Origin of the sequence: Bacillus sp. BK450 (assembly GCF_004364885.1) — a bacterium.
Classification (GTDB): domain Bacteria; phylum Bacillota; class Bacilli; order Bacillales; family Bacillaceae; genus Bacillus; species Bacillus safensis.
In genome coordinates, this window is sequence record NZ_SOBQ01000006.1 from 57,672 (window position 1) to 107,361 (window position 49,690).

Sequence of the window (49,690 nt, forward strand, 5' to 3'; positions counted from 1 at the left end):
CTGCTTAGACGTATACGCGATACACTTGGCGCAGACCTAAGCATGAGTACCATTTTTGAATCGCCTCGGGTTGCTGAGCTTGCGCAGCACATTGACAAAGCGAAGGACATTCGGCCGCCGCTTCAGGTAGAAGACAAGCCAGATGAGATTCCGTTATCCTTTGCCCAAAAACGGCTCTGGTTCCTTCATTGCCTTGAAGGGCCAAGTCCAACTTACAATATTCCACTTGTCATTCAGCTGACAGGTACACTAGATCAAACAGCTCTCATTGGTGCTTTGGCAGATATCACTGAAAAACACGAAACCCTTAGAACCATTTTTCCAAATAAGAATGGCATGCCAAGACAGGTCATTTTACACCCGAAAAGTGTTCAGCCTGAACTCCATGTCACAGCTTCAAGCGATCAACAAATTGAGAATCAGTTAAACGAAGCCATTCGCTATAGCTTTCAGATTGAAGAAGAACCTGCACTTCGAGCTGAATTATTCACGCTTGATGCAAACCGATCCGTACTGCTTCTATTGCTGCATCACATCGCTGGTGACGGCTGGTCACTTGCACCATTGACACGAGACTTAGCTGCTGCTTACGAAGCCCGTATACAAGGAAAATCCATCTCCTTGCCAGCAGAACCTGTTCAATATGCTGACTATGCTATTTGGCAGCAGAAGCTGTTGGGCAGTGAAGAAGAGACGGATAGTCTATTTGCCAAGCAGCTCAGCTATTGGAAAGGTGCCTTACATGACCTGCCCGAAGAACTTGAGCTTCCCTATGACTTCCCGCGTCCACAGGAAGGAAGCTTCAACGGTGCGACGATAGACTTTACGATTGAACCCGCTTTACATCAGAACCTTCTTGAGCTTGCAAAGCAGCATCAGGTGAGTTTGTTCATGGTGCTTCAAGCATCACTTGCAGCATTACTGACACGCCTTGGAGCGGGGACAGATATCCCAATCGGCAGTCCGATTGCTGGACGGAATGACGATGCACTTGACGACATTGTAGGCTTGTTTGTGAACACACTAGTATTACGTACAAATACAGCTGGTAATCCAACCTTTAGTGAGCTATTGAAGCGAGTGCGAGACGTTGACCTAGCAGCCTATGAGCATCAGGATCTGCCATTTGAACGGCTAGTCGAAATCCTAAACCCAACCCGGTCCAGATCAAGAAATCCATTGTTCCAGGTCATGCTAGCCTTCCAAAATACACCGAAGGCAGAAATGAAGCTGACACAACTTGACTCAGATCTTTACGTGAAACCAGTAGGGTCAGCTAAATTTGATCTGACCATCGAATTAACAGAACAAAGAACGGAAACTGGGTCAGCAGCAGGTTTAACAGGATTGTTTGAATTCAGTACAGATGTATTTAAACAAAGCACCATTCGAGCAATTGCTGACAGAATGAAGCGATTTTTAACTGAAGTGACTGAGCGCCCACACGTGCCGATTGGTCAAGTGAACATTTTATCAGATAAAGAGCGGCAAACATTTCTCCCTGACAAAAAGACAATTGCTCAGTTAGACCAAGCACATAGTCTCCCGGCCTTATTTGAAAAAACGGCGCAGCAATACCCTGATCGAGTGGCTGTAACGTATGGCAATAGGCAGCTGACCTATGGTGAGTTAAACAACAAAGCCAATCGTCTTGCTCATTTATTAATAGAAAGAGGCGTTGGACCAGAACAGTTCGTTGCACTTGCCCTGCCTAGATCAATCGATATGCTCGTAAGCTTATTAGCCGTTCATAAAGCAGGCGCAGCCTATGTTCCGCTTGATCCAGATTACCCAGCAGACAGACTGGCATACATGATACAAGATGCCAAACCCGTTTGCAGCATCACAACAAAAGCAGATGCAGTGCATCTTCCAGCTGATTGCGATTTGATTTTGTTAGACGAAAAAGAAACGAGCGATCAATTGCTGACAATGCCAAATCACAATCCGGCTGATATAGACAGAATTGAACCGCTATCTTCTCTGCATCCGGCCTATATTATTTATACATCCGGTTCTACAGGGAAACCAAAAGGAGTGGTCATCCCACACCAAAATGTCATCCGTCTTCTGACATCTACTGAACATTGGTTCCAATTTGATGAAGAAGATGTTTGGACAATGTTCCATTCATATGCCTTTGACTTTTCAGTATGGGAAATTTGGGGACCACTTTTATATGGCGGCCGGCTTGTCATTGTACCTCATACCATCTCTCGCTCTCCAGAAGAGATGCTGCAGCTTCTAGTCGAGGAGGGTGTAACTGTACTTAATCAAACACCTTCTGCCTTCTATCAGCTCATGCAGATAGACAAGGAACAACAAACACTAGGCCAAGCATTATCACTCCGCTATGTCATCTTTGGCGGTGAAGCATTAGAGCTTAGCAGATTAGAAGATTGGTACAGCCGTCACTCAGACAGTAAACCAAAGCTCATTAACATGTACGGCATTACAGAAACCACCGTACACGTTACTTACAATGAACTCAATCGAGATATGATCACAAAGAACTCCAGCAGTTTAATAGGCGAATCGATTCCTGATTTACATGTGTACGTACTAGATGAATACCTGCAGCCTGTTCCCCCTGGGACGACAGGTGAAATGTATGTAGCTGGTGCTGGCCTTGCAAGAGGTTATCTAGGCAGACCTGACCTGACATCAGATCGATTCCCTGCCGATCCTTATGGCGCACCTGGCACAAGGATGTATCGCACAGGCGACCTTGCGCGCTGGACAGAAGAAGGGGCTCTTGATTACATTGGCAGAGCTGATCATCAAATTAAAATACGCGGCTTCCGCATTGAACTTGGAGAAATCGAAGCCGTTCTGGCACGCCACGATGCAGTTGCTCAAGTGGCCGTCATGATGCGAGAGGATCAGCCTGGCGACAAACGCCTAGTCGCCTATATCGTCCCAACTGAAGAAAACCGTTTCGATACAGAGACCTTTCGTCATTTTGCAGCAGTCAGTCTTCCTGATTACATGGTGCCCGCGGCATATGTACAGATTGACGCCATGCCGCTTACAGCAAACGGGAAGCTTGATCAAAAATCACTGCCAGCCCCTCAATTGCATTTACAGCAAACGGATGGCCGCGGCCCAAGAAACCCGAAAGAGGAAATCCTATGTCATCTCTTTGAAGAGGTACTTGATTTGCCTAAAATCAGCATAGACGATCCCTTTTTTGACATTGGCGGGCATTCCTTACTTGCGGTTCGTTTAATCAGCCGCATTCGTGATGCACTTGGTGTCAAACTAAGCATTGGAACATTGTTTGAAGCACCAAATGTGGCAAGTTTGGCAGAGAAACTAGAAACAGGAAGCGATGAAAACGCACTAGACATCTTGCTCCCGCTGCGAACAAATGGAGAAAGATATCCTCTTTTCTGTGTTCACCCAGCAGGTGGTCTGAGCTGGTGCTATGCAGGTCTCTTGAATACATTAGAGAAAGACATCCCTATTTATGGATTACAGGCACGAGGAATCGCAAGAAAAGATGACTACCCTCACACACTAGATGATATGGCTGCGGATTACATCAAGCACATCCAAACGATTCAGCCAAAAGGCCCTTATCATCTTCTTGGCTGGTCATTAGGTGGAAACGTTGTACAGGCAATGGCTACACAGCTCCAGCAGCAAGGTGAAGAAATCGCACTCGTTGCGATGCTGGATGCCTATCCAAACCATTTCTTACCGATTAAAGCAGCACCTGATGAAGAAGAAGCACTAATTGCTCTTCTTGCGCTCGGCGGTTATGATCCAGATACCTTAACAGGTGAACCGCTCACGATGAAAAGTGCCGTCGACATTTTGAAAAAAGATGGCAGTGCACTAGCAAGCTTAAGTGAAGATGCCATTAGAAATCTAAAAGAAACCTATGTGAATTCAGTTCGATTGCTCGGAGAATATCAGCCAAAAACTTATCAGGGGGACATATTATTCTTTAGATCTACCATTATCCCAGATTGGTTTACACCAATTGATCCCGAAGCATGGGCACCTTATATCAACGGAACAATTGAACAGCACGACATTCATTGCCGGCACAAAGACATGTGCCAGCCTAAACCCCTAGCAGAAATTGGTGTCATCTTAGACAACGCACTGCATCGGGTCAAACAAAAGCACTAAGAATAAAGGAGAGATGACAAATGACAAATCCCTTTGATCGTGAAGACGGTGTATTTCTTGTGCTGGTCAATGAACAAGGACAGCATTCACTTTGGCCATCATTTGCACCAGTGCCAGATGGATGGGAAAAGGTCTTTGGTGAAGACACTAGAAATGCCTGCATCGATTATATCCAGACACACTGGCAGGACTTGCAGCCATTAAGTTTAACAAAAGAACCAGCGCTAGCGCATGGAAAAACGGAATAAATCATCGCACCCTGATCTCCATCAGGGTGCTTTTTTGACAGAATAAACATCACCATCTTTCTGCTCTTTCTGCTACAATTTAATTGAGAATACTTATCAATCAATAAGAGATCAGGTGGTTTTATGGGAAACAACAATCAATTACGTACATTGGCAAATGCCGAACAATTCATCTATCGATTAACATATACTGAAAAAATAAATAATGCAGAGCTTCCACATACGGAGCAGCAGCTATCAGATACATTCTGCCTCCTCTTCAGCATAAGCGGCAGCGGTTTACTCACATTGAACGATCAAAAATGGCGATTGAAACATCTGACACTCTATACGATCATGCCTGGGGAAACATTTATGTTGAAAACAGAGACTTATCAAAAACACGAGCTCTATCTGTTTCGCTTTCAGCTCTACACGCTGCAAGATCAAAACATAGGAGAAGTATCAACGGAACATGCCCGTTCTTTACTGAATAAATGGCAATTTATCGATATTAGTTCGATTGAACAAATTCATTCTTTACTGTCCGATATGACAGAGGAATGGCAAAGACCTGAACCCATTAGCTTTTTTAGAAGCCAAACTCTTTTTCAGCAGCTCATTATGCAGCTTTTCACACTGCATAAAGAAGATATTTGTGACACGGCACATGCCCTTTTCAAAACAAAACAATATATCGATCAACATTCCGAAGAACCTCTCAGCCTGACAAGTCTATCTCATATGGCTGGCATCAGCTCTAATCATTACAGTGAGCTATTTAAAAAGCATTTTGATGTGAGTGTGACTGATTATATCACCAAGAAAAGGATGGCTAGAGCGAAACAATTAATGGCAAAAGGCAGCGCAAAGCTCAAAGACATTGCACTTGAAATCGGCTATCAAGATCCGTATTACTTCAGCCGCATCTTTAAGAAAAAAACGGGCATGACCCCTTCTACTTATATGAAAAGCCGGCAGCGGAAAATTGCAGCCTATGGCCATTCCATACTCGGCCAGCTCACACCCATTCATATCATCCCATATGCTGCCCCTCTTCACCCTAAATGGACAGCACATGATTTTGAGCATTATGCAGAAGAAATTCCGATTCACCTGAGTGCACATCGGATCAACGAGCACGCTGAAGCCAATTTACAGCTATTAAAGGAAACAAAACCTGAGCTGATCATTGTCAATGATCATGTGACAGAGGAAGAAAAACAAGTGTTAAAAACCATCTGTCCTGTTCACTTTGTTCCATTCACACAATTGGATTGGCGCACTCAATTCAGACAAACAGCTATGTTCCTAAACGAAGCGAAGGAAGCAGAAGAATGGCTGATTCATTACGAGGAACTCGTCATTCAAGCGAAAAAGGCATGCCTTTTTGATCATCCACCAAAAACCGTCCTGCCTCTTCGTATCTTTCAAGATCAGCTCTATTTGTCTGTGAATCGCACCATGTCAGAAGTGATTTTTCAAGACATTGGTCTTCAGCCAGCTTTTCAGAATGACGGCCAGCTAATAGAAAAAGAAATCAGCATTCGCTCTATACAACAGCTAGATCCAGATACCATCTTCCTTTTCCTGCATAAGGAGCCAAAAACCATTGCTTTTTATCAAAAATTAAAGCAGCAGGAGGCTTGGCAAAATCTCAAAGCTGTTACGCAGCAAGCAGTCTATCCACTTACGTCTGACCCTTGGCGTGAATACACAGCAGCCAGTCATCAACGAGTCATTCAGGACCTTTTATCTTTTTTTCCGTAAAAAGTCCATCATTTGACAGATCATTGTCTATGGATAAAAGGACGAAAGACTACTACAATCTTTAATTGAGAACAATTATCAGTTAAAGGAGAAAACAAATGAAAAAATGGTTCGCATTGCTTATCCTTTGTATCATGACGATCATCGCAGCAGCCTGTGGTGCTGCAGAAAATAAACCTGCTTCAAACACAACCAAAGGCAAGTCAGCTGAAGCAGCTGAAACAAACATCAAATACTTAGAACAAACGTACAAACTCAAAACACCAGTGAAACGAATTGTCATTGCTGGAAGCCTAGAATCAATGGAAGATGCAAAATTACTTGGTATCGAGCCTATTGGTGCTTCTACTGTAGGCGGCACTTTCCCTGAATTATTTAAAGACATCACAGCAAAAACAGAAGGCATCGGGGAAAAAACAGAACCGAACCTAGAAAAAATCTTAAAACTAAAGCCAGATGTGATACTTGGATCAACCAAGTTCCCGCCTGCAACAATTAAAAAACTAGATAAAGTCCAAACGACGATCCCAGTATCACATGTCTCTTCCGACTGGGAAAGCAATCTTTTATTACTCGGTGAACTGACTGGAAAAAGTAAAGAAGCCAAAACCATCATCTCTGATTATCAAAAAGATCTTAAACAAGCGAAAGAAACCCTGAAAGACAAAAGCAGCAACAAAACAGCTGTCATTTTACGCATTAGACAGGGCGACCTGTACGTATACCCGGAAGACGTATACTTCAACTCTACTTTATATGGAGACTTAGGTTTTACAGCACCAAGTGATATCAAAAAAGCCAAAGCACAAGCATTGATTTCATTGGAGCGCCTAGGAGAACTCAATCCTGACTATATTTTTGTTCAGTTCTCTAAAGAGGAAAACTCATCGAATCCGAACGCATTGAAGGACTTAGAGAAAAATAAAATTTGGACAAGCCTAAAAGCTGTGAAAAATGGGCACATCAATGAAAATGCCGTTGACCCTATGCTTCAAGGAGGAACAGCACTAAGCAAGACAACCTTCCTTGATAAGGCCGTGAAATGGTTAGATCAAAACAACTAAAAAGATGCGTGATCAGATGGTTGACAAAGGGCTAAAATGTTTAGCCCTTTGTCTTCTTTTCAACGTAGTTGAAAACCTTTAGGAGAGGATACACATGAACGGAACGTTTCTATATGACGAGCTTAACGGGCGTCAGCTTGATATTTACCTTCCGCAGGACACCTCTATTGATGTTCCAGCTGTCTTTGTACAAGATGGCTCTTCTTTGTTTAGAACACACCTGCTAGAGATCGAAAAAATGATCGAAGCCAAAACCATCTCGCCAATTATCATCGTCGGCATACACCCCTTCAATCGACTTGACGAATATACACCATGGAAGGCGTCATCACTGCGATCTGGGTTTCCTGACTTTAAAGGCGAGGCACAGACGTATGTGTCATTTTTAGCGAATGACTTGCTCCCATATATCAAAAGAGAATATCCAGTTCAAGAGACCTGTCATGAACATAGCCACGTAGGTGCTTCATTAGGTGGGCTTTTTGCTATTTATACCCTATTCATGCACCCTGATCTTTTTAAAAACATCGCATCGATCTCCGGGTCATTTTGGTATCAAGATTTTCTACCGTTTGCTAAACAACAAAACATTCAGTGTGTGGATCACTTTATTTATTTGTCTGTAGGCAGTGAAGAAGGGAAAGGGAAAACATCTGCTCAACAGCACATGCCTTTATTCAACAAACAACTACATGATCTTTTATTACAAAAAGGGATGCAAGAAAGGCAGCTGCAATATCACATCGAACAAGGGGAGGGCCATCATCTGAAACAATTTCAAAAAAATTTCTTATCGGCCCTAAAGTGGTTTTATCAAAGAGAACGCTAATTTTTTATCAGCATGGCCCAAAGCCGATATGATATATTGGAACGTATAGATTGAAAGAGGAGGGATTTGCGCATGAGACCTTTACAAATCTCAGCCGATACCGCACAAAAGCTTGCTGCATCACTCAATGTACCGTTAGAACAAATTATGCATATGCCGCAGCATATCTTATTAGCTAAATTAGCGGAGCTTGAACAGAAGAAAGATCGTTCTTCTTAAAGAAATAAAGGAGTTTACATTCATGGAACAACAACTAGAAAAATCAACATTACAACCTCGCAGTACAGGACAAACCATCCTGCTGATTGCTGGGATTTTGCTCATTGCATTTAATCTTCGGCCTGCCATTACATCCGTTGGCCCTGTGATCGGCGCGATTCGCTCCGATTTACAGCTTTCAAATGGACTGGCGGGTTTTCTTACGACATTACCACTGCTTTCATTCGCATTACTTTCTCCAATTGCCCCTAAAATCGGAAAACGACTTGGCAATGAACGAACCCTCTGGCTTGGACTTGCTGTCCTTCTCTTTGGGATTGTGATTCGCTCGTTTGGCACCATCACCTTCTTAATGATTGGCACGGCGCTGGTCGGAGTTGGAATTGCGATTTGTAATGTGCTCTTACCGGGGCTTGTGAAGCATAAATTTCCTGCACATGCAGGTTTGATGACAAGTGTATATACGACTTCAATGTCCGTTTTCGCTGCACTTGCATCAGGTGTCAGTGTTCCGCTCAGTCATACAATGCCTGGCGGCTGGAATACATCATTCCTTGTATGGGCTGGACTTGCCCTTCTCGCCATGATGGTTTGGGTGCCGCAGCTTCTTCATCAGAATACAGCGGCCGTCAAAAGCATCTCGCTCACAGAGCAGCCGATATGGCGTTCACGTGTTGCATGGCAGGTGACCTTTTTTATGGGGTTGCAGTCATTCCTTTTCTATAGCAGCATCGCATGGTTTCCTGATATCTTAACATCACATGGAATGAACCTGTCGACAGCTGGCTGGATGCTGTCCATTATGCAGTTTGTTGGGCTGCCATCCACCTTCTTAACGCCCGTTTTTGCAGAAAAATTAAAAACGCAAAGACCGCTTGTCGCCGGCCTTGTCCTTGTGTATTTACTTGGCATGATTGGACTTCTTCTCGGAGGATCAACGCCTATTCTTGTCATCTCTGTTCTATTGATCGGCATTGGACAAGGGGCCAGTATCAGTCTTGCCCTCACATTCATCGGATTACGAACAACCAATATGGAACAAGCAGCTGCCCTCTCTGGAATGGCGCAGTCTCTCGGTTATTTATTAGCTGCTGTTGGGCCGTTCATGATTGGAATCCTTTTTGATTCCACACATACATGGACACCCGCGATTATCATCTTTATTGTCATCCTATTTTTCATGTTTTTATCCGGTATGCGTGCCGGACGCAGCGTCTATATTTCAGATCCTTCATAAAAAAGAACCCGCCTCCTCGTGAGACGGGTTCTTTTCTGCTTATGCCTGCTCTGTCACATGTACCTTTAACGTTGCTTGTACCTCTGGATGAAGCTTTACCGGTACATTTGTATAACCTAACGCACGGATGGCGTCATTCAGCTCGATTTTGCGCTTATCGAGTTTAATTTGATGATCTTTTTGCAATTTATCAGCGATTTGTTTGCTTGTAATTGAGCCAAACAAACGGCCGCCTTCACCTGATTTTGCAGTGAGTTCCACTGTTAACGCCTCAAGTGTTTCTTTTAATTGTTTTGCTTGTTCAAGCTCTTGGATGGCATTCTTTTTCTCTTTGTTTTTCTGCCCTTCCAAAGCGCTTAGGTTCGTTGGAGTTGCTTCAACAGCTAACCCTTGTTTGATGAGAAAGTTGTGAGCGTATCCGTCAGCTACATTCTTGACTTCGCCTTTTTTCCCTTTGCCTTTTACGTCTTTTAGAAAGATGACTTTCATCTTTGAACCCCTCCTTCGAAATATTCGTCTATGGCAGCCTTTAACTTCCCTACCGCTTCTTCAATGGTTATACCATAAATCTGGGTAGCAGCGTTAGTCAAATGGCCGCCGCCGTCTAATGCTTCCATAATAATTTGAACGTTGATATCCCCTAATGATCTAGCACTAATGCATACCGTGTCGTCATCTCGTCTAGCGACAGCAAATGACGCTTCTACCTCACTCATTGACAACAGGGAATCCGCTGTCTGGGCAATCGTAATTTGATCATAATACTCCGACCTGTCAGATGGCAACGAAGCAATGGCCACCTGATTCTGATACAGCTCTGTATGCTGAATGAGTTTTGCTCGTTTGATGTAATGATCGACTGTTTCTTTTAAGAACTTTTGCACAAGGACAGGATCTGCTCCCTTTGCACGAAGATAGGATGCTGCATCGAACGTTCTTGACCCCGTTCTCAGAGAGAAACTCTTCGTATCAACAATGATCCCAGCCAGAAGCGCAGTCGCCTCAATCATGTTAATACGTAATTTCTTCGGCTGATACTCTAAGAGCTCTGTCACAAGCTCTGCTGTAGATGAAGCATACGGCTCCATATAAACAAGTAAAGGATCACGGATAAATTCCTCCCCGCGTCTATGATGGTCAATGACCACGACGTTTTCAATCTTATTCAGCAGTCGTTCCTCCATGACGAGAGACGGTTTATGTGTATCCACGACCACAAGCAATGTGTCATCCTTTGCAAGCTCCATTGCTTCCTCTGGTGTGATAAAACGTGACCAAAGCTCTTCATAATTCTTAATTTCACTAATTAAGCGTTGAACACTGTCGCCAATCTGGTTGGCATCAATGACAATATAACCTTCTTTTCCATTGGCCTGGGCAACCTTTAAAATCCCAATGGATGCACCGATTGAGTCCATGTCTGGGAACTTATGCCCCATGATCATGACATTACCGCTTTCAGATACAATTTCTTTTAAAGCATGAGAAATGACCCGTGCGCGTACGCGTGTCCGTTTCTCCATTGGATTCGTTTTTCCACCGTAGAATTTCACTTTTCCATTCGGCTGTTTAATGGCGACCTGATCCCCGCCTCGTCCGAGGGCAAGGTCAAGACTCGACTGCGCAAGTGCTCCAAGCTCTTTCAAGGAAGGAACGGACGCACCGATCCCGATACTCAGAGTGAGCGTCGCACTATGTGCCCCTGTTTTCTCACGGACCTCGTCTAAAATGGAGAATTTCGACGCTTCAAGCTCAGCTAAAATACTCTCATTTAGAACCGCCATAAATCGTTCAGACGAAATTCTCTTCAGGAAAATACCGTATTCTTGTGCCCAATTGTTGAGCAAAGACGTCACTTCACTATTAATCGCGCTGCGCACTTGATCATCAAGTCCCTGCGTGACATCGTCGTAGTTGTCTAAAAAGATATAAGATAACACCGTTCGTTCATTTTCGTACTGTCGTTCAATCTGTACCTGTTCCGTGACATCAAAGAAATATAAAAGGCGCTCTGACCGTTTAATAATGACTTTGAATTTCCGGTCATTCAGCGTCACATTTTCGGTCTCGACCTCTTGTTTAATAAGAGGCACAATGGACTCGAATGTATCGTACAAGGATCTGCCGACAAGTGTGCTTTCATGAAAGCATGAAGCGAGAAATGGATTGGTCCATTCGATATAATACTGATCATTAAACAGCATAATACCAATTGGCATCTCCATTAATGCTTCTTCTCCAACCTTTTTGACTCGATAGGATAATGTTGAAATATATGAATCAATCTCTTTCTGCACTTGCGTATCTGCCCACTTTAAGAAGTAGAGCACACCTGCAAGGACGAAAAGACCAACCGCTCCTATGATCCAATTGAAATAAAGGTTGAGGAGGACTGTGACCACCGCAAGAACAATTAACGCGAAGATCGGATACTTGATGACAGGTTTTCTATAGAAGCTTGGCACTGATATCAACTCCTCAACATTCAGAGTGAATTATTTGTTTTTTACTTTTTCTCTTAAATCAAAGCCTATGTCAGCAATCCCTATAATTCGCACAATCACACCGATCGGCGGAAAGAAAACCGTTAACACAACAGCGAAAATGGGTACCGCTTTTGAGATGTTTTTTTCGTGGCAATAATAGAAGAGAAAAGAAAATCCCTGAATAAGCACCAGTATAAATAAAATTTGAAACGCACTCGTTTGAACGAGCCATAAAAAGCTGCCTTTTTCCGTCTGAATCAGCATCAAAAGCAATGTGAGTAAATAATACCATACCATGCTTTTTGGCAGCCGCATATCCTTAAATTTCTTCAAGGACGGCATGTCTTTGACAAACCGTTTGATCAGAGGCTGCACGAACCAGTGATTCACGAAAGCCATCAGCGTGACCAAAATCAATAACGCTACAGGTAAAGCACTTAATGCCGTATCCTGCATCTCTTTAAACTGTTTGAGCTGTTTGGCTATGTCCTTTTCAGAAGCCCCGGATTGCTTTAAAACACTCTCTACCATCGGCATCATTTGCTCAATTGACTCTTTCGCGATACTCATGATATCGATCTGAAAAAGCTGAACACTGACAACAAAGGAGATGAGAAAACTGAACAAATAGATCAGCGCACCTGTAATGATGGCATTCCCGGGCTGCCTTCTGCTGTAGAAAACACCCATGCCTAATCCGACAGCAATCAGAATAGGTGCACTCATGAGTCCAGTTATAGACCCAATTAAAAAGCTGATCACTATGCCAATAGCGCCAGCAGCAATTCCTTTTTTCAAGCCGTGTCTGATTGTATAGAGAATGATCGGAATCGGAGCAGCTAGAAAGAAAATAATGGATAATAGCGGCACATACAAATAAAACAGCGTCATGACCGCGAAAATACTGATCATGATTGCGCCCTCTACTAACGCTTTTGTTTGTTTCACACCCTCACCTCTATCCAATCCTTTTGTCTATATCTTGCTCAATGTGTACTTCTATGTATACGTACGATGTAAGCTCCATCATGTCTTGCCCCAACCTTTATTTTACCATAGCGGTAAATCTCAAGTAAAATGCAGGCTGTCCTGAGCGTTTCACGTGGAACACCGATATGGAATGGCATATGCAAGTTTTCGAACAGCATGTTACAATTTTTTAGATTATTCTTAGCTATAAACCCTGAATTCAAGGTCAAAAGCTGTTAGAATAGAAACATCATCAATAAATGTAAGAAGGAGAATTCACATGGGAAAAACACTCGTATTCGGACACAAAAATCCTGACACAGACACGATTTGCTCTGCTATTGCTTACGCTGATCTGAAAAACAAAATCGGCGTTCAGGCAGAAGCCGTCAGACTTGGAGAAATTAATGGAGAAACACAATACGCATTAGATTTCTTTAAACAAGAAGCACCTCGTTTCATTGAAACGGCTGCAAACGAAACAAAGCAAGTCATTCTTGTCGATCATAACGAATTCCAGCAAAGTGTAAGCGATATTGATCAAGTACAAGTAACTGAGGTCATTGACCACCACCGTATTGCCAACTTTGAAACAAGTGAACCTCTTTACTATCGTGCAGAGCCTGTAGGCTGTACAGCAACGATCTTAAACAAAATGTATAAAGAAAACCAAGTGACGATTGAAAAAGAAATCGCTGGTTTGCTTTTATCTGCGATCATTTCTGATTCCTTACTATTCAAATCCCCAACATGCACACAGCAAGATATTGATGCTGCACATGAGCTTGCAAAAATCGCAGGGGTAGATCCAGAAGTTTACGGCCTAGACATGCTGAAAGCAGGCGCTGATCTAAGTCAAAAAACGGTTCAAGAATTAATTACACTTGATGCAAAAGAATTCGCACTAGGCAAAAGCAAAGTAGAAATTGCACAAGTCAATACAGTAGATATCGCTGAAGTGACAGCAAGACAGGCTGACATTGAAGCGAAAATCAATGAAGTCATTGCAGCAAAAGGTCTTGATCTATTTGTTTTAGTCATCACAGACATTTTAGAAAATGACTCCCTTGCTCTTGCACTCGGTGCAGAAGCAGCAAAAGTAGAAAAAGCATTTAACGTCACGCTTGAAAACAACACAGCTTTACTAAAAGGTGTTGTATCAAGAAAGAAACAAGTCGTACCTGCACTGACAGACGCACTTTCTTAATAAAACACGACAAGACTGCTGAATTGTTCAGCAGTCTTTTTTGTCTGTCTTCTTTTTAATGAATGTACGTATCACTAACGAGAATATCCTTTAGCACGCTTGTTGGAATCGTAAATTCAACAACACCCATGTAACCAGGAGCCACATCATATTCATTAAAGGAAATCACAAGCTTTCCTTTTGAATTGATATAGAAGTTTTGATCCGGCTTAATTTTCTTAAATGGATCTGTTTCTTCCTTGCCAATCCAGTATATTTTGTCTGAATCCTCTTTCATCTGTTTCTTCATTTGTTCTTTAATATTTTCACTAATCACATCAATATAACGATTATCTTTAAACAGGCTTGGTAATGTAATGAGGACATGGTTTTTCTTATCAACCGTATCATATGTCATTTCCTCTGCCGCAGAAGCCTGAGTCGTCACCTTGTATCGGCCTAGTGAAAGGATTTGATCATTGTTCGTTCTCACTTCATAACCGCTCTCAACACTTAAATGACCATTTTTATAACCCTTTGTTTCCTTTTCAAAATCTTGATACAGCTTTTTGTTTTCAGCTAAATATTTTTGATTCAGGCTGTCTTGTAATGTTCCGTCCCCAAGTCCTGAAACGTGTGGTGTTTTAAGATCAATATTCGTTCCTTGATCGCTCTTTTTAAATTCTGTAAACGTTACGACTTTCACCAGCTCGCCAATGACAGGCACCTCTGAAATCGCTCTTGCTGCCTGTGGACTGACATTAACCGTTGTAACAAAAAGAGCAGCAGCCGCAACAAGTCCGATGGTCCATTGCTGAAAATGAGGTTTTTTATTTTTTCTTTTTAACGTTCGTTCAACCATCGCATCATATTCCGGTGGAATAGGGATTTCTAAATATTCATCTTTTAAATGTTCCAAATACTTATCCATTTAAATTTCCTCCTGTGATAATTCTACTTTTAAAAGCCGCAGCGCCTTATATAATCTTGTTTTAATGGTGTTTTCATTTTCATCGAGAATCTGGGCGATGTCCTCTAATTTTAAATCTTCAAAGAATCTCAAAATAATGATGACTCGATACATCTCAGGCAAATCCTCTATAGCCCGTTTGACGTCTTGATCCTCGTATACATCTGATTCTCCCTGTGATAAGAATTCAAGCGTATCATCATCTGTCACCTGCACCCGCTTCTTCTTTCGTAAAAAGTCTAGGGCAGTGTTCACCACGATCTTATAAAACCAGCTATGCATCTTGCTCGCATCCTCTAATCGGTGAACAGATTTGAGTGCTTTATGAATGGCCTCCTGAACAACATCCATAGCATCTTCTGGGTTTTTGACATAACTATAGGACAACCGATAAAAACTGTGTTTATGCTCCATGACGTAATCCGCAAATTGATCATCTATTTTTCGTTTCTTCATTTTACAAAGAGCTCCTTTATCTTAAATGCGCATCTGTTATTTCTTACATTGGATAGACGCGCGCCTTTTGAAAATAGTTTGCGCTCGGTTATTTTTTTAACATGTCATCGCATTTACGTTCCTATACAAAAAGAGCGAACCAGATGGGTTCACTCTTTCCAAGCAGATAGTGTTTGATGGACAAACTGTTTTAGTGGAGAAAGCGGATGAATAATAGGAACGCCTGTCTCCCGCTCCACCTGCTTTGCCGCACGAACCATCGAAAGCTGCATCACACAAATGTCTCTCCCTTTTTGCTTCATACATTTTCTCAGCTGCTCCTTGATTTGTTCATCATAGGCTTGCATATCACCGTTTAGGCAGAGATGAAAGACATCCTCCATCACAACCATTTCTACTTCAAGCTGTTTGCCCCGCTCTGTGGCATATGATTCAAGCCGATGCATCGTCCCTTCCACTGTATCTGGGTTGGAAAACACCAGTTGAATAGGCCTTTGTTTCTCACAAATCAGCTCAAATAACGGTTCATCGATCGGAACAATCGGTTGTTTAAAGAGCTGCTGCTGATCACCCAAAGCGGCAATGTATTGTGTACACGTGAGCAGAATGAGATCGGCTTCAATTTCCTGTTTTAATCTGTTGATAGCATACGTTTGCTGCTTGTGTTGATCAAATGCAGGATCTTGTGTCGCGCGTTCTATAAATGATGAATCGACCGTGTGATGCAAATCAACATCTGTATCACCAAACGCATCTTCTATATATGACTGATTGGATGGATGGGCGTGAAGGCAGTGTAATCGAATCATCAGGCTCGCTCCTCGTGAAAGTTTTCAATCATTATATCAATCCTTGTATGAAATAGGGAGCAACATGACCATATTGTTAGGGAGATATTAAAGGAGGGATTCTAATTGAAAGAAGATCAACAGCCTAAATCATCTTCAGAGTCAGAAGAAACCTTAACGAATCGGCAAGGTCATCCCGTAACAGATAATCAAAATATGAGAACTGTCGGGAATAGAGGACCCACTACGCTTGAAAACTACGATTTCCTAGAAAAAATCAGTCATTTTGATCGTGAACGCATCCCTGAACGTGTTGTACATGCACGCGGTGCCGGAGCTCACGGTTACTTTGAAGCCTACGGCACATTCGGGGATGAGCCCATCTCCACCTATACGAGGGCAAAATTGTTTCAGGAAAAAGGGAAAAAGACGCCTGTTTTCGTTCGTTTTTCTTCTGTGATTCACGGCGGTCATTCGCCAGAAACATTACGTGATCCGAGAGGGTTTGCGATTAAATTTTATACAGAGGAAGGCAACTGGGATCTCGTAGGGAACAACCTGAAAATTTTCTTTATTCGAGATGCTTTAAAGTTCCCTGATTTGGTTCATGCCTTTAAGCCGGATCCTGTCACCAATCGTCAGGACGGCGAGCGTATTTTTGATTTTGTCTCACAATCACCTGAGGCGACGCATATGGTGACATTTCTCTTTTCACCATGGGGCATCCCAGCTACATACCGGCACATGCAAGGCTCAGGTGTCCATGCGTACAAATGGGTCAACCATGAAGGAAAAGCGGTGCTGGTTAAATATCATTTTGAACCAAAACAAGGCATTCGCAACCTGACCCAAGAACAGGCGCAAGCGATCCAGGGAGAAAATTTTAACCATGCCACACAGGATTTATATGAAGCGATTGAGCAAGGAGATTATCCTGAATGGGAGGTATATGCACAGATCATGGAAGATGATGCCCACCCTCACCTCGACTTTGACCCGCTAGACCCTACAAAGCTTTGGTACAAGGATGACTATCCATGGAAACCAATCGGACGGATGGTATTAAACAAAAATCCAGAAAACTATTTCGCAGAAGTCGAGCAGGTTGCCTTTGGGACTGGCGTACTCGTAGACGGTTTAGATTTCTCAGATGATAAATTGCTTCAAGGCCGTACCTTCTCCTACTCTGACACGCAGCGATATCGTGTAGGGCCAAACTATTTACAGCTGCCGATCAATGCACCGAAAAAGCATGTCGCCACCAATCAGAGAGACGGGCAAATGGAATACCATGTCGATCAAGGCAAAGGCCAAAATCCTCATGTGAATTATGAGCCGTCGATCCTCGGAGGATTAAAAGAAGCCAAACAGGATGGAAAGGATCATACGCCTTTTGTAGAAGGTGAAGTCAAACGAGAAGCCATTGACCGCCCAAACAACTTTGGACAAGCGGGAGAAACGTATCGCCGTTTTAATGATTGGGAGCGTGAGGAACTGATTAAGAACTTAGTCAATACTCTTGCGACATGTCAAAAGGACATTCAAGACCAAATGATTGAAAACTTTACAAAAGCAGACCCTGATTACGGAAAACGTGTCGCTGACGGCTTAAAAGCCTTTAAACAAGAGCAGCCAAGCGGACCTATCGGCTCTACAGGCGCTGCTCAAGCCGTGGACGAAGCCATCAACAACAGCACACCATCAGATCCTTATTAATGAAAAAAAGAATGCAGCGGCGAGGCTGCATTCTTTTTGTATACATCTATTAAGCGTTTTGACCTTTTTTGATCCATTCTGCCACATTGACTGTACGTTTTGCCTGATGTTTCACAGCTGCTTCTGCATCCTCTTGGATTTTTCCATTTTGGTCAACAGTGACACTTACGCCATAAGGGTTGCCCCCTGCACCGTATAAGGAATCATCTGTGTATCCAGGAGAGGCAATAATGGCTCCCCAGTGGAACATCGTCGTATATAAGCTGAGAACCGTCTGCTCCTGTCCGCCATTTGCGTTTTGAGCTGAAGTCATCGCGCTGACTGCTTTGTTTGCCAATTTACCTTGGAACCACAAGCCGCCTGTTGTATCTAAGAACTGCTTCATTTGAGCTGGCAGGTTACCGAAACGTGTCGGCATGCTAAAGATGATGGCATCTGCCCACTCTAAATCACTTAATTGAACCTCTGGCACATCCTTTGTTTCGTCTAAATGTGCTTTCCATGCTGGATTTGAAGCGACAACTGCTTCTGGTGCCAATTCAGCAACCTTTAATACTTTGACCTCTGCACCAGCTTCTTTTGCTCCAGCTTCAGCCCATTTCGCCATCTGATAGTTTGTACCTGTTGAACTATAATAAATAATCGCTAATTTTACGTTTTCCATTTGTTCCAGCTCCTTTTGTTTGTTTTGCCCAAAAAGCTTCTGTAAAAATCCCACCTGTATTCCCCACCTTATTTAAAATTGACGACGATACCATAAAGCCGCAGCATCGACTTCTTCTCTCGTTAGCTGATGTCCGCGATTTTCCCAATGAAGTGTAACCGATGCGCCTGCACCCTGGAGCAATTGCTCCAGCTCCTGTGATTCCTCTGGACGGCACATTGGGTCATTTTCACCAGCTGCTATAAAGACTTGTTTCCCCGCTAATGAAGGCAACGAAACCCCGCGTCTTGGAACCATTGGATGATGCAGGATAGCTCCTTTTAAAGCATCCCCATAATGGAATAACAAGCTTCCAGCAATGTTTGCCCCATTGGAATATCCGATAGCCACCACATTGTGACGATCAAACCCATATTCATCAGCTGCTTCGCCGATAAATGTATATAGTTCCTCTGTACGCTCAATCAAATCCTGCTCATCAAATACACCCTCTGCCAAACGTCTGAAAAAACGCGGCATGCCGTTTTCTAATACATTCCCTCTCACACTAAGAACAGATGCATCAGGATCTACTATCTGTGCAAGCGGCAATAAATCTTCTTCTGTCCCGCCAGTTCCATGCAGTAATAACAGGACAGGTCTTTGTTCATTCTTTCCTTTTCGAAAAAGATGCTTCATCATGAATCTCCTTTCCCTTTAACTTCTCTCACTTCAATTGGCAGTACAATTTGTTCAATCTGACTGCGCTGTGCCTCATATTGCGGTGGCAGTTTCAATGCTTCACCCATTGTTTCCACTGATTCGTCGTGTGCAAACCCTGGAGGATCAGTAGCAATCTCAAATAATATGCCGCCAAGCTCTCTAAAATAAATAGCATTAAAATAATTTCGATCTTGCACAGGTGTCACTTGATACCCGCTTTGTGCAATATGTCTTTGCCAATCTAATTGATCCTGATCATCTGTTGCTCTCCATGCAATATGGTGCACAACTCCAACACCCATACGTCCTCGTGGAACAGGTGTGATGTTCACATCAATGACATTGCCTATTTCACCAAACGAACGGAATCTCACATAGTCTCCTTCTTCTCCGACTCGTTCAAGTCCCATCGTTTGCTCTAGCAGCTGCATTGTTTGCTCCGGATGCGAAGTTAATAAAACAGCTCCGCCAAATCCTTTAATCGCTACATCTGGTGTGACACCGTTAAATGTCCACTCGTTTTGCTTTCCTTCCGCACGCTCTACTAGCTCAATCAATAAGCCGTGTGGATCTTCAAATGAGAGAAAAGCTTCCCCAAAACGTTCAACCATTTCATAAGAGACATTAAACTGCTCAAGACGATCCTTCCAGAAAGAAAAAGCGCCTGTCGGTACGACATATGTCGTCACGCCTACTTGCCCTGCACCAATTTGACCTTTTTGTGCCCCCGGCCAAGGGAAAAACGTAATAATGGTCCCTGGAGAGCCGCCTTCATTTCCAAAATATAAATGGTATGTGCCCGGATCATCAAAATTTACGGTCTTCTTCACGAGACGAAGTCCTAAAACACCTGCATAAAAATCAACGTTCTCCTGAGGATGACCGACAATAGCTGTAATATGGTGAATTCCTTCTGTTTTTTTCACTTCTAATGACCTCCTAATCATGAAGTAATAAGCCTCTATTCATTATGTCTTTACTGACGTCTTTATATTATCTCGAATTCGAGATATTAGATCAAAAAAATATATTTATCTCGAATTAAGGATATGATGTTTTTAAGTAAATGTCAATGATTTTTGTTTTTCTTTTAAAAAAGCAGAGCTGTTTTGCATGAAACAGCTCTGCTTTTCCTTGATTATTGCAGCAATTTTTTCTTTTTTAAATAGGCTTTCGCTACCTGGAATGCATCCTTCCCCTTCACATTGACTTCATAATTCATTTCTCTCATCTCTTCGTCTGTAATTTGACCCGCAAGCTTATTGAGAGAGGTCTCAATCTCAGGGAATTCAGTTAATGTCTCCTGCCTGAGCAGCGGTGCTCCTTGATATGGCGGGAAAACATGCTGATCATCATTAAGGACCTTTAATTTGTATTGTCTCAATTCACTGTCTGTCGAATACGCATCGACTAAATTGATATCTCCTTTTTGAATCGCTCGATACCGTAGCTTCGGCTCCATCGTCACAACATCGTCAAAGGAAAATTGATAGGCTTTTTGAATGCCTCGATACCCATCCTGACGATCAGAAAACTCTAAGGTGAATCCAGCTTTTATGCGGTTTTTGATCTTACCTAGATCTGAAATGTTGGACACTTCATATTGATCAGCCAGTGACTGCGGCACGGCTAAAGCATACGTATTGTTGTATGCCATGGGCTCAAGAAGGCGAAGCTGAAAGGACGATTCCAATCCACGCCGCGCTTGCTCATACACTTTTCTTTTATCTGTGCTTTTTGCTGTTTCTTTGAGGAATTCAGAAATCGCTGTACCCGTAAACTCAGGATAAATATCGATATCACCAGAGCGTAAAGCCTGGAAAACAAAGGACGTCTTACCAAGACCGGGCTTCAGGTTCACTTGAATATCTGTATCCTGTTCAATTAAAAGCTTATACATTGAGATCAAAATCTCAGGCTCTGATCCTAACTTCCCGCCAATAGTGATTTCTTTCTTTTCTTGCTGAAACAGCGAGGGGGCAGCGACAACTGCTCCTGCAATCAGAGCAAAAACAGTCACAGAGATCACAGTCTTTTTAAAGGAAATTTTCTCAAAGGTACGCAGCACCACATCAAATAGTAGAGCGAGTAAGGCAGCTGGTATCGCACCAATGACAATGAGAGACATATCATTTCGATCAATTCCCAGCAAGATTAAGCTTCCTAATCCCCCAGCCCCGATCAGTGCTGCCAGAGTGGCGGTCCCCACAATGAGTACCATCCCGGTTCGGATACCCGCCATGATGACTGGCATGGCAAGAGGAAGCTCCACCTTTAATAACCGTTTGCGATGATTCATCCCCATAGCAAGCGCCGCTTCTCTAAGAGAAGGATCAACCTCCTGAATGCCTGTATATGTATTTCTTAAAATAGGGAGTAGGGCATAGACCACAAGCGCAATAATCGCAGGTACTTGCCCAATCCCCACAAGAGGAATCAACAAGCCAAGAAGTGCGAGCGACGGAATCGTTTGTAAGACGGCCGTCACCCCGATGACCCACTCCGCTAGCTTTGGAACCCTCGTTAAATAGATACCTAATGGAATAGCAATCAAAATCGCTAAAAATAAAGCAATAAAAGAAATTTGAATATGCTCAAGTAAGGCGTGTCCCAATTGTTCTTTGCGTTCCCATAACACACGGGTCCAATCATTCATGAGACTCGCCCCTCTCTTTAGGAGAATCAGCTAAATACTGAATCACTGCTTGACGATTCACTAGTCCAATCCGCTCTCCATTCTTTTCAACAGCCAATTCCTCGTGCTTTGCCAATTGAGACAAGACTTCATCCAGTGGGGCATCTGCTGAGATCGCCTCATAGGGTAAAAGAGCTTCGTTGGCTATCGATTGTGCCAAGGTTTCCAGCTCAAAAGCTTGATGTCCCACATGACGGGCAGCCCCTGAAACAAACTCCTGTACAAAGGCATTGGCTGGATGTTGAACCAATTCCTCAGGACGTCCGATCTGCACTACTTTTCCTTCATTCATCACACAAATCCGATCACCCAGCTTCATAGCTTCCTGCATATCATGCGTCACAAAAACAATGGTTTTTTGTATACGGCGCTGCAAATCAAGCAGATCATCCTGCAATTTCTCCCTCGTTAGTGGATCTAACGCACTAAAAGGTTCATCCATCAGGACGATCTCAGGATCAGCTGCAAGTGCACGTGCCACACCGACTCGTTGCTGCTGTCCACCAGAGAGCTCTGCTGGCTTTCGATGCCGATACATAGCAGGATCAAGCCCGACCATCAACATGAGTTCATCGACACGCTGATTGGTCTCATTCCGGCTCCATTGTTTAAGCTCTGGCACCACAGCAATATTTTCTTCTATGGTCATATGAGGAAAAAGCGCAATTTGCTGCAAAACATAACCGATATCCCAGCGCAGCTCATACATATCATAATCACTTATTTTTTGACCCTTTATGTAAATCTCACCTTCTGTAGAAGAAATGAGGCGATTGATCATTTTCAATGTCGTCGTTTTCCCGCTGCCACTAGGTCCAATCAATACAAAAAACTCACCTTTCTGAATCTCCAAATCAACGGATTGAACGGCATAGCGCTCATCAGAAAATTGCATCGATACCTTTTTAAATTCAATCATCTTCCCACGCCCTGACTGCAATTATTTTCTAGACTATCAATATGACAGATCAACCACATATTTGTATAGAATAAACTGTCACTTTTACATACTTCCCTTCGGTTGAGTGTCAAAAACAACTCTAGCAAAAATAGATGAGATTCACAGTGGGGAAAATAAAAAAAGCGAAGAGCTCGGGGCTCTCCGCTTTTAAGTCAACGACTTACTCACCAGTAACGTATGGAAGTAATGCCATTTGACGTGATCTTTTGATCGCTAAAGTCAATTTACGTTGATACTTAGCGCTAGTTCCTGTTACACGACGAGGTAAAATTTTACCACGCTCAGAAACAAACTTTCTAAGAAGATCAACATCTTTGTAATCGATGTGCGTGATACCGTTAGAAGTAAAGAAACATACTTTACGACGTTTCGCACGACCGCCTCTGCGTCCACCTGCCATTTGTTTTCACACCTTTCCTTTAGTCATTTTTTCAGAACAATTAGAATGGCAAATCATCATCGGAGATGTCAATCGGTTTACCATCGTTCGCAAATGGGTCATCATTAAAGCTATTTCCCTGATTACGATTTTGGTTGTTTTGATTGCCATATGGATTTTGACTTGGTTCATTTCCAAATGGATTCTGATCGTTTTGGCTACCGCCATAATACTGGCCTCCGCTATTGCCACCGCCGCTGTATCCACCTGAACCAGCACCGCCGCTCTTAGGCTCAAGAAATTGAACACTTTCAGCTTGAACCTCTGTCACGAAGACACGCTGTCCTTGCTGATTTTCATAGTTTCTTGTCTGCAAACGACCGTCTACACCGGCAAGACTTCCTTTTTTCAAGAAATTAGCCACGTTCTCGGCTTGTCTTCTCCAAGTAACACAGTTAATGAAATCGGCTTCACGCTCTCCAGATTGATTCGTAAACGTACGATTCACAGCTAGAGTAAACGTGGCTACAGCCGCACCATTAGGCGTGTAGCGAAGCTCAGGGTCTTTTGTTAGTCTTCCGACCAATACAACACGGTTTAGCATATTGAAAGACCACCTTTAAATATATATTTCAATGATTTATACTTCTTCTTTAACAACAATGTGGCGAATGATATCGTCACTGATCTTAGCTAAGCGGTCAAATTCTTGAACTGCTGCAGCGTCAGATTGAACGTTTACGATTTGGTAGAAACCGTCACGGAAATCGTTGATTTCGTATGCAAGACGACGTTTACCCCAATCCTTTGTTCCAGTGATCTCCGCACCGTTAGAAGTTAACACGTTATTGAAACGCTCGATAACTGCTTTTTTAGCCTCATCGTCAACTGTTGGGCGGATGATGTACATAACTTCGTACTTTCTCATCTGATTGCACCTCCTTTTGGTCTAAGCGGCCCTAAACGGGCAAGGAGCAATAAATTATATTACTCACAATTGTATATTATAACAAATTACTTGGCCTATGACAAGAACCTATACATTAAAACGGAAATGAATGACGTCTCCATCTTTCACTACATATTCTTTACCTTCTAGACGAACCTTTCCTGCTTCTTTAGCAGCAGACATGCTTCCGCCAGCTAGTAAATCCTCATACGCAACCGTTTCAGCACGAATAAATCCACGCTCGAAGTCTGTGTGAATGATTCCAGCACATTCTGGCGCTTTCATTCCTTTTTTAAATGTCCAAGCACGTACCTCTTGCTCACCTGCTGTGAAATACGTAGCTAATCCTAGAAGAGAGTAAGATGCTCTAATTAGCTGATCAAGACCTGACTCATTAATACCAAGCTCTTCAAGGAACATTTGCTTCTCTTCTCCTTCAAGCTCTGCAATTTCAGACTCGATCTTCGCACAAACGACGATAACTTCAGCGTTTTCACCAGAAGCAAACTCACGGATTTGCTGTACATATTCGTTGCCCTCATGATCCGCTACTTCATCCTCACTCACATTTGCTACATAAAGAACTGGTTTAGATGTGAGTAAATGAAGCTGTTTCACAAGCTTTTGCTGCTCATCAGTAAATTCTACAGATCTTGCCGATTTCCCAGCTTCAAATGCGTTCATTAGCTTCGACAAAATCTCAAATTCAGCTACTGCTTCCTTGTCCTTTTGTTTTGCAAGCTTACTCACACGAGCTAAACGCTTTTCAACTGTTTCTAAATCAGCCAAAATCAATTCGAGATTAATCGTTTCAATATCTGCCACAGGATCAACCTTACCAGCTACGTGTGTAATGTTATCATCTGCAAAAGCTCTAACCACGTGACAAATTGCATCTACTTGTCGAATATGAGAAAGGAATTTATTCCCTAAACCTTCACCTTTAGATGCACCTTTGACAATACCCGCAATATCAGTGAATTCGAAAGCAGTGGGAACTGTCTTTTTCGGCTGCACCAATTCTGTTAGCTTTTGTAAACGCTCGTCAGGAACTTCTACAATTCCGACGTTTGGATCAATAGTACAAAACGGATAGTTAGCAGACTCCGCTCCAGCCTGTGTAATTGCATTAAATAGCGTTGACTTCCCGACGTTAGGTAAGCCAACAATACCAGCTGTTAAAGCCATTCTTTCATCTCCTCTATATCAAACGTGCTCGTTATACTGCGTAATATGAACCTAGAGCAATTATAAGTAGGTTTACATGAAAAGACAAGCTAACCATCATGCATTTTCAATAGAAGAAACATCGTCAAAAAGAATAAATCAATGCTTCAAAACGAGAAAATGCACCTGGCTTTGCTATAGAAAAGACAAATTTAATAAAAAAAGCATGAGGCCTACTTAAGCAGTTGGCTCCTCATGCTTGACGAGAATTTTCTTCATTTTTCGTTCAAAATCTCTTCTTGGGATCATCACGCTGTGTCCGCAGCCTTCACATTTAATACGGATATCCATGCCCAAACGAATGACCTTCCACCGATTGGCACCACATGGATGGGGCTTTTTCATTTCTACAACATCATGTAACCCAAACGCTTTGTCTGCCATCAGCCTTCACCTCTCCTTGCTCACTTCATTGAATCTATTGTACAAAAAAACGGCGATGAAGGGCAATGCACAAAACAAAGAGTCTCTTTCAATCGTTCATCCTATTCTTTTTTAGAGAAAAAACCCTCCTTTTAGATCATTTTATTTGTGACCAATAGTTACTTAAACTCCGTTTTTTTTCAATATTGTCACAAACACTGTAGGTCAAAAGGTTTTTATTGGTAGAACGCGGTGGTTTTTCCATATTTTTTGATTTATGATATCTGCATAAATGTTATGTGAGGGAGCAGGTACGATGGTCAATCGAAAGGATAGATTAACTGATAAAGAATATAAAATCATATCCGATCATGCTGGAAATATCGACAATTACCAGCAGCACCATACGATAGAAATAGGTCAGCAAACACTCACTGTCCACGATTTTCTAAAGATCGACCAAAAATTATATGGTTTAACGATGCAGCCGGAACAATCAGATGAATTCATCGTCGCTTTTCACTGTCCGCTGCCACATCAAATGAGGGTGACATCTAAGCAAGATGTACACAATGCGGCACAGTCATTGCTCAAAACAGACTATGCCTATCCAATTGAAAGAAAGTCCCTTGACGGCAATCAAGACCATGTCTTTTTTAAAGGGAAGGAATACATAGAGAAAGTCTGTCAGAAGCATCCGAATGCAGGTATCCATCTCACTGGACAAGCACTTGCCGGTGCTGTTTGTGCTTATGTTGCAACAGAACAGCCAGCTGTCAAAAAAGCCGTTACCTTTGACAGCCCAAATATATGGAGTATCCTGTCGCCTTCGATTCAGCAAAAGGCGCAGCAAGGTCAATATAAACGCATGTTGACTGAATATATTCAGCCTAGTCATTACGTCGGTTTACTCAATCGTCATGATCAAGGAGTTGGGCAAGTCAAGTACACCGTACCGCCACGGCAGCAAGACTCAGTCCAAGAATCCGTTAAATACAAAAAAAGGGAAATTGACACCTTTTTAAAATCAGCTTTTGCATCTATGAATATAGAATGGAACGAATCCTTTGATACAAATGCTTTTTTAGCTCTCGTTTCAGGTGAATTCAAAGCAAATGGATATTCATTCCATCCGAATGGATCTGCCCGTATTTTAGATGAACAGCTTGATCATAATACAAGTTTTACAGCCATGCTGCTGCAAGAAATTCATTCTGGACGTGCATATGCACAAAGCGGACTTGAAATTATCATAAAATCCCATTTACTAAAAAATTCATCCTATGATCTGCAAAGCATTATTGAACATGAAGTGCACACTGTATTTGAAAAAATCGATGGAATGGATGAAAGTGTAAAAGACGCCGTCCATCATGTAAAACAAGAGCTTAAAGGACTCGTAGGCTTTGGCCACTATGATTTATTAAGTCATAGTGATGTGGAAGCACTGGTAGACGAAGTGAGGATGGAACAGTCGCATTCCTCCTTTTATTCACACGAAAAACAGCTGAATGCCTTGTACACCCTGAGGGATTACGAACAAGAGCTTTCTGCTCTTTCAAGACATATGTACACAATGGGTGATGACTACGCCAAGGCAGATAGACGCCTTGCAATGCAAATGGGTATTCATTAAGAAAGGAGTCATCGCATGATCAATCAAAATAAGCCTCCTAGTGACGCCCAGCGTTTCTTACAAAATGTGAGTGCCCGCCGCTCCATGTCTGTATTCGAAAATCAATCGGCACCACACACACAAACACAGTCTCCAGAAGAAATTGCCGCCATTCAGGCCATGCGCAGAGAAGGACAGCGAAAGGATCTAAAACGGCTGCTCAAAATGCGGCTGCACGACGAATTAGCAAATACTCGCGTGCACTTGGAGTATCAATTGGCTAAAACAGAAGACATAATAAACCAGACGACCATTGTCAAACAACACATTTCCCAGCATTTAAAGGGACAGGCCATTTCAGAATTAGAGGATCGCCTCCAGCGTCTCAAGCAAATGCCTGTCTATGATGATATCAAAGAAGCGATTGATTCAATTCAGATCAAATAAGCACAGCTCTAAAAAAGAGAGGTGCTTATTTTGTTTTATCAATATAATTTTTGGGACAAGAAAATATCTTTTTACTTAAAATCGGATACAGCATTAAACAGACGAGCAAATAAAGATTCAACAAACTATAAATTGGATACAAGAAAGCAATCAAATCAGCAAATCCAAGAGATGTTAAAGGAGCCATCAAAAGAAGCATCACCAATACAACCAGCCAGCGGGGCATTCGTACAAAAGAAAGCATCCGGCTTGATAATCCAAATAAACCTGCTGCCGTCGTCGTATAAATTGCTAGACAAAGGACAACGGTCATAAACACAAACAAAGAAGTCGGCGCCCCTTCTAATACTGTAAACAAAGGAATTCCTTCTGATGAAAGGCTTCCAGAAATATCAACTAGTATTTCGTTATACACATACGAGATGACACCAAAAATAAGACCGCTTAATATACTCGCCACTTTGGCTTCCCCGAGCCCCTTCATTTCTTTCCCAACCGAAGACAGCACTGCCACAACAGATAATATATTCAAAGAAGCAAAGACAATGCTGGCAGGCCAATTGTACTGCTGCCCAAAATCAATCCGCCACACATGATCATGATTCATATAATAAAAAACAAACGCATAGATGAGCCCCGCCACCAAAATTGGTATAATGAAAGCATTCACAGATAAAAGCCCTTTCACATCCCAGAAAAAAATCATAAATGAAAACAAACAAAACGCGCCGATGCCAATCCAAAAAGGCACATGATACATCTCAAGAGTCACCCCGCCGCCGGCAATCATGACCGTCGTTGTCGTGAATAAATATAGGACAATTAACACGTCATACACCTTAGCCAGCCATGGACCGACAAGCCGTTCCAGCACTGGCACAAAGTGATCGGCACGCACCTCATAACTGATTTTTAACACCACATAGGTAGACAGCATAAACATCAATGTAAACAGTAGAATGGCTAGTCCGCTATCAATGCCAAAAAACTGCCAAATTTCCTGGCCGGAAGCATATCCTGCTCCTATTAAGCTTCCTAAAATTAAAAGCGTCCACCTTGAACCAGCCTTCCACACAATCATCACCTCATAGGTATAGAATTAAGCTTGTTTCCGTATACTGTTACTAACTACTATGACAAGGAAGTGAGACCTATGAATAGCAAGAACGGTCTTTTTTTTAGAAATAGGGTAAAAGAATACGTGTCCCATACGGATACAAACGCCATTCAACAGCTTAAAAGTATTTTATTCTCGCATCTTCAGAAAGCAGGAAAAAGACCCGTTGCCATCGTCTGTATTGGAACAGACCGCTCAACTGGCGACTCTCTAGGTCCACTTGTTGGTACAAAGCTTTCAGGTCTGGATTTGAAAAAGCTTCATGTATATGGAACACTCTCTGACCCAGTGCATGCGGTCAATTTAAAAGAAAAACTCGCTGAAATTGAACAAGCTCATAAACACCCGTTTATTGTAGCGGTTGATGCCTGTTTAGGAAGAGTGAAAAGTGTCGGTTCCTTCCAAATTGGAGATGGTCCGTTAAAGCCTGGAGCTGGTGTCCAAAAGGAGCTGCCAGAGGTAGGAGATATTCATATTAATGGGATCGTCAATGTGAGTGGTTTCATGGAATACTTTGTCCTCCAAAACACACGTCTTCATCTTGTCATGTCTATGGCCAATACACTTTCTGAAAGTCTATCTCACATTGACCAAATGGATTGGACGAGAGAAAAAAGCCGGTCTCTCTTCACCCCTATTCAAAATATCACTGGGAGAATATAAAAAAGACCATCTCATATCAAGATGGTCACTCTGATGATTCCCTCGTAGAAAGCAATTCAAGAATTCTTTCTAAATCTTCATTCGAGAGGAATTCAATCTCAATTTTCCCTTTTTTCTTCTGTTTCTTGATCGTCACTGAAGTACCAAAGTAGTTTTGTAAGAAAGACTCTCTTTCTTTCAACACTCGATCCTTTGGTGCTTCTTTTTTCTTTGTTTCACGTGGAACATTTTCGTTTAACTGCTGAACAAGTTTCTCAACCTGTCGTACGTTTAACCCCTCATCCACGATTTTCTTTACCAAAGGCGCCAGCTTCTTTTTGTTCTTTAAGCTGAGCAATGTGCGGCCATGTCCCATTGATAACGTTCCATTTGCAATCAGCTTTTGGATGTCATCCGGTAAAGTCAACAGACGGAGATGGTTCGCAATATGCGGTCTGCTTTTCCCTAATCGCTTCGCTAATTCCTCTTGCGTCACACTTAGATGATCCAGCAAGGAAGCATATGCTTCCGCTTCCTCTAGTGGAGAGAGATCCTCACGCTGCAGGTTTTCTAAGAGGGCAATTTCTCTCATCAGTGTTTCTGAAAACTCTCGAACGATTGCAGGAATTGTTGTCAGACCAGCTTGTTGTGCTGCGCGGAAACGGCGTTCTCCTGCTACTATGTCATATCCTTTAATCGATTTACGAACAATGATCGGCTGTAAAACCCCGTGCTGCTGAATCGATTCTTTCAGATCAGACAATGCATCATCATCAAACGTTTTCCTTGGTTGATACGGATTCGGACGCAAATCCTTTAATTTGATTTCTTCAACCGTTTCTTCATTTGAGTCTACATTGTTAAATAGTGCATTAATACCCTTTCCAAGACCTTTAGCCATTCGCATCCACTTCCTTTGCTAAGTCTAAATAGACATCTGCACCTCTTGAACGTGGATCATACAAGATAATCGGCTTTCCATGACTAGGCGCTTCACTCAGCCTCACATTTCTCGGAATGACGGTTTGATAGACTTTATCTCTAAAGTACTTCTTCACTTCTTCGATTACCTGAATCCCAAGGTTTGTTCGGGCATCAAGCATTGTCAGCAAGACACCTTCAATGGCAAGATCGGTATTTAAATGTTTCTGCACGAGACGAACTGTGTTTAACAATTGGCTCAATCCTTCAAGCGCATAATATTCGCACTGAACTGGTATTAAAACGGAATCGGATGCAGTTAACGCATTAATCGTCAGCAGTCCAAGTGATGGCGGGCAGTCAATAATCATATAATCATAATTCTGCTTAACAGATTCAAGTGCTCTCTTCAGCCTCACTTCCCGTGAGATTGTAGGCACAAGCTCTATTTCAGCCCCTGCAAGCTGTATTGTCGCAGGAATGACATCAAGATTTTCGACCTCTGTCGTCTTAATCACATCAAGAACATCTGCATCATCAACTAAAATATCGTACACACACTTTTCTACGTCGGCCTTCTCAATCCCAATACCACTCGTGGCATTGCCCTGCGGATCAATATCAACCAGCAACACTCGTTTGCCTATGTATGCTAAACACGCACCCAAATTAACAGAAGTTGTCGTCTTCCCGACGCCGCCCTTCTGGTTGGTAATCGCTATGATTTTCCCCACGATGTCACCCACTTTCAACTTAACAAGTTTCTCATTCATTCATACTTTCTATTCTATCAAAAAAAGTATGAAACGTTTGCTTTTTTTGTTTCCCTATTATAAATTCGTCGGTGAATGTACCTTTTCGTACATAAAAGGACGAATGAAAACGCATCGGAAAAGTATATTGATATATCTTTTTGGATGCCTGAATTCAATTGTACGACATTTGCTCACAAGGCTAGGTTATTGTTTGTTCACAAGTCATAGTTCTTCGGATCAGCTTCAGCAATCATCAAGTGGATCGTTCCCTCTTGGTGCGAATGCTGTACAGTCACTTCTTTAGACATACCGCTTTGTTTCATCATGATTTTATCATTTCATTTGCAAAAGCAAACAGTAAATAACAAATGATAACAAAATGATAATAAAAAGGTTTACAAAAAAAGCTGACGAGTGGCGCTCATCAGCTTTTTTCTATTTAGGAATTCGAATCGTTAATTGGATATATTCCTCAAACTCTTCTTCCTCGGTATTTATTTTAAGTCCGCTGTCTTCTACCATGTGGAGAGACTGACGAATGGTATTCATCGCAATTCGTGTATCACGACTAAACGCCTTACGTTTTGGCTTCGGTTTGCGATCCGTTTTTTGTTCAAGCATCTTCACTACACGCTCTTCAGTCTGTTTCACATTCAACTGCTTTTCGATGATTTCCTGCAATAGCGCGATTTGTAATTCTGGAAGCTTTAGGGGCACAAGTGAACGTGCATGCCTTTCAGAGATTTTTTTCTCTAAAATGGCTTGTTGTACCTCTTCAGGCAACTTTAAAAGTCTTAATTTATTTGCAACAGTTGATTGTCCCTTGCCTAAACGCTGAGCAAGCGCCTCTTGTGTTAAATCATGAAGCTCTAAAAGACGTGCATAAGCATGAGCCTCTTCAATAGAAGACAGCTCTTCTCTTTGCAAATTTTCAATCAATGCCACAGATGCCGTTTCCGTATCAGTAAAATCTTTTATAATAGCGGGGATTTTCTCCCATTGAAGAGTCTGTACCGCCCTCCAACGTCTTTCGCCGGCGATCAGTTCATATTTTCCTTCTTCTTCTGTTGGTCTAACAACAATCGGTTGGATAATGCCATGGGTATGAATCGTCGTGGCCAGCTCTTGTATCTTTTCTTCTGAAAAAATGGTGCGTGGCTGAAAACGGTTTGGCATAATTGTGTCGACCGGGAGCTCCTGTATCTCTTCCTTTAATGTATCATGCTCAGCAATCTCTGCCTCTATTTCGGTTTCACGCTCAGGATGTTCTTTGTCTCCAAGCCCGAAGAAGCGTGAGAGTGAATGCTTCATGAACCTACACCACCTTTAAAAACTACCTTTTTATAATTCTATTTTCTCATGTTTTTTCCTTCTGTAAAATCATAAATATTGAAGAAAAACCGACCTTTTACATGATCAACCTTCTATTGGTGATTTATTAGGTGTTCCTGGTTTTCTAGGATATTTTTTTGGTGTTTGCTTTTTCTTTTCAATGACAATGATGTTCCGTTCGCTTTCTTCTAAAGGAAGAACAAAGGAATGCTTTTCAACAACCTCTCCTCCGAGAACTGTGACAGCTTTTTTCCCTGCTTGCATTTCTTCATCAGCGGCAGATGCTTTTAAAGCAACAAACAATCCTTCCTTTTTCACTAGAGGCAGACATAGTTCGCTCAAGACGGATAAACGTGCAACTGCTCTAGCAGTGACAAGATCATAGCTTTCACGCTTTTCCTTACGTTGTCCAAACGTTTCCGCACGATCATGATAAAAAGTAGTATCTTGTAAGTTTAATCCTTTTGCTAACTCATTGAGAAACGTAATTCGTTTCTGAAGAGAATCAACAATGGTCACATGTAGATGAGGGAAACAAATTTTAAGAGGAATGCTTGGAAAACCAGCACCAGCTCCAATATCGCAAATCGTCGTCACTTTGTGAAAATCAATAAAAAATGCTGCTGATATTGAATCATAAAAATGCTTTAAATACACTTCTTCCTTTTCAGTAATGGACGTTAAATTCATTTTCTCGTTCCATTCTACAAGCATGCGGAAGTAGGTTTCAAATTGTTCAAGCTGCACAGGAGAAAGAGTGATCCCTTTCTCCTCTAGTGCTGCTGTAAATTGTTCAATGTTCATGCCGACATCCTTTCTATTCTGCTATCTTCGCAATACGCCCCTGCTCTAAATATACTAAAAGGATAGAAATATCAGCAGGGTTAACGCCTGAAATACGAGAAGCCTGTGCAACAGAAAGCGGTCGGACTTCTTTCAGCTTTTGTTTCGCTTCAGTTGCAATCCCTTTGATGGCGTCATAATCAATACGATCAGGAATCTTTTTGTTCTCCATCTTTTTCAGTTTTTCAACTTGCTGGAGTGACTTTTCAATATAACCTTCGTATTTAATTTGAATCTCTACCTGCTCACACACATCAGAAGGAAGCGGTGTTTCAGCAGGAGCTAATTTCACAACAGATTCATAATTCATTTCCGGACGCTTCATTAAATCACTTGCACGAATGCCATCCTTCAACTCACTTCCACCGAGTGAACGAATAAATTCTTGAGTCTCTGCTGTAGGTTTAATGATGACAGAATATAAACGTTTTTTCTCTGCTTCAATGGCTTCTTTTTTCTGCTGGAATGCCTGGAATCTTTCTTCAGAAATTAATCCAATTTGATAGCCAAGTTCAGTTAATCTTAAATCAGCATTGTCATGACGTAGAAGTAGACGATACTCAGCACGTGATGTCAAGAGACGATATGGTTCATTTGTTCCTTTTGTGACAAGGTCATCGATGAGGACACCGATATATGCATCAGATCGGCTTAAAATGACTTCTTCTTTACCTAATGCTTTTCTTCCTGCATTAATACCTGCCATAATCCCTTGACCTGCTGCTTCCTCATAACCAGACGTACCATTAATTTGGCCGGCTGTATATAATCCGGAAATTTTCTTCGTCTCAAGTGTAGGCCACAACTGAGTAGGCACAATCGCATCATACTCGATAGCATAACCCGCTCTCATCATTTGAACATTCTCGAGTCCTGGGATGGTTGAAAGCATGCGCTGCTGTACATCCTCCGGAAGACTTGTAGACAATCCTTGAACATAAACTTCCTGCGTATTACGACCTTCTGGCTCTAAGAAAATTTGATGTCTAGGTTTATCATTGAAACGAACCACTTTATCTTCAATGGACGGGCAGTATCTAGGGCCAGTTCCTTTAATCATACCTGAATACATTGGAGAACGGTGAAGATTCTCATCAATAATTTGATGAGTCTCTAAACTCGTGTATGTTAACCAGCATGGCAGCTGGTCAGTAATATATTCAACCGTTTCATAGGAGAATGCCCGCGGGACATCATCACCTGGTTGAATTTCTGTTTTACTATAGTCAATCGAGTGGCTATTCACTCGAGGAGGCGTTCCTGTTTTAAAGCGAACCAAATCGAATCCTAGTTCTGCTAAATGATCCGATAATTTAATGGAAGGCTGCTGGTTATTTGGACCACTTGAATACGATAAGTCTCCTAAAATGATGCGGCCTTTTAAGAAAGTCCCTGTCGTTAATACAACAGACTTTGCACGATAGTTCGCCCCTGTTTGAGTAACAACACCCTTACATTCATCATCTTCTACAATTAAATGATCTACCATACCTTGCAGCATTGTCAGGTTTGGTTCATTTTCCATTGTTTTTTTCATTTCATGCTGATATTGGAACTTATCTGCTTGCGCTCTTAACGCACGGACAGCAGGTCCTTTCCCCGTATTCAGCATGCGCATTTGAATATGCGTCTTATCTATATTTCGTGCCATTTCTCCGCCTAGAGCATCAATTTCTCTGACGACAATCCCTTTTGCGGGGCCGCCTACGGACGGATTACATGGCATAAAAGCAACCATATCGAGGTTGATAGTCAATACAAGTGTTTTGGCGCCCTGTCTTGCAGAAGCAAGAGCAGCCTCAACTCCAGCATGACCGGCACCCACGACGATTACGTCATAATTGCCAGCTTCATAACCCATTTCTTATGTTCCTCCCTTTACTTTCCTAAACAGAATTGAGAGAATAACTGATCAATCAAGCTTTCATGAACAGCATCCCCAATAATTTCACCCAGCTGTTCCCAGCAGCGTGTTAAATCTATTTGAACTATGTCGATCGGTACGTCCATTTCAATTCCTTCAAGAGCATCCTCAATGGATTGTTTTGCTGCCTGAAGAAGGGCAATATGCCTTGTGTTACTTACATACGTTAAATCTCCACTTTCAATTGATCCCGTGAAGAATAATGATTGAATCGCCATTTCGAGCTCATCAATCCCCTTTTCTTGTAATAATGATGTAGTAACCACCGGACGATCCTTCGCTAACTGCTTGACCTTTTCGATATCAAGCTTAGGCTCAAGATCTGTCTTATTCACGATCACGATGATATCCATGCCTGAGACGGCCTCAAATAGTTTGATATCCTCTTCTGACAATTCCTCGCTATAATTGAGCACAAGTAAAATCAGGTCAGCTTCTTTTAAGACCTGTCTAGATCGTTCAACCCCTATACGCTCAACAATGTCCTCCGTCTCACGTATACCCGCAGTATCGACTAAACGAAGCGGTACACCTCTAACATTTACATACTCCTCAATGACATCTCTCGTTGTGCCAGGAATATCCGTTACAATCGCTTTTGTTTCCTGTACAAGACTATTCAACAAGGAAGACTTCCCAACATTCGGTCTTCCAATAATGACAGTGGATAAGCCCTCGCGAAGTATTTTCCCCTGCTGAGAAGTCGTTAGCAGTGACTCAATTTCCTTTTTCACTGATGTTGCCTTTTCAACTAAAACTCGATGCGTCATTTCTTCAACATCGTCATACTCAGGATAGTCAATATTGACTTCAACATGAGCCAGAGTTTCCAATATCTCATCGCGAAGTCGTTTAATCAAACCGGAGAGTCGTCCCTCCATTTGAGTAATCGCTACATTCATCGCACGATCTGTCTTTGCACGAATCAAATCCATTACCGCTTCAGCCTGTGAAAGATCAATTCTTCCATTTAAGAAAGCTCGTTTTGTAAACTCACCTGGCTCCGCTAATCTTGCCCCTTCTCTTAAAGCAAGCTGCAGTACTTTATTGACCGTTACAATTCCGCCATGGCAGTTAATCTCAATAACGTCTTCTCTCGTAAATGTTTTTGGTGCTCTTAATACTGACACCATGACCTCTTCTATGACTTGCTCAGTGCTAGAGTCCACAATATGACCATAATGAATCGTATGTGAATCCACCGATACAAGTTTTTTCTCCTTGGGACCTTTATACATCCGATCAGCAATCTGTACCGCATCAGGCCCGCTTAAACGAATAATCGCAATTGCTCCTTCACCCATCGGTGTAGAAATTGCTGCAATTGTATCCATCACTCATTCACCTCTTTCTCTACACTTAATAAACAGTCTGTTATCTATTAAATGGACATTGTCCATCTCTATATCAAAAACGCTTAATCCAAAATTTAAAGATACCATAAATGAAAGCGAAGTGAAAGTATCCCATATCTAATTATCCACAGCTTTGCATCTTATCTATTTTAACACTTAACTTATCCACATGTGAATAACGACGTTTGAAACTTGTCTTCACATCTTACACCTAAATCCAATAAATTTAAACGCCCTGATCCCTATACTTACTTGTTAAATTGGCGTTTTGCACCCATATCACACACTCATTTTTTAGAAATAAAGGATAAATCCTCTATAAAAAGCAATTTTTCAATAAAAAAAGACTAAAATCCAGCTTTGCCGAATCTTAGTCTTTCTGCTATTTTTTATACAGCACCACAACATGACGTTTGCTGCCTGTATCTTCAGATGCCGTTGCAAGTTCTTTAGAGAATGCAGCAATCGCATCATGAACAATTTTTCGTTCATTCGAAGGCATTGGTTCTAAATGAACCTTTCTCTTCGTTTTTAAAACCCGATTTGCTGTTTTGACTGCATATTGTTCAAGTGCTTCTTGTCGTTTCTTCCTATAATCGCCAATATCAATTGTTATATGATGATACTGATCAGAATAACGATTAAACACTAGCTGTACCAACGTTTCTAAAGAGTACAGTGTTTGGCCTCTTTTTCCAATCATTAATGACGTTTTATCTCCATCAATGTGGTAAGAAATCTTTTTCGGTTCCTGTTTGGAAATAATCTTTGCTTTAGGATCAATAGACTTAACAATTTTATCTAAATACTGTGTAGCTAATTTAAATGCATTTATCTTTTCTACTAACTTGACCACAGCTTGTCTTTTACCAAATAATCCTAAAAACCCTTTATTTCCTTCATCTACTACTGTGATTTCTACTTCTTCTTGTAGTAGCTGAATTTGTTTAAGTCCGGAATCTACTGCTTCTTCGATTGTACGACCGACAGCAGTTATTTCCTTCATTTTTTATTCCCGCCAGCTTTTTCTTTTGTATCAACTTTTACTTGAGGTGTTTTAATCACCAATGTTTGAATGATCATGAAAATGTTACCTACAACCCAGTACAATGAAAGTGCTGCTGGGAAACTAATTGCAAACACAACGATCATAATCGGCATCACCCATAGCATGATAGCCATTTGAGGGTTGTCCGAAGGATTTCCAGCCATCATCAGCTTTTGCTGAATGAAAGTAGCTACACCCGCAATAATCGGTAATAGGAACAATGGATCTGGGCTGCCTAAGTCAAACCATAAGAATGTATGCTTTTTAATTTCTGCTGTTCTCATAATTGCATGATAGAAACCAATAAGGATTGGCATTTGAATTAAAATTGGGAAACAGCCTGCTAATGGATTGACGCCATTTTTTTGAAAAAGAGCCATTGTTTCCTGCTGAAGCTGCTGCTGTGTTTTTTGATCTTTAGAGCTATATTTTTCACGCAGCTTTTTCAATTCAGGCTGTAATGCTTGCATCGCTTTTGTACTTCTTAACTGTTTAATCATTAATGGTAAAATAAGCAAGCGAATTAATAGTGTCACAATAATAATCGCTACACCATAGTTTTCACCAGTTAAGTTTGCCATGTACGTGATTAATTGAGATAGCGGGTAAACAATATAAGAATTCCAGAATCCCTTACTATCTGATGTAATTGGTTCATTGATCTGTGTACATCCTGCCAATAAAACCAATACGCCAATCAAGCTAAATATTAGTAATAATCGCCTTTTCAACAAGATTCCTCCCATTACTTCAAACTTTATTTAAGTTGGAATTGATTAAGAAAGTGACTCACCTAATCAGTATGGTAACATTTTTTCTTTGCAAAGTGGTGGTTTCATTTTAATTCACTAGATGAAGGAAGCGCTTTTAAAAATTGATTCAACGAAAGTTTCTATTACGAAGACTTTTTCGGTTGTTGTTGATAAACAGCGGATTTTCTAAATAAATGTTGGAGAGACTTCTTTGTTTCTTCAAAGGTCAATTCACTCGCTGGTTTTCGTGCAATGACAATGTAGTCTTTTTCTTGCTTTAACTTATGGCCTTCCTCTAAAAACACCTGACGGATCAGACGTTTTATTCGGTTTCTAATCACTGCATTACCAATCTTCTTACTGACAGACAATCCTAGACGCAGTTCAACTTGATTTGGCTGATCCAGCTGGTAAATAACGAATTGGCGATTTGCCATTGATTGACCTTTTTTGAACACCTTTTGAAACTCTTCATTTTTTTTTAGCCTGTTTCGCTTCTTCATGTTTTCTTCCACTCCGATAAAAACTGACAGTTCATTTACGATTTTATGTAAAAAAGACCACTGACATTATTCAGTGGCCTAAGCTGATAATTTTTTTCTACCTTTGCTGCGGCGTCGCTTTAAAACTAGACGTCCGTTTTTAGTACTCATACGGCTGCGGAAGCCATGAACTTTACTACGCTTACGGTTATTTGGTTGAAACGTTCTTTTCATTTATGACACCTCCCTGAGGAATAGCTGTTTAAGACAGTCTAACTCATTATATTTGTGTAACCCATCGATTGTCAATATCAATGATAAAACTCTTATTATCAACCTTATAAGCATAACATAAGTTATCAAACGAAGAAACCTTCTTTTTTAGTTTCCAGCATTTTATTCTTTTTTTCCTCCTAAAAGACCTTCAAAACAAGAATGTGGATATTTTTCCGGCATATTTAGACTATCCACACCCATTATCGACATTTTTTTCACACAAATAACCGATGTGGATAATTATTTTTCAACAGGATGTAAAGTGTGTGGATAAGTTTGTGACACCCATTGCACCATCTTGTTTATTTTGATATTATATTTGTGTTTTAACTCTTAATTACTTATCTGGCCCATTTATATTATCCACAATTTGTGGATAACCTGTGGAAAGTTATTACACAGCCTGTTGAATTGTTTATCCACAGCTTGTGTAATTTGTCGAAAAGACGTTTTTCTACTATATTAATTGTTTTCAACAATGTATGTGCACGAATGGTGATGACCATTTGCTCTTTTTCGTGTTCTATAACAGTTTGATACTGGTCATTTTAAAAAGAAAAGGAGGGGGGAGAAGCCTTATGGAAAATATTTTGGATCTGTGGAATAAAGCACTTCAAAAAATAGAGACAAAATTGAGCAAACCCAGTTTTGAGACATGGATGAAATCGACAAAAGCCCATTCTCTTCAGGGAGATACGCTTACAATTACGGCACCTAATGAATTTGCTAGAGATTGGCTAGAGTCAAGATATCTTCACTTAATTGCTGATACCATCTATGAACTAACAGGTGAAGAGCTCAGCATTAAATTTATTATTCCTCAAAATCAGGATGAAGAGGAAGCCATGCCAAAGTCTCCTATCAAAAAAATGTCTAAAGAAGAGCCCGTTGACATTCCACAAAATATGCTGAATCCAAAATATACATTTGATACTTTTGTTATTGGTTCAGGCAACCGTTTTGCTCATGCCGCTTCACTTGCAGTCGCGGAAGCACCAGCAAAAGCATATAACCCGCTTTTTATTTATGGGGGCGTTGGTTTAGGAAAGACTCACTTGATGCATGCGATTGGTCATTACGTGATCGACCATAATCCATCAGCCAAAGTGGTCTATCTATCATCTGAAAAATTTACTAATGAATTTATCAACTCAATCCGAGATAACAAAGCTGTCGACTTCCGTAATCGCTATCGGAATGTAGATGTGCTTTTGATAGATGATATTCAATTTTTAGCAGGAAAAGAACAAACACAAGAAGAGTTTTTCCATACATTCAACACACTTCACGAAGAAAGTAAGCAAATCGTCATTTCTAGTGACCGGCCTCCGAAGGAAATTCCGACACTTGAAGACAGATTACGCTCTCGATTTGAATGGGGCTTAATTACAGACATTACCCCGCCAGATCTAGAAACGCGTATCGCGATCCTGCGAAAAAAAGCAAAGGCAGAAGGCTTAGACATTCCAAATGAAGTCATGCTGTACATTGCCAATCAAATCGACAGCAACATTCGTGAGCTGGAGGGTGCTTTGATTCGTGTCGTTGCTTACTCATCTTTAATTAATAAAGATATTAATGCAGATCTAGCAGCTGAGGCGCTAAAGGACATCATTCCTTCATCAAAGCCTAAGGTCATTACAATTAAAGATATTCAAAGAATTGTAGGGCAGCAATTTAATATTCGATTAGAGGATTTCAAAGCAAAGAAACGTACAAAGTCAGTTGCTTATCCAAGACAAATTGCCATGTACCTCTCTAGAGAAATGACCGATTCCTCTCTGCCTAAAATCGGAGAAGAATTTGGCGGTCGTGATCATACGACTGTCATTCATGCTCATGAGAAGATTTCGAAATTAATTGTTGAAGATGAACAGCTTCAGCAGCATGTCAAAGAGATCAAAGAACAATTAAAATAACTAAGCTGATATAATGAGTACGGGAAAATGTGAATAACTAGAGCATAGTCATACACAGTCTGTCCACATGTGGATAGGCTGTCTTTCCTTTCTTTTTCTCGACTTATCCACATATTCACAAGCCCTACTATTACTTCTACGATTTTTATTAATAAAATATATATACATGTCATTAAGAAAATTTAGGAGGACCACTATGAAATTCACGATTCAAAAAGATCGTCTTGTCCAAAGTGTCCAAGATGTATTAAAGGCCGTATCCTCTAGAACAACGATTCCTATTTTGACAGGGATTAAAATTGTTGCGTCTGATGAAGGGGTTTCTCTAACAGGAAGCGATTCTGATATCTCAATTGAATCTTTCATTCCTCAAAGAGATGGAGATTTAGAGGTTATCACCATTGATCGTCCGGGAAGTATTGTGCTTCAAGCCCGCTTCTTTAGTGAAATTGTAAAGAAACTGCCTATGTCTACTGTCGAAATTGAAGTAGAACAAAATCACCTGACGATCATCCGCTCTGGTTCAGCGGAATTTAACTTAAACGGCTTAGATGCTGAAGAATATCCGCATCTTCCACAAATTGAAGAGCATCATGCATTTCAAATTCCGACAGATCTGCTTAAAAACTTAATTCGTCAAACTGTTTTTGCAGTGTCCACCTCAGAAACACGACCTATCTTGACAGGTGTAAACTGGAAGGTAGAAAAAGGTGAATTAATATGCACAGCAACGGATAGCCACCGTCTTGCATTAAGAAAAGCGAAGTTAGATATTAACGAGGAAAGTTCGTATAATGTCGTGATTCCAGGGAAGAGTTTAACTGAGCTAAGTAAAATTCTTGATGATGGACAAGATCTTGTGAGCATCGTCATTACAGAAACCCAAGTTCTTTTTAAAGCACAAAACGTGCTGTTCTTCTCAAGGTTGCTGGATGGAAATTATCCAGATACAGCCCGTCTGATCCCGCAAGAAAGTAAAACGGATGTCGTGGTCAACACGAAAGAGTTCCTTCAAGCCATTGATCGTGCATCACTTTTGGCAAGAGAAGGACGTAATAATGTCGTGAAACTGTCAGCTGATCCTGAACAAAGCCTTGAAATCTCTTCTAATTCGCCTGAGATCGGTAAAGTGGTGGAGACGGTTCAAGCAGATGACATTAAAGGGGAAGATCTTAAAATCTCCTTCAGTCCAAAATATATGCTGGATGCGTTAAAAGTATTAGAGGGAACAGATATTCATGTAAGCTTCACTGGTGCAATGAGACCGTTCCTGCTGCGTACGCCGAATGATGATTCTATCTTGCAATTGATTCTTCCGGTAAGAACGTATTAATTCAATCTAAAATGGCTGCTGTGTGAGTGCACAGCAGCTTTTCTTCTCGTTTTCCATGCTTTCTTTCATCCCAGTTCGCTTTCCCCCTTTCCTTCTTGTCTTGTTTTTTAGTACAATTAGATATTAGTGATATTGAAAGAGGTCGATACAATGCCTAATCTTATAACCATTGAAACAGAAATGATTACATTAGGGCAGTTTTTGAAATTAGCCGAAGTCATCCAATCTGGCGGAATGGCGAAATGGTTTTTAAGTGAACATGAGGTGTTCATTAATCAAGAGCCAGATAATAGACGGGGACGCAAACTATACCCAGGAGATGTTGTCGAGATTGAAGGTTACGGCACATTTCAAGTTGTGAATTAGAAACGGGTGACAATACATGTACATTCAAAGTCTGGCGTTAACTTCATACCGAAACTATGAACACACCGAGCTTCAATTCGACAATAAGGTGAATGTCATGATCGGTGAGAATGCCCAAGGTAAAACGAACTTGATGGAAGCGATCTATGTATTGTCGATGGCAAAGTCTCATCGTACGTCAAATGATAAAGAACTTATCCGATGGGACCAAGACTATGCTAAAATAGAAGGTAGAGTCATTAAAAAAAATGGTCCACTCCCAATGCAGCTCGTGATCTCAAAAAAAGGGAAAAAGGGCAAGGTCAATCACATTGAACAACAGAAGCTCAGTCATTATGTTGGTGCGTTAAACACCATTATGTTTGCGCCAGAGGACTTAAGTCTTGTGAAGGGCAGCCCGCAAATCCGCAGAAGATTCCTCGACATGGAGATTGGACAAGTTTCTGCTGTCTACTTGCATGATTTATCGCTCTATCAAAAAATCCTCTCTCAGCGGAATCATTACTTGAAACAATTGCAGACAAGAAAGCAAACGGATCAAGCGATGCTGGAGATTTTAACAGAGCAGTTGATTGATGCGGCAGCGAAAGTGGTCAAAAGACGACTGACTTTTACGAAACAGCTCGAAAAATGGGCGCAGCCGCTGCATTTTGGGATTTCTAGAGAGCTAGAAACACTTACGCTCCAATACCAGACGGCAATAGAGGTATCAGAAGCGTCAGACTTGTCGAAAATAAAGAATAGCTATGAAGAATCGTTTCAGAAACTAAGAGAGAGAGAAATCGACCGAGGGGTGACACTGTGGGGACCTCACAGAGATGACCTGCTTTTCTTTGTGAATGGTCGGGATGTTCAGACATATGGCTCTCAAGGGCAGCAAAGAACAACAGCTCTTTCACTAAAGCTGGCAGAAATTGATCTGATACATGAAGAAATCGGAGAATATCCTATTCTTCTACTTGATGATGTGTTATCTGAACTTGATGATTACAGACAGTCTCATTTGCTCCATACCATTCAGGGACGTGTACAGACCTTCGTCACCACAACAAGTGTTGAAGGCATTGATCACGCCACCCTGAAAGAAGCGGAAATTTTCAGAGTAGCCAGTGGAAAAGTAATTGACTGATAAATGAGGTGTGAGTCTTGTATATTCATTTAGGTGATGATTGTGTTGTTTCTACACGAGAGATTGTCGCAATTGTTGATTACAAAATGAGGTCGTCTTCTGTTGTAGAAGAATTTCTACAAAAACAAGAGAAACATATCATTTCGTTATCACAAGGGACACCCAAATCCATTGTCGTCACAACTGAATCTGTTTATTACTCTCCTCTTTCCTCAAGCACGCTCAAAAAACGTGCTTCGTTTGTGGTTGAAATTGAAGTCTAAAAACTCAATTCATATAAATATATCGTTTAAGAAAAGTGTAGGTGAATGTACGTGGCAATGGAACAGCAACATAATAGTTATGATGAAAATCAGATACAGGTGCTTGAAGGATTAGAAGCTGTTAGAAAACGTCCAGGAATGTACATTGGGTCAACCAATGCAAAAGGGCTTCACCATCTTGTATGGGAAATTGTCGACAACAGTATTGATGAGGCATTAGCTGGTTATTGTACAGACATTACAGTGCAAATTGAAAAAGATAACAGCATTACAGTAAAAGATAATGGCCGCGGGATTCCTGTTGGAATTCATGAGAAAATGGGGCGTCCTGCCGTAGAGGTCATTATGACTGTTCTTCACGCTGGCGGTAAATTTGACGGCAGCGGTTATAAAGTATCAGGCGGTCTGCATGGTGTAGGGGCATCTGTTGTAAATGCATTATCTACTACCTTAGACGTGACTGTATACCGTGACGGGAAAATCCATTATCAGCAGTTCAAACGCGGCGTTCCAGTGGGAGATTTAGAGGTTATTGGTGAAACTGATGTAACCGGGACAACCACTCACTTTGTGCCAGATCCAGAAATTTTCACGGAAACCATTGAATTTGATTACGATACACTTGCTAACCGTGTTCGTGAGTTAGCCTTCTTAACAAAAGGTGTAAACATCATCATAGAAGACTTGCGTGAAGGCAAAGAGCGGAGAAATGAATACTGCTACGAAGGCGGTATTAAGAGCTATGTAGAACATTTAAACCGCTCAAAAGAAGTCGTTCATGAAGAGCCTGTGTACATCGAAGGTGAGAAAGACGGAATCACGGTTGAAGTAGCATTACAATATAACGATTCCTATACAAGCAATATCTATTCCTTCGCCAACAATATCAACACGTATGAAGGCGGAACACATGAAGCTGGTTTTAAAACCGGTCTAACGCGTGTCATCAATGACTATGCTCGTAAAAATGGCGTATTCAAGGATGGGGATGCGAATTTAAGTGGTGAAGATGTGCGAGAAGGCTTAACAGCCATTATCTCCATCAAACATCCAGACCCTCAATTCGAAGGACAAACGAAGACAAAGCTTGGGAACTCAGAAGCGAGAACCATCACAGACTCCCTTTTCTCTGAAGCACTTGAGAAATTCTTGCTTGAAAATCCTGATTCTGCGAAAAAAATTGTGGAAAAAGGACTGATGGCGGCTCGTGCAAGAATGGCTGCCAAAAAGGCTCGTGAGCTGACAAGACGTAAAAGTGCACTGGAAGTCTCCAGCTTACCTGGGAAACTAGCGGACTGTTCTTCTAAAGATCCTTCCATCTCTGAACTCTATATTGTAGAGGGAGATTCTGCGGGCGGATCTGCTAAGCAGGGCCGTGATCGCCACTTCCAAGCGATCTTACCGTTAAGAGGGAAGATCCTAAACGTAGAAAAAGCTCGTTTAGATAAAATTTTATCGAACAACGAGGTTCGTTCAATGATTACAGCGTTAGGAACTGGAATCGGAGAAGACTTTACTTTAGAGAAAGCACGCTATCACAAAATTGTGATCATGACAGATGCCGATGTGGATGGAGCACACATTCGAACGCTGCTCTTAACATTCTTCTATCGCTACATGCGTGAAATCATTGAAAACGGTTATGTGTATATTGCGCAGCCGCCTTTATATAAAGTGCAGCAAGGAAAACGTGTGGAGTACGTGTATAACGATAAACAGCTGGATGAGCTGTTAAAATCACTTCCTCAAACACCAAAGCCTGGACTTCAGCGTTATAAAGGTCTTGGAGAAATGAATGCTGCTCAGCTTTGGGAAACAACAATGGACCCTGATGCGAGAACACTTCTTCAAGTCACACTTGAGGATGCGATCGATGCTGATGAGACATTTGAAATGCTGATGGGAGATAAAGTAGAACCGAGACGAAACTTTATCGAAGAAAATGCGCAATACGTGAAAAACCTTGATATTTAGATAGATCCCTCCTGAGAACAACCTTATTTCTTGTTTGGAATAAGGTTGTTTTTCAAGAAATAGGGGCGTGTAACGAATGTCCTGGTTTTCCGTGTTTTCGTTGATTTTCTAGTAAATAAATGTGTATAAAGCCGAGATTATTGATATAATGGAGAATAGTCTTGTGAAGATAAATACATATTTTACTCCCACATAATTTATTTCATGTGATACGTAAAGGGAGGTTCTTATAGTGAGTGAACAACATACACCAAATGTACGCGAAGTAAATATTAGTCAAGAAATGCGTACGTCCTTTTTAGATTATGCAATGAGTGTTATTGTTTCGCGTGCATTACCAGATGTGCGAGACGGATTGAAGCCCGTGCATCGAAGAATTTTGTATGCGATGAATGACCTAGGTATGACAAGTGATAAACCATTTAAGAAATCTGCACGTATCGTTGGGGAAGTTATCGGTAAGTACCACCCTCACGGTGACAGCGCTGTATACGAAGCGATGGTTCGTATGGCGCAAGACTTCAACTATCGAAATATGCTGGTTGAAGGTCACGGAAACTTTGGTTCTGTCGATGGAGACGGTGCAGCGGCAATGCGTTATACTGAGGCGCGTCTATCTAAAATTTCAATGGAAATCCTGCGTGATATCACCAAGGATACGATTGATTATCAAGATAACTACGATGGCAGTGAAAGAGAACCAATCGTCATGCCTGCTCGTTTCCCGAACTTATTAGTCAACGGGGCAACAGGTATCGCTGTAGGGATGGCAACAAACATTCCGCCTCACCAGCTAGGTGAAGTGATTGATGGGGTACTGGCGATAAGTCAAAACCCAGAAATGACTACACAGGAACTAATGGAGATCATTCCAGGACCAGACTTCCCAACTGCGGGACAAATCATTGGCCGAAGCGGAATCCGCAAAGCATATGAAACAGGCCGAGGTTCTATTACATTACGTGCAAAGTCTATCATCGAAGAAACATCCAGCGGTAAGCAGCGGATTGTCATCAATGAAATTCCATATCAGGTCAACAAAGCACGTTTGATCGAAAAAATCGCTGATCTTGTGCGCGATAAAAAGATCGATGGCATTACAGATCTCCGTGACGAGTCTGATCGTAATGGAATGCGGATCGTGATTGAACTGCGAAGAGACGCGAACGCCCACGTTCTATTAAACAATCTTTATAAACAAACGACACTTCAAACGTCATTTGGGATCAACTTATTGGCACTAGTTGATGGACAGCCGAAAGTCTTGTCCCTCAAACAATGTCTTGAATATTATTTAGAGCATCAAAAAGTGATTATTCGCAGAAGAACAGCATATGAACTTCGTAAAGCCGAAGCAAGAGCTCATATTCTAGAAGGTTTAAGAATCGCTCTTGACCACTTAGATGAAGTCATTGCATTAATTAGAAGCTCTCAAACTGCTGAAATCGCGAGAAATGGCTTAATGGAGAACTATAGCTTGTCCGAAAAACAAGCACAGGCCATTCTTGATATGCGTCTTCAGCGCTTAACTGGTTTGGAAAGAGAAAAGATAGAAGAAGAATACAAAGGACTTGTTGATTTGATTGCTGAGTTGAAAGCCATTTTAGCAGACAATGAAAAAGTTCTTGAAATCATTAGAGAAGAGTTAACAGAAATCAAAGAACGTTTCAATGATACGCGCCGTACTGAAATTGTGACAGCAGGTATTGAAACAATTGAAGACGAAGATTTGATTCCTGTTGAAAACATCGTGATTACGCTGACTCATAATGGTTATATCAAGCGTCTGCCTGCATCAACATACCGCAGTCAAAAAAGAGGCGGTAAAGGTGTTCAAGGGATGGGAACCAATGAGGATGATTTCGTAGAACAGCTGATTTCAACATCTACCCATGATACGATCCTCTTCTTCTCTAATAAAGGGAAGGTTTATCGTGCGAAGGGATATGAGATTCCTGAATTCGGACGGACAGCGAAAGGGATTCCGATTATTAACCTGCTTGAAGTAGAAAAGGGAGAGTGGATTAATGCCATTATTCCGGTAAGCGAATTTGATGAAGATTCGTATCTCTTCTTTACAACAAGACACGGTGTATCAAAACGAACGTCATTGTCTCAGTTTGCCAACATTCGAAACAATGGACTTATCGCATTAAGTCTTCGTGACGAAGATGAACTGATGGCTGTCCGTTTAACCAATGGAGAAAAACAAATCATCATTGGAACGAAAAAAGGTATGCTGATTCGTTTCGACGAGACAGATGTTCGTGAAATGGGGCGTACGGCAGCTGGCGTGAAAGGAATTACGCTTTCTGAAGATGACATCGTCGTTGGGATGGAAATCCTTGAGCCAGATGCAAACGTATTGATCGTCACCGAAAAAGGGTATGGTAAGTTAACACCTGAAAAAGAATACCGTGTTCAAAGTCGGGGCGGTAAAGGTCTTAAAACATGTAAAATCACTGACAACAACGGTCCGCTTGTCGCGGTGAAGGCGACGAATGCTGAAGCTGAAGAGGACTTGATGATTATTACAGGAAGCGGCGTGATCATTCGTATGGCCGTTTCAGATATTTCAACAACAGGTCGAGTCACTCAAGGTGTCCGCCTGATTCGTCTAGGTGATGATGAACATGTCGCTACAGTGGCATTAGTTGAACAATCACAAGAAGATGATGAAGAGAATAGTGAAGAAAACGTAGAAACTATAGAGTCAGATCAAGAGCAATCTGAGTAAAAATAAAGCCGGTTCTTTACCGGCTTTATTTTTTTTTTTTAAAACATGAGTTTTTTTTGAAATTTATAATGCTTTTTTCATAGATATGTGTTAATCTTTCAAAGGAGCAAAAAGAGGCTCTATTTTTTATCTCTTTTACAGTGGAAACTTCTTAAAAAAATAAAATGTTTTTCAAGAAAAATGTTGACTGTTGATAGAGATATATGATATATTTAAGTGGTCGCTTTGAGAGAGTGACACACAAGTTCTTTGAAAACTAAACAAGACAAAACGTACCTGTTAATTCGAGTTTTTATAAAAAAATCCTATGATACTTCATAGGTAGTCAGTCAAACTGGCGAAAAGCAAAACTTCGGTTTTGTACTTTTTCGGAGAGTTTGATCCTGGCTCAGGACGAACGCTGGCGGCGTGCCTAATACATGCAAGTCGAGCGGACAGAAGGGAGCTTGCTCCCGGATGTTAG

At 41.4% G+C, this 49,690-nt stretch carries 46 protein-coding genes and 1 rRNA gene (1 of these 47 running past the window's edge); 20 read left to right on the forward strand and 27 right to left on the reverse strand.

Translation table 11 applies throughout. The annotated features are described in order from the left end of the window. The 7 genes from EV579_RS17260 to EV579_RS17290 all read left to right on the forward strand — a co-directional run. On the forward strand, positions 1-4,140 hold the 3' portion of the coding sequence (locus tag EV579_RS17260; protein ID WP_133744931.1) for an amino acid adenylation domain-containing protein. Its footprint begins 3,009 nt before the window's first position; the window shows 4,140 of its 7,149 coding nt (coding positions 3,010-7,149); its start codon lies off the left edge, out of view; the stop codon is at positions 4,138-4,140. A gap of 20 nt (positions 4,141-4,160) precedes the next feature. Continuing rightward, entirely contained in the window at positions 4,161-4,388 is a 228-nt protein-coding gene (locus tag EV579_RS17265; protein WP_133744932.1) for an MbtH family protein, read from the forward strand. Between the two features lie 123 nt (positions 4,389-4,511). Next, positions 4,512-6,137, forward strand: a complete 1,626-nt coding sequence (locus tag EV579_RS17270) for an AraC family transcriptional regulator (protein ID WP_133744933.1) — start codon at positions 4,512-4,514, stop codon at positions 6,135-6,137. Positions 6,138-6,235: 98 nt separating this feature from the next. Continuing rightward, entirely contained in the window at positions 6,236-7,201 is a 966-nt protein-coding gene (locus EV579_RS17275; RefSeq protein WP_133744934.1) for an iron-hydroxamate ABC transporter substrate-binding protein, read from the forward strand. Positions 7,202-7,295: 94 nt separating this feature from the next. Next, a complete protein-coding gene (locus EV579_RS17280) occupies positions 7,296-8,030 on the forward strand; it encodes an alpha/beta hydrolase (protein ID WP_133744935.1) in 735 nt (244 codons plus the stop codon). Between the two features lie 72 nt (positions 8,031-8,102). After that, the gene (locus tag EV579_RS17285; protein ID WP_064498621.1) at positions 8,103-8,249 is read left to right on the forward strand and encodes a YycC family protein; all 147 of its coding nucleotides are present in this window, start codon (positions 8,103-8,105) and stop codon (positions 8,247-8,249) included. Positions 8,250-8,271: 22 nt separating this feature from the next. Continuing rightward, complete coding sequence (locus tag EV579_RS17290) at positions 8,272-9,486, forward strand: CynX/NimT family MFS transporter (protein ID WP_133744936.1); 1,215 nt, start codon at positions 8,272-8,274, stop codon at positions 9,484-9,486. 39 nt (positions 9,487-9,525) lie between these two features. Here EV579_RS17290 and rplI read toward each other — a convergent pair whose 3' ends face one another. Genes rplI through EV579_RS17305 form a run of 3 tightly spaced genes read right to left on the reverse strand, consistent with a single transcriptional unit; the run spans position 9,526 to position 12,920 of the window. Beyond that, on the reverse strand, positions 9,526-9,975 hold the full coding sequence (rplI, locus tag EV579_RS17295; protein WP_008359128.1) for a 50S ribosomal protein L9: 450 nt from the start codon (positions 9,973-9,975) through the stop codon (positions 9,526-9,528). Continuing rightward, on the reverse strand, positions 9,972-11,951 hold the full coding sequence (locus tag EV579_RS17300; RefSeq protein ID WP_024427639.1) for a DHH family phosphoesterase: 1,980 nt from the start codon (positions 11,949-11,951) through the stop codon (positions 9,972-9,974). Before EV579_RS17300 ends, rplI begins: the two co-directional genes overlap by 4 nt. 30 nt (positions 11,952-11,981) lie before the next feature. Further along, positions 11,982-12,920, reverse strand: a complete 939-nt coding sequence (locus EV579_RS17305) for a YybS family protein (RefSeq protein WP_073208191.1) — start codon at positions 12,918-12,920, stop codon at positions 11,982-11,984. A 301-nt stretch (positions 12,921-13,221) separates the two neighbouring features. Between EV579_RS17305 and EV579_RS17310 the strand changes: the two genes are divergently transcribed. Next, complete coding sequence (locus tag EV579_RS17310) at positions 13,222-14,148, forward strand: manganese-dependent inorganic pyrophosphatase (RefSeq protein WP_024424048.1); 927 nt, start codon at positions 13,222-13,224, stop codon at positions 14,146-14,148. A gap of 55 nt (positions 14,149-14,203) precedes the next feature. On the opposite strand, the gene rsiV is transcribed toward EV579_RS17310, so the two are convergent. The 3 genes from rsiV to EV579_RS17325 all read right to left on the reverse strand — a co-directional run bounded on the left by rsiV (position 14,204) and on the right by EV579_RS17325 (position 16,362). Next, positions 14,204-15,058: an anti-sigma-V factor RsiV gene (gene rsiV / locus EV579_RS17315; protein ID WP_125587572.1), complete on the reverse strand. Its 855-nt coding sequence runs from the start codon at positions 15,056-15,058 to the stop codon at positions 14,204-14,206. Beyond that, on the reverse strand, positions 15,059-15,553 hold the full coding sequence (locus EV579_RS17320; RefSeq protein WP_024424050.1) for an RNA polymerase sigma factor: 495 nt from the start codon (positions 15,551-15,553) through the stop codon (positions 15,059-15,061). 149 nt (positions 15,554-15,702) lie between these two features. Beyond that, positions 15,703-16,362 (reverse strand): aspartate/glutamate racemase family protein, encoded by a 660-nt coding sequence (locus EV579_RS17325; RefSeq protein WP_120208899.1) that lies wholly within the window; start codon positions 16,360-16,362, stop codon positions 15,703-15,705. 105 nt (positions 16,363-16,467) lie between these two features. Between EV579_RS17325 and katX the strand changes: the two genes are divergently transcribed. After that, positions 16,468-18,057 carry a catalase KatX gene (gene katX, locus EV579_RS17330; RefSeq protein ID WP_024424052.1) on the forward strand — a complete coding sequence of 530 codons (1,590 nt, stop codon included), beginning with the start codon at positions 16,468-16,470 and terminating at the stop codon, positions 18,055-18,057. Positions 18,058-18,106: 49 nt separating this feature from the next. Here katX and wrbA read toward each other — a convergent pair whose 3' ends face one another. From wrbA to EV579_RS17380, 10 genes are all read right to left on the reverse strand, one after another. Then, on the reverse strand, positions 18,107-18,721 hold the full coding sequence (wrbA, locus tag EV579_RS17335) for an NAD(P)H:quinone oxidoreductase (protein WP_133744937.1): 615 nt from the start codon (positions 18,719-18,721) through the stop codon (positions 18,107-18,109). Positions 18,722-18,793: 72 nt separating this feature from the next. Next, complete coding sequence (locus EV579_RS17340; RefSeq protein ID WP_034622294.1) at positions 18,794-19,402, reverse strand: alpha/beta hydrolase; 609 nt, start codon at positions 19,400-19,402, stop codon at positions 18,794-18,796. After that, the gene (locus tag EV579_RS17345) at positions 19,399-20,370 is read right to left on the reverse strand and encodes a ring-cleaving dioxygenase (RefSeq protein ID WP_034667828.1); all 972 of its coding nucleotides are present in this window, start codon (positions 20,368-20,370) and stop codon (positions 19,399-19,401) included. Before EV579_RS17345 ends, EV579_RS17340 begins: the two co-directional genes overlap by 4 nt. Positions 20,371-20,561: 191 nt before the next feature. Continuing rightward, entirely contained in the window at positions 20,562-22,079 is a 1,518-nt protein-coding gene (gene opuFB / locus EV579_RS17350) for an osmoprotectant update ABC transporter permease/substrate-binding subunit OpuFB (protein WP_133744938.1), read from the reverse strand. Further along, the gene (locus EV579_RS17355; RefSeq protein WP_133744939.1) at positions 22,072-23,037 is read right to left on the reverse strand and encodes an ABC transporter ATP-binding protein; all 966 of its coding nucleotides are present in this window, start codon (positions 23,035-23,037) and stop codon (positions 22,072-22,074) included. The genes opuFB and EV579_RS17355 overlap by 8 nt, the downstream gene beginning before the upstream one ends. A gap of 202 nt (positions 23,038-23,239) precedes the next feature. Continuing rightward, complete coding sequence (gene rpsR, locus EV579_RS17360) at positions 23,240-23,479, reverse strand: 30S ribosomal protein S18 (protein ID WP_008359105.1); 240 nt, start codon at positions 23,477-23,479, stop codon at positions 23,240-23,242. A 40-nt stretch (positions 23,480-23,519) separates the two neighbouring features. Continuing rightward, complete coding sequence (gene ssbA, locus EV579_RS17365; RefSeq protein WP_007497456.1) at positions 23,520-24,062, reverse strand: single-stranded DNA-binding protein SsbA; 543 nt, start codon at positions 24,060-24,062, stop codon at positions 23,520-23,522. A gap of 36 nt (positions 24,063-24,098) precedes the next feature. After that, positions 24,099-24,386 (reverse strand): 30S ribosomal protein S6, encoded by a 288-nt coding sequence (rpsF, locus tag EV579_RS17370; protein ID WP_024424058.1) that lies wholly within the window; start codon positions 24,384-24,386, stop codon positions 24,099-24,101. 108 nt (positions 24,387-24,494) lie between these two features. After that, a complete protein-coding gene (gene ychF / locus EV579_RS17375) occupies positions 24,495-25,595 on the reverse strand; it encodes a redox-regulated ATPase YchF (protein ID WP_024424059.1) in 1,101 nt (366 codons plus the stop codon). 216 nt (positions 25,596-25,811) lie between these two features. Next, complete coding sequence (locus tag EV579_RS17380) at positions 25,812-26,018, reverse strand: DUF951 domain-containing protein (protein WP_008347561.1); 207 nt, start codon at positions 26,016-26,018, stop codon at positions 25,812-25,814. Positions 26,019-26,313: 295 nt separating this feature from the next. On the opposite strand from EV579_RS17380, the gene EV579_RS17385 reads away from it, so the two are divergent. After that, on the forward strand, positions 26,314-27,633 hold the full coding sequence (locus EV579_RS17385; protein WP_044333164.1) for a phage hydrolase: 1,320 nt from the start codon (positions 26,314-26,316) through the stop codon (positions 27,631-27,633). A gap of 15 nt (positions 27,634-27,648) precedes the next feature. Next, entirely contained in the window at positions 27,649-28,059 is a 411-nt protein-coding gene (locus EV579_RS17390; protein ID WP_133744940.1) for a hypothetical protein, read from the forward strand. 25 nt (positions 28,060-28,084) lie between these two features. On the opposite strand, the gene EV579_RS17395 is transcribed toward EV579_RS17390, so the two are convergent. Beyond that, positions 28,085-29,140 carry a YkvI family membrane protein gene (locus tag EV579_RS17395; RefSeq protein ID WP_133744941.1) on the reverse strand — a complete coding sequence of 352 codons (1,056 nt, stop codon included), beginning with the start codon at positions 29,138-29,140 and terminating at the stop codon, positions 28,085-28,087. Between the two features lie 72 nt (positions 29,141-29,212). On the opposite strand from EV579_RS17395, the gene yyaC reads away from it, so the two are divergent. After that, positions 29,213-29,839, forward strand: a complete 627-nt coding sequence (gene yyaC, locus EV579_RS17400) for a spore protease YyaC (RefSeq protein WP_024424063.1) — start codon at positions 29,213-29,215, stop codon at positions 29,837-29,839. A gap of 25 nt (positions 29,840-29,864) precedes the next feature. On the opposite strand, the gene EV579_RS17405 is transcribed toward yyaC, so the two are convergent. The 10 genes from EV579_RS17405 to rpmH form a co-directional block, all read right to left on the reverse strand. Beyond that, on the reverse strand, positions 29,865-30,719 hold the full coding sequence (locus tag EV579_RS17405; RefSeq protein ID WP_024424064.1) for a ParB/RepB/Spo0J family partition protein: 855 nt from the start codon (positions 30,717-30,719) through the stop codon (positions 29,865-29,867). Continuing rightward, positions 30,712-31,473, reverse strand: coding sequence for a sporulation initiation inhibitor protein Soj (gene soj / locus EV579_RS17410; RefSeq protein WP_008360890.1), 762 nt, complete (start codon positions 31,471-31,473; stop codon positions 30,712-30,714). Before soj ends, EV579_RS17405 begins: the two co-directional genes overlap by 8 nt. Before the next feature lie 456 nt (positions 31,474-31,929). Beyond that, positions 31,930-32,805 (reverse strand): nucleoid occlusion protein, encoded by an 876-nt coding sequence (noc, locus tag EV579_RS17415; protein ID WP_024424067.1) that lies wholly within the window; start codon positions 32,803-32,805, stop codon positions 31,930-31,932. A gap of 105 nt (positions 32,806-32,910) precedes the next feature. Continuing rightward, positions 32,911-33,630 carry a 16S rRNA (guanine(527)-N(7))-methyltransferase RsmG gene (gene rsmG / locus EV579_RS17420; protein WP_024424068.1) on the reverse strand — a complete coding sequence of 240 codons (720 nt, stop codon included), beginning with the start codon at positions 33,628-33,630 and terminating at the stop codon, positions 32,911-32,913. Positions 33,631-33,643: 13 nt separating this feature from the next. Beyond that, positions 33,644-35,530 carry a tRNA uridine-5-carboxymethylaminomethyl(34) synthesis enzyme MnmG gene (gene mnmG / locus EV579_RS17425; RefSeq protein ID WP_024427650.1) on the reverse strand — a complete coding sequence of 629 codons (1,887 nt, stop codon included), beginning with the start codon at positions 35,528-35,530 and terminating at the stop codon, positions 33,644-33,646. Between the two features lie 17 nt (positions 35,531-35,547). Continuing rightward, positions 35,548-36,927 carry a tRNA uridine-5-carboxymethylaminomethyl(34) synthesis GTPase MnmE gene (gene mnmE / locus EV579_RS17430; protein WP_133744942.1) on the reverse strand — a complete coding sequence of 460 codons (1,380 nt, stop codon included), beginning with the start codon at positions 36,925-36,927 and terminating at the stop codon, positions 35,548-35,550. Between the two features lie 403 nt (positions 36,928-37,330). Continuing rightward, positions 37,331-37,954, reverse strand: coding sequence for an RNA-binding cell elongation regulator Jag/EloR (gene jag, locus EV579_RS17435; protein WP_103132513.1), 624 nt, complete (start codon positions 37,952-37,954; stop codon positions 37,331-37,333). After that, entirely contained in the window at positions 37,951-38,733 is a 783-nt protein-coding gene (gene spoIIIJ / locus EV579_RS17440; protein ID WP_087976621.1) for a YidC family membrane integrase SpoIIIJ, read from the reverse strand. The genes jag and spoIIIJ overlap by 4 nt, the downstream gene beginning before the upstream one ends. 158 nt (positions 38,734-38,891) lie before the next feature. Next, positions 38,892-39,251 carry a ribonuclease P protein component gene (rnpA, locus tag EV579_RS17445; RefSeq protein ID WP_024427652.1) on the reverse strand — a complete coding sequence of 120 codons (360 nt, stop codon included), beginning with the start codon at positions 39,249-39,251 and terminating at the stop codon, positions 38,892-38,894. A 78-nt stretch (positions 39,252-39,329) separates the two neighbouring features. After that, positions 39,330-39,464 (reverse strand): 50S ribosomal protein L34, encoded by a 135-nt coding sequence (gene rpmH / locus EV579_RS17450; protein WP_073208224.1) that lies wholly within the window; start codon positions 39,462-39,464, stop codon positions 39,330-39,332. A gap of 620 nt (positions 39,465-40,084) precedes the next feature. Here rpmH and dnaA point away from each other — a divergent pair. The 8 genes from dnaA to EV579_RS17490 form a co-directional block, all read left to right on the forward strand. Next, positions 40,085-41,425, forward strand: a complete 1,341-nt coding sequence (gene dnaA, locus EV579_RS17455; protein ID WP_024424073.1) for a chromosomal replication initiator protein DnaA — start codon at positions 40,085-40,087, stop codon at positions 41,423-41,425. Between the two features lie 196 nt (positions 41,426-41,621). Next, complete coding sequence (gene dnaN / locus EV579_RS17460; protein WP_024424074.1) at positions 41,622-42,758, forward strand: DNA polymerase III subunit beta; 1,137 nt, start codon at positions 41,622-41,624, stop codon at positions 42,756-42,758. A gap of 150 nt (positions 42,759-42,908) precedes the next feature. Next, positions 42,909-43,124 carry a S4 domain-containing protein YaaA gene (gene yaaA, locus EV579_RS17465; RefSeq protein WP_008360916.1) on the forward strand — a complete coding sequence of 72 codons (216 nt, stop codon included), beginning with the start codon at positions 42,909-42,911 and terminating at the stop codon, positions 43,122-43,124. Positions 43,125-43,140: 16 nt separating this feature from the next. Continuing rightward, complete coding sequence (recF, locus tag EV579_RS17470) at positions 43,141-44,253, forward strand: DNA replication/repair protein RecF (protein ID WP_024424075.1); 1,113 nt, start codon at positions 43,141-43,143, stop codon at positions 44,251-44,253. 17 nt (positions 44,254-44,270) lie between these two features. After that, the gene (remB, locus tag EV579_RS17475; RefSeq protein WP_056766786.1) at positions 44,271-44,516 is read left to right on the forward strand and encodes an extracellular matrix regulator RemB; all 246 of its coding nucleotides are present in this window, start codon (positions 44,271-44,273) and stop codon (positions 44,514-44,516) included. A 57-nt stretch (positions 44,517-44,573) separates the two neighbouring features. Then, a complete protein-coding gene (gyrB, locus tag EV579_RS17480; RefSeq protein ID WP_024424077.1) occupies positions 44,574-46,490 on the forward strand; it encodes a DNA topoisomerase (ATP-hydrolyzing) subunit B in 1,917 nt (638 codons plus the stop codon). Between the two features lie 232 nt (positions 46,491-46,722). Continuing rightward, the gene (gyrA, locus tag EV579_RS17485; protein ID WP_024424078.1) at positions 46,723-49,227 is read left to right on the forward strand and encodes a DNA gyrase subunit A; all 2,505 of its coding nucleotides are present in this window, start codon (positions 46,723-46,725) and stop codon (positions 49,225-49,227) included. A gap of 365 nt (positions 49,228-49,592) precedes the next feature. Then, positions 49,593-49,690: ribosomal RNA gene (locus EV579_RS17490) — 16S ribosomal RNA — on the forward strand; the annotation flags it as partial.

What these genes read in the sequence shown, in the direction of transcription:
- dnaA (WP_024424073.1), top strand. Translation starts at nt 40,085, where the DNA reads ATGGAAAATATTTTGGATCTGTGGAATAAAGCACTTCAAAAAATAGAG.
- EV579_RS17390 (WP_133744940.1), top strand. Translation starts at nt 27,649, where the DNA reads ATGATCAATCAAAATAAGCCTCCTAGTGACGCCCAGCGTTTCTTACAA.
- EV579_RS17275 (WP_133744934.1), top strand. Translation starts at nt 6,236, where the DNA reads ATGAAAAAATGGTTCGCATTGCTTATCCTTTGTATCATGACGATCATC.
- yaaA (WP_008360916.1), top strand. Translation starts at nt 42,909, where the DNA reads ATGCCTAATCTTATAACCATTGAAACAGAAATGATTACATTAGGGCAG.
- rpsF (WP_024424058.1), bottom strand. Translation starts at nt 24,386, where the DNA reads ATGAGAAAGTACGAAGTTATGTACATCATCCGCCCAACAGTTGACGAT.
- rpsR (WP_008359105.1), bottom strand. Translation starts at nt 23,479, where the DNA reads ATGGCAGGTGGACGCAGAGGCGGTCGTGCGAAACGTCGTAAAGTATGT.
- dnaN (WP_024424074.1), top strand. Translation starts at nt 41,622, where the DNA reads ATGAAATTCACGATTCAAAAAGATCGTCTTGTCCAAAGTGTCCAAGAT.
- EV579_RS17290 (WP_133744936.1), top strand. Translation starts at nt 8,272, where the DNA reads ATGGAACAACAACTAGAAAAATCAACATTACAACCTCGCAGTACAGGA.
- EV579_RS17325 (WP_120208899.1), bottom strand. Translation starts at nt 16,362, where the DNA reads ATGATTCGATTACACTGCCTTCACGCCCATCCATCCAATCAGTCATAT.
- noc (WP_024424067.1), bottom strand. Translation starts at nt 32,805, where the DNA reads ATGAAGCATTCACTCTCACGCTTCTTCGGGCTTGGAGACAAAGAACAT.
- ssbA (WP_007497456.1), bottom strand. Translation starts at nt 24,062, where the DNA reads ATGCTAAACCGTGTTGTATTGGTCGGAAGACTAACAAAAGACCCTGAG.
- rsmG (WP_024424068.1), bottom strand. Translation starts at nt 33,630, where the DNA reads ATGAACATTGAACAATTTACAGCAGCACTAGAGGAGAAAGGGATCACT.
- EV579_RS17310 (WP_024424048.1), top strand. Translation starts at nt 13,222, where the DNA reads ATGGGAAAAACACTCGTATTCGGACACAAAAATCCTGACACAGACACG.
- EV579_RS17385 (WP_044333164.1), top strand. Translation starts at nt 26,314, where the DNA reads ATGGTCAATCGAAAGGATAGATTAACTGATAAAGAATATAAAATCATA.
- EV579_RS17345 (WP_034667828.1), bottom strand. Translation starts at nt 20,370, where the DNA reads ATGATTAGGAGGTCATTAGAAGTGAAAAAAACAGAAGGAATTCACCAT.
- mnmE (WP_133744942.1), bottom strand. Translation starts at nt 36,927, where the DNA reads ATGGATACAATTGCAGCAATTTCTACACCGATGGGTGAAGGAGCAATT.
- EV579_RS17280 (WP_133744935.1), top strand. Translation starts at nt 7,296, where the DNA reads ATGAACGGAACGTTTCTATATGACGAGCTTAACGGGCGTCAGCTTGAT.
- rnpA (WP_024427652.1), bottom strand. Translation starts at nt 39,251, where the DNA reads ATGAAGAAGCGAAACAGGCTAAAAAAAAATGAAGAGTTTCAAAAGGTG.
- mnmG (WP_024427650.1), bottom strand. Translation starts at nt 35,530, where the DNA reads ATGGGTTATGAAGCTGGCAATTATGACGTAATCGTCGTGGGTGCCGGT.
- wrbA (WP_133744937.1), bottom strand. Translation starts at nt 18,721, where the DNA reads ATGGAAAACGTAAAATTAGCGATTATTTATTATAGTTCAACAGGTACA.
- EV579_RS17355 (WP_133744939.1), bottom strand. Translation starts at nt 23,037, where the DNA reads ATGATTGAATTTAAAAAGGTATCGATGCAATTTTCTGATGAGCGCTAT.
- EV579_RS17265 (WP_133744932.1), top strand. Translation starts at nt 4,161, where the DNA reads ATGACAAATCCCTTTGATCGTGAAGACGGTGTATTTCTTGTGCTGGTC.
- rpmH (WP_073208224.1), bottom strand. Translation starts at nt 39,464, where the DNA reads ATGAAAAGAACGTTTCAACCAAATAACCGTAAGCGTAGTAAAGTTCAT.
- ychF (WP_024424059.1), bottom strand. Translation starts at nt 25,595, where the DNA reads ATGGCTTTAACAGCTGGTATTGTTGGCTTACCTAACGTCGGGAAGTCA.
- jag (WP_103132513.1), bottom strand. Translation starts at nt 37,954, where the DNA reads ATGAAGGAAATAACTGCTGTCGGTCGTACAATCGAAGAAGCAGTAGAT.
- EV579_RS17270 (WP_133744933.1), top strand. Translation starts at nt 4,512, where the DNA reads ATGGGAAACAACAATCAATTACGTACATTGGCAAATGCCGAACAATTC.
- recF (WP_024424075.1), top strand. Translation starts at nt 43,141, where the DNA reads ATGTACATTCAAAGTCTGGCGTTAACTTCATACCGAAACTATGAACAC.
- gyrB (WP_024424077.1), top strand. Translation starts at nt 44,574, where the DNA reads ATGGAACAGCAACATAATAGTTATGATGAAAATCAGATACAGGTGCTT.
- EV579_RS17320 (WP_024424050.1), bottom strand. Translation starts at nt 15,553, where the DNA reads ATGAAGAAACGAAAAATAGATGATCAATTTGCGGATTACGTCATGGAG.
- EV579_RS17340 (WP_034622294.1), bottom strand. Translation starts at nt 19,402, where the DNA reads ATGATGAAGCATCTTTTTCGAAAAGGAAAGAATGAACAAAGACCTGTC.
- EV579_RS17285 (WP_064498621.1), top strand. Translation starts at nt 8,103, where the DNA reads ATGAGACCTTTACAAATCTCAGCCGATACCGCACAAAAGCTTGCTGCA.
- rplI (WP_008359128.1), bottom strand. Translation starts at nt 9,975, where the DNA reads ATGAAAGTCATCTTTCTAAAAGACGTAAAAGGCAAAGGGAAAAAAGGC.
- EV579_RS17405 (WP_024424064.1), bottom strand. Translation starts at nt 30,719, where the DNA reads ATGGCTAAAGGTCTTGGAAAGGGTATTAATGCACTATTTAACAATGTA.
- opuFB (WP_133744938.1), bottom strand. Translation starts at nt 22,079, where the DNA reads ATGAATGATTGGACCCGTGTGTTATGGGAACGCAAAGAACAATTGGGA.
- EV579_RS17380 (WP_008347561.1), bottom strand. Translation starts at nt 26,018, where the DNA reads ATGGCAGACAAAGCGTTTGGGTTACATGATGTTGTAGAAATGAAAAAG.
- rsiV (WP_125587572.1), bottom strand. Translation starts at nt 15,058, where the DNA reads ATGGATAAGTATTTGGAACATTTAAAAGATGAATATTTAGAAATCCCT.
- yyaC (WP_024424063.1), top strand. Translation starts at nt 29,213, where the DNA reads ATGAATAGCAAGAACGGTCTTTTTTTTAGAAATAGGGTAAAAGAATAC.
- EV579_RS17395 (WP_133744941.1), bottom strand. Translation starts at nt 29,140, where the DNA reads ATGATTGTGTGGAAGGCTGGTTCAAGGTGGACGCTTTTAATTTTAGGA.